The organism is Tumebacillus flagellatus (assembly GCF_000714935.1).
In the GTDB taxonomy this organism is placed as follows: Bacteria; Bacillota; Bacilli; order Tumebacillales; family Tumebacillaceae; genus Tumebacillus; species Tumebacillus flagellatus.
On record NZ_JMIR01000001.1, the window covers coordinates 1 to 57671 of the forward strand.

Below are 57671 nucleotides of genomic sequence, written 5' to 3' on the forward strand. Positions count from 1 at the left end.
TGGGAATCGAACCCACGCGACCAGCTTGGAAGGCTGGAGTTCTACCATTGAACTACACCCGCAAGAAATGCCGCTTGTCGCGGCGACGAGACTTAGTATACAACATGCGTTGGAGAGAAGTCAACGCCCTCTCCAACTTTTTTTGAGATCGAATCCAGGGACGGGATTGCCGTCGAGCGTGTAGAACTGCACCTGCGCTTCAACTTCGCTCTCCTGCCCTTGCGCATCGCGGCGGGTCAATTCGATCACACAGTACGTACAGACCGTAAAGCCCCTCGGGTACGACAGCGAGCCCGGATTGAGGAAGATCCGGCCCTCTTCTTCCACCAAAGTCGGCGTGTGCGTATGCCCGTAGATCGCGATGTCCGCCTGCGCTTCCGCCGCCCGGTAGAGCAAGGGCAACGGTGAAGTTTTCACATTCAGAGTATGACCGTGCGCGACCAGAGCTTTCAAGCCCAGCAGATCGACTTCCTGCTCGACGGCAGCAAGGCTCGGATCGTCGCAATTGCCGCAGACGGCGACGGCATGCGGAAAGCTCTCCAGCACATCGTCGGCATGATCGCCCGCATGCACCAACAGATCAAAGCGGCCCGCCTGCCGCACCGCCTGTTGAATCCGGTCGGTGCGGCCGTGCGTGTCGCTCAGAACCAAGACGCGCATCGACGTCATGCTTTCGCGTCCTCTTCCGCTTTGAGCATATCGACCATCGCGCGCAACGCGTGGGCACGGTGCGAGATGGCGTTTTTTTCCTCAAGCGAGATTTCGCCGAGCGTTTGGCCGTGGCTCGGCAAGAAAAACAGCGGGTCGTAGCCGAACCCCTCCGTGCCGCGCTCCTCCGTCAAGATGCGCCCCTCGACGGTGCCAAACGAAACCAGCGTCTCAAGGCCGGGGCGGGCCAGCGCAATCGCCGAGACGAAGCGGGCGCCGCGCTCGTTTTCCGCCACGCCGTCCAGTTCGCGAAGCAGTTTTTCGTTGTTGCTTTGGTCGGTGGCGTTCTCACCGGAATAGCGCGCCGAATAGACGCCCGGACGCCCGTCCAGCGCGTCGACTTCGAGCCCCGAGTCGTCCGCCAGCGCCGGGCAGTGGTAGAGCGCGGAGATCTCCTCCGCTTTTTTGGTCGCGTTTCCGGCAAACGTGTCGCGGTCTTCCACGACCTCCGGCGCGTCTGCGGGCACCGGCTCCACATGCCAGCCCAGTTCAGCAAAAAAAGAGGCGATCTCCCGAACCTTGCCTTGGTTTCGGGTCGCCAGCAGAAGTTTGTTTTGGATTCGCTCCGACATCTCGTGACAACTGCCTTCCTTATGTGCTTAGGATGTAAATATGAAGTTCTTATGTATGCTGCACGGTGTTGGCGTTCGCTGCGATCAAGTTGACGATCTCCTCGCCGAGCACCGCTTTTTGTTTCGCGATCAATTGGTCGACGCCCTGTTTGCCAAGCCCGATCATCGCTTGCAGTTCGTCCATCGAGAACGACGATTCCTCGCCCGTGCCTTGCAGTTCCACGAACTTGCCGCTGCCTGTCATCACGATGTTCATGTCGACCGCCGCCGCGGAGTCTTCGTTGTAGTTCAAATCGAGCACCGGCGTGCCGTTTACGATCCCCACAGACGTCGCCGCCAAGAAATCGGTGATCGGCAACGTGCTGAGCGAGCCCTTTTTCACCTGTTTGTACAGCGCGTCCGCCAGCGCCACAAACGCGCCGGTGATCGAAGCCGTCCGCGTGCCGCCGTCCGCTTGAATGACGTCGCAGTCCAGCCACAGGGTTTTCTCCCCGAGCTTCCCAAGGTCCACAACCGCACGCAGCGCCCGCCCGATCAAGCGCTGAATTTCCATCGTGCGCCCGCCGACTTTGCCTCGCGTCGATTCGCGCTGGTTGCGGGTGCCGGTGGAGCGCGGCAGCATGCCGTACTCGGCGGTGATCCAGCCCGTGCCCGAATTGCGCAGGAACGGCGGCACTTTGTCCTCAACCGTCACGGTGCAGATGACTTTGGTGTCACCGACCGTGATCAGCACCGAACCTTCCGCATGCTTGATATACTCGCGCTCGATCGTGATCACGCGCGTTTCGTTTTCTTTTCTTCCATCTCCTCGCATGTGCTTGCCTCCTCGTCGTCCCATTGGAATACTCTTGTAGCATAACCTTTTCTTCCGCTTTCCACTACCCCTAACTTCCCGACAGGAAAAAAACCAACAAGCCTCCTCGCTCGTTGGTTTTTCCGCTGCCTGGGAGTATGAATCAGAGCTTTTGCTCGTTGACGACTTTCGGTGCGGTGACCGGTTTGGTGAAATCCATCCACTGTTTGGAGACGTTCATCGCGTCCGGTTTCGCAGACGCTTGCGCCGTCGTCGGCGCTTTGCCGTTGACGGTGAATTGCACTTGCTGGACGCCGGTGTTCGCCGCGACGGAGAGCAAGATCGAGTTGACCATGTTCTTCTCGGCGTTGGTGCCGCTGGAAACTTGGAAGTCGTTGCCGAAGTCGAGCACGGCGACTTTGTCTTTTTGGTCGACTTTTTGCAGTTTCAACGTCGGCTGCACAACCGGTTCCAAACCGTCGACGCTCGGCCCCTTCGCCAGTTCCGCCATCGTCAGCTCCGCCATTTTGGACGGGTCGGCTTTCGGCACGATGCGGGTGACCGGAACGAGGTACGAGTAATCGCCCTGTTGGTTGGCGCCGGAGAAGTAGAGCGTCAACTTGGTCGCGTTCGACGGGTTGACGTTGCTTGCCACTTGCAAGTTGATGCCGTTGTCGCGGGAGATCGCGTCGGCGACCGGCGTGCCGTTTTTCAGCGTCGGCTGGATGTGGCCGTCTATGACGAACTGCACTTTGGAAATGCCCTCAATCCCGGTCAGCGACCAGACGACCGAATCCACGATCGCATGCTCTTCCGCTTCGGTCTTGTAGTTCAGCACGTCCTTGGAAAAATCAACGCGCGCCACGTGGTTGTTGATCGACACGCCCTTGATCGTCGTGCCCTTGGGCAGCACGTTGTGCAAACCGGTGCCGGAGAGCGCCGAGTCGCCGGGGCCTCCGATGACCATGTGTTCCAAGGTCGATTTGGCGATGGAGTTGGTTTGCTCCATCTTGATGTTCAGGGGCACAACGAACCCGTTTTGGTTGCTGACATAGATCGTGGTCGGCATGACGTTCGTCGCTGTGTTGACCGCAGTGCCCTGCGATGAATCGGGGGTCGAGGTTTTTTCCGGAGTCAGCGTACAACCGGTGGCCGCCACGATCGACATCGCGAGGACCGCGACCAGCGCATAGTGGTATTTCTTACGCATCGCGTTTTCCTCCTCCAAGCTGGAATCTCGTTACTTGATACCATGTATACGAGATCATGGACGAGATATGCGTGGAATTTGTCCACCGGAGACAAGTTTTTGCGCGGTCCCGCGCTTGGGCGTGCTTACAAGTCGATGCGCGACACGTCGAGGTCCATGTGCAGCCATCGCGAGCCGATTTTGCGGAAATAGTCCGCGTCGCCCGTCGTGAAAAACTGATGGTGCGGCACGGGGTTGTCTTCATTGAGTTGATGCTTCACGGAGAGCACCGTGCTCGCTTCCCGCGCCGTTTCTTCCGCCGAGTTGATCAACTCGACCGAATCGCCCATCACGTCTGCGATCACCGCTTTCAACAGCGGATAGTGCGTGCACCCGAGAATCAGCGTGTCGATGTCCAACTCCCGCACAGAAGCCAAGTAGCGCTCGACCGTCTCCCGCGCTTGCGGCGTGTCGATCTGGTCTTCTTCGACGATCGGAACGAACGGTTTGCACGCTTGGTTGGTGACGAACAAGCGCGGGTTGATGCGGTGCAGTTCGCGGCGGTAGGCGTCGGAGTTGATCGTGTTCTCCGTGCCGATGACGCCGATGCGCCCCGTCTTGGTGGACGAAATCGCCGCCCGGCTGCCCGGCACGATCACGCCGACGACGGGAATTGAGTAGCGGTGCCGCGCTTCTTCAAGCCCCGCGGCCGTCGCGGTGTTGCAGGCGATGATGATCATCTTGACTTCTTGGGCGACCAAAAAATCCATGATTTCAAACAAAAACTTCCGGACCTCTTCCGGCGGACGGCTCCCGTACGGACAACGGGCGTTGTCCCCCACATAGAGGATGTTCTCCTGCGGGAGTTGTCGAAGCACTTCGCCGACGACGGTCAATCCGCCGAAGCCGGAGTCGAGGATGCCGATCGGTTTTGTGGAACTCACGGGTATTCTCCCCTTCTCTGCTGTCTGACTGACATGTGATGTAGTATATGGTCAAAAAGAAAAAGCGCTCCCGTCCCGTCCCAGCAGGCGGCGGAAGTCGCTTTCACAAGCATACGATGCGCGTGACTCTCTCAGTCACTGATATGATTATAGATTTCCGAAAGCGCCGTGACAAGCGGCTGCAGGTCTTTGGACTCCACATGCTTCAGGGCTTTCTCCAGCGATTGGCGGCGGACGATCAAGACTTTCTCGATCAAGTCGCGGCCGCGTTCCTTCATATGTAACCGCACGACACGGCGATCATTCTTATCGCGAACCCGTTCGACCAGGTCGTTGCGCTCCATGCGGTCGACGAGGTCGGTGGTGGTGCTGTAGGCGAGGTAGAGCTTGGAACTCAACTCCCCGATCGTCAAATCGCCGAATTCGCTCAAATAGATCAGCGCATCAAACTGTGGCGGCGTGATCGAGAAGTCGCTCAAAATATCTCGGCCACGACGGCGGACTTCCTTGGCAATTTGGCGAAGCAAATGTTCGATCTCAACGACGAGACCGCTATGGATCGACGATTCAGTCATAGTTTCCCTCCTGTGCTGTACCTCCTCTAATTGTAGCATTCTGTCGACAGCTTGGTCAATTGAATTTGAATAACATTAAAAAAGCACCCGCCTCGCGAGAGACGGGTGCTTTGCATGAACGATTCACGCGCGTTGCGATTATTCGTAGCGCAGCGCGTCGATCGGGTTGAGGCGGGCGGCTTTGCGCGCCGGGTAGACCCCGAACACGATGCCGACCAGCATCGAGAAAAAGAACGCATACAGAATCGGAGACAGCGTGACCGCCGTCGTCAGCGTCGTGACTTTGGAGACCAGAAGCGCGATGCCGACGCCGATCAGAATCCCGATGATCCCGCCGAGCAGCGAGAGCATCACCGATTCGATCAAGAACTGGCGCATGATCGCGCCGCGCGTCGCCCCGATCGCTTTGCGAATCCCGATCTCGCGGGTCCGCTCCGTGACGGAGACGAGCATGATGTTCATGATCCCGATGCCGCCGACGACCAGCGAAATCCCCGCAATCCCGGCGAGCAAGGTCGTCATGATGCCGGTGACCCCTTGCGCCGTCGAGAGGATTTGCGCTTGCGACGAGATCTGGAAGTCGTTGTCGTCCTTGGGCTTCAGATGGTGCTGCGCCCGCAGGGCGGTGGTGACGTCGATGTTCGCTTGGTCCATCAAATCGGCCGATTTCGCGGAGACGTAGAACGTGCGCACGTTGGTCGTGCCGAACATCCGGTTCATCGCCGTGGTGATCGGAATCATCACGCGGTCGTCGTTGTTCGTGAAACCGGTCGTGCCTTGCGATTCCAGAACGCCGATGACTTCAAACGGCATCTGGTTGATGTTGATCGTCTGCCCGATGATGTCGTTACCCGCGCTGCCAAACAGCGTGTTCGCCACTTCCGTCCCCAACACGGCAACGTTCGATTGACCTTTCACTTCATACTTATTGAAAAAACGACCCGCCGACACTTTGGTGCTGCGGACATCCGGATAGTCGGCGGAGGTGCCTTCAATGGACGTGGACGTGTTTTGGTTTTTGAAGACGACTTGCTCGTTTTTGGTGATATCGGGCGCGACGCCCGCCACCGAGTCCTGCTTGGCGATCGCGTCGACATCCGCCATCGTCAACGAGTTCGCCGATCCGGCACCGAGCCGCACCCCGCCTTGGGAAGCTTGCCCCGGTGTAACGATCAGCAAGTTGGAGCCGAGACCTTGAATTTGCGACGTGACGCTCGATTGCGCGCCTTGGCCGATCGAGACCATCGCGATGACGGCGGACACGCCGATGATGATCCCAAGCATCGTCAGAAACGAACGCATCTTGTTCGATTTGACGCTGCGAAGCGAAACGCGGATCGATTCCATAAAGTTCATAGGACCGCCTCCTCTTGTGCCGATGCGATTTCTGAAACGAGGCGGCGGTGTTCCACGATCTCATCTTCGACGATCCGACCGTCCCGGAAGCGGACGACGCGCTTGGCGAACTCGGCGATGTCCGGTTCGTGCGTGACGAGGATGATCGTCTTGCCTTGGTCGTTCAAGCGTTGGAAGATCCCCATGATCTCAAGCGACGTCTTGGTGTCGAGCGCCCCGGTCGGTTCGTCCGCCATGAGGATGACCGGGTTGTTGACGAGGGCGCGGGCGATGGAGACGCGCTGTTGTTGACCGCCGGAAAGCTCGTTTGGCTTGTTGTACAAACGGGTGCCGAGGCCGACCGATTCCAGCGCTTCGATAGCGCGGCGGCGGCGTTCTTTCGCCGGGACGCCCGCGTAGAGCATCGGCAACTCGACGTTTTCCACCGCCGTGGTGCGCGAGAGCAAGTTGAAACTTTGGAAGACGAAGCCGATCTTGCGGTTGCGGATGATCGCCAAATCGTCGTCATGCAGCTTCGAGATGGCGTGACCGTCGAGGACGTATTCGCCAAGCGTCGGTTTGTCAAGGCAGCCGAGCACGTTCATCATCGTCGATTTCCCGGAGCCGGACGGACCCATGATCGCCACGAACTCGCCTTCGCGAATGCTCAACGACACGCCGCTCAGAGCATGGATCTCCTGATCGCCGACGCGGTAGATTTTGCGCAGGTCGTCGATGCGAATCAAGGGTTGCATATTAGTTGCCCCCTCTGTTCCCGCCGCCGGAGTTGCCGCCTCCGCCCGAACGGCTTGCTCCGCCGCCTGCACCGCCGAAACCGCCCATCGCGCCGCCGAATCCGCCCGCTCCTCCGAATCCGCCTGCTCCTCCGATGCCGCGCGTGGAAGTCGAACCGCTCGCCATGGTGAACTGGATGACGATTTGATCGCCCTCTTTCAAGCCTTCGGTGATTTCCACTTTGTCAGACGACATCAGACCGATCTGCACCGGACGGAACGTCGTGTTCGCCGGTGTCCCGTTCGACGAAGCCGCCGAGGAGCTGCCGCCCGAGCCGGAGTTGCGGGAGCCGCGGTTGCCGCCGTTTCCGGAAGCGTTGCCGGAGTTCGAGCCGTTTTCGGTATTCGAGTTGCTGCCGGTGGAGCCGCCGTTTCCTCCATTCCAGCCTTTGCCGGTGCCGGTTGCGGATTCGCCGGTGCCGCCTTGGAGGAAGACGCCGTCGCGTCCGCCGACTTCTTTGAGCGCGGTGGTCGGAACGTAGAGCACGTTCTTGTGCGTGTCAACGGTGATCGTGACGTTGGTGGTCATGCCGGTTTTCAATTTCTGATCGGAATTCACGGAGAGCAAGACCGCGTACGTGGTGACGCCGTTGGCGGTCGTCGCTTCCGGTGCGACCGACAGGACTTTGCCCTTGAACGTTTGATCCGGGAATGCCGTCGTGGTGAATTCCGCGTCCTGGCCCGGCTTCACTTTGCCGACGTCCGTTTGCGAAACTTGCGCTTGAATTTGCACGTCGCTTGCCGTCGACGTGTCGTCCATCACCACGACCGGCGTGCCGTTGGCGGTCATCTCGCCGACCGCTCCGCTGACGGTGGTGACGACGCCGTCGACCGGCGCTTTCAGCGTCATGTTGTCGAGGGCGATTTTTTGCTGGTCGTATTGAGACTGCGCTTGCGCAACCGACGCTTCCGCCGAGATCACAGTCGCGGCGTCCGGACCGGCGAGCGTTTGGTTCAACTGAGCCTGCGCGGAATCCACGGATGCTTCCGCCGCAGAAATCGTCGCTTCATCCGGCGCCGCGACCGCTTGGTTGTACGACGCGAGCGCCGCATTGTAGGAAGCTTGAGCTTGGTCGAGTTGGTTTTTCGCCGAGTCAAGCGTTGCTTGCGCGGACGTGCGGTCGTCGTAGTTTTTCTGCGCGATGTCGAGGTTTTGCTGGGCGTTGTTGTAGGCTTGGGTCGCTTGGTCGACTTGCAATTGCGCTTGGTTTACGGCAGCCTGCGCTTGGGCGATGGCGTTCTTGTCCGGCTGTGCTTGCAAGTCAGCGAGCGCCTTCGTCGCATTGGCATACTGGACTTTTGCAGATGCGATCTGACCTTGCGCTTGACGTTTTGCTTCATCTGTCGTCGCTTGCAGATACGCCACGTTCGCGAGTTGCAGTTGCGTATCCGCGTTGTCCACGGCGGTTTGAGCGGCCAAAAGCGCTTCTTCGGAAGGAGGCGTTTGCACCACGTTGTATTTCGATTGCGCCACCGTCAAACTCTCTTTGGCAGACTTCAAGGAAATTTCTGCTTGCGCCACGCTGTTTTGCGCCGCGACGACCGTTTGATACGCCGCCGTGCGGTTGTTGAACTGGTTGACTTGGTTGTCGTACGAAATTTTCGCGCCGTCGAGCGCGACTTTGGCTTTGTCGAGGTTGGCTTTTTGCACCGCCATCGCTTCCGGCGTTTGGCCGTTTTTCGTCTGGTTCAGCTTGGCTTGCGACGATTTGAGGTTGGCTTGGGCCGCTGCGATTTGATCGGACGTCGAACCTTTTTGCGCGGAGAGCAGTTTGGCTTTGGCGGCGTCGAGGTTCGCCTGCGCGTTCGCCAATTGAGCTTTAGCCGTCGAATCGTCCACAGTCGCGAGCACTTGACCGGCTTTGACGGTGTCGCCGACTTTGACGTTCAGCGCGGTCAGCTTCGCGGAGCCGCCCGTGAAGTTCAGCTTGATTTGTTGCGGAGGTTGCACCGTGCCGGACGCGGAGATCGTCTCCGTGACATCGCCGCGCTTGACGGTGTAGGCGCGGGTCGTCTGGGCGCTGGCTTTGGGCGTGGCAACCTTCTCATATGCGTAGACACCGCCCCCGACGAGCAAGAGCCCGATGATCGCGATGGTGATGATTTTTCTCGTGTTGCGTCGCTTCGGCAGGATCGTTGCTCCTTGCTGTTGCGTTTTCAACGTAACTTCAGACATGACTTCAATCCCCCTTGGAATTCTCTTCTCGTGTGAGTATGGGGCTAGTCTAGCAAGGAAATATGAACAACATATGAATGCAAAAGCCTCTGTCCGGAGAACAGAGGCTTTTTTCAAAACTTTGTCACAGTTCTTCCTGGTTTTTGGTGAGCTTCGGCAGCGTGACCCAGGCGGTCGTGCCTTCGCCCCGCGTGCTCTCCAAGCCGATTTCCCCGCCGAGCAGTTCGACGATCCGCTTGGCGATCGAAAGCCCGAGGCCCGTTCCGCCCTGGTCGGTGGTGCGCGCTTTGTCGACTTTGTAAAAACGCTCCCAGACGCGGTCGATCTCATCCTCGGGAATGCCGATGCCTTCGTCGATCACTTCCACCCGCGCCATGCCGCCTTCCTCGCGCACGCGAATCGTGATCGAACCGCCCGGATGCGAAAAGCGAATCGCGTTGGAGAGCAGATTGATCACCACTTGCGTCACGCGCTCCGCCTGCGCTTGCACGCCGACGTCGTCAATCTCCGTGTACAAGCGCAATTCCTTCGCCTGCATCTGCGGCGAGAGCGTGGCGACAGCTTCGCGCACGACGTGGCCGAGCGGCGCTTCGCCTTCGACGACCGCTTCATCGCCGGCGTGATTTTCCAGCCGCGAGAGGTCGAGCAGTTCGTCGACCAACTTGCCGAGCCGCTCCGATTCTTTGTGAATGCGCTCAAGAAACGGTCTTGCGTTCTCCACGGGAATCGTGCCGTCGAGAATCGCCCCGACGAAGCCGCGAATCGACGTCAGCGGCGAGCGCAACTCATGCGACGCGTGCGCCACAAACTCGCTGCGCATCGCCTCCAGCGCTTCCAACTCCTCCGCCATGTGGTTGAACGCGTCCGCAAGTTCCCCGACTTCGTCCTTGGAGCGGACTTTGACTTTGCGGGAGAAGTCCCCCTTCGCCATCCGCCGCACCGCGATGCTCATCTCCTGCAAGGGACTGGCAATCGAGCGCGAGAAGAAAAACGCCAACACCGACGTCACGACCAGCGCAATCACCCCGGAAGTGATCAGCAGACGGTTCACCCCGCCAAAGTGCCGGTCGAGCGCCTGTCCTTGGACGATGACCGCGCCGATCACACGCGTCCCGCGCCGAATCGGGATGCCGATTTCCATCGTGTCCGCTCCCTTGCTGCCCACCGTCGGAATCTGCTCTTCGCCGCTCAGCGTGGCTTTGACAAGCGCAACGCTCGGCGGCGATTGCTGCTTGCGCTCTTCCGGCGGCTCGATGAGAAGCGATCCGTCGCTGTCGTAGATGTAGACGGCGTTAAACGTCGCCGACATCGCCAGCGAGTTTTGCGAGTCGCTCCCCAAGCGCTCCATCCGCTTTCCCGCCACCATCGCAATCGCCCGGCCTTGCTCGACCATCGCGTCTTGGCGCTCTTGCAGGAAGTAGCCCCGGTAGAGAAACGTCCCCGTCAAATTCAGCACCAAGACGGTGACGAGCATGATCCCGAGAATGATCAGAATCAACTTGTGAAAAATCCGCAGGCGCTTCATGGCTTGGGCACCTCAAACTTGTACCCGACCCCCCAGACCGTGCGGATGCCCCACGGGAGCTCCGGACGCTCCAACTTCTCGCGCAGGCGCTTCACATGCACGTCGACCGTTCGGTTGTCGCCTTCGTACTCCGCCCCCCAGACTTTATCCAAGATGTGCTCGCGGTCGAACACCAGATTTGGGTGCGACGCGAGGAAATGCAGCAAGTCCATCTCCTTGGGCGGCAGCACGAGCGGTTCGCCGTCGACTTCCACCGTGTAGTGGTCGAGGTCGATCAGCAAGCCCTCGTAGCGCAACTGCTTGGACGCGGTCGGCTGGCTGCGGCGCAACACCGCTTTGACCCGGGCGACCAACTCCGGCGGGTCGAACGGCTTGCCGAGGTAATCGTCCGCGCCAAGGTCGAATCCGGTCAGCTTGTCTTGGCTCTGCGTCTTGGCGGTGACGATGATGATCGGCGTCGTACCGTCGCGCCGGATCTGCTTGCAGACGGCGAGGCCGTCGATTTTCGGGATCATCAAGTCGAGCACGACGAGGTTCGGATGCAGACGGCGGTACATCTGAATCGCCTCTTCTCCGTCCTTGGCGTGCACGAACTCAAAGCCTTCCTTCTCCAAGTACAAGCGCATTAACAGCGCGATCGACTCATCATCTTCGACAACCAAGATGACCGTGCTTTGCTTCACAAAACCTTGCCTCCCTCCACGTGCCAGATCTCCAACAGTTCGATCTCTTTCCCGCCCGCGACCTCCGACGGCACGTGCAGCACGCCGTCGGTGAGCGACGCTTTTTCCAAACCGGGAGTCAAGCGAACGGACAGCTTTGCGTCCGGCATCCTCGAAACCGCAGCGTCCTCATGGAGGGTGACGGAGATTCCCTCGTAGGTGCGTGCCTGGTCATTTTTTTCAAATATCGTGTCGTGAATGTGCTCCATAAAAAACCGATACGCCGCGCGATCCCGCCACAGCGCGAGAATGCAGGCTTCTTCGGAGTTACACTCGTTCCAGCCGCCCCATTGACCGCAGAATCCGTCCACGCCGCGAAGCGGACTCCACCCCGTTTGCGCTTTTGAAAAAGCCGCGTGCATCTCTTACGGCACGCGGCAAACCATCCACTTGATCAACATGGTTGTTCGCCTCCAACGCTCTACTTCGCACCGGACGGCGAAACTCCTCCTGCTCCCGCCCGCAAGCGTTGCGAGGCGAGCCACACGGTCAACGCGAACAGCACCGCCGCCACGCCGTACAAGAGCGGGATGTTGCCGCTGCCGTACAGCAGCGTCCCGACCATCGGCCCCGCCGCCATGCCCATGTAGCGGAAGAAGTTGTACACCCCGATCGCCGTCGCCCGCTCGCGCAGGAACGCGCCGGTCAACAGCGTCGTCTGCACAGGAAGCGAGAGCCCCAAGCAAAGCCCGAACAGGAAGATCGAGATCACGAGCAGGACGAGCGATACTTTCGAGAGCAAGAGGAACAGCACGACCGCCGCCACGTTCAGCGACGACGTGAGAATCAAGCTCTTGCGCGGTTCGACGCGCTCTTGCAAGCGTCCGCCGATCGGCGAACCGATGGCAATGGCGAGAGAGAGCGGGAGGAAGACGAGGCTTTTCGCTTCGATCCCCAAGCGGTACACCCGCGAGAGGATGTCGGGCAGGAAGACGAGGAAGTTGTAGAACGTGTAGTACTGAATGAACCCGAGCAAGATCACCGACATCCCCGTCGGATCGCGCAGCACCACGGCGAATCGCTTGACGCTGAAACGGTCGCCCGCGCTCTCGACCGACTTGGTTTCCGGCAGCAGCAAGCCGATCGAGAGCAGCAACGCCGACCCGACGCCCGCCAACACCCAAAACACGCCGTGGAATCCGGCATGCGCGCCGATGTATCCGCCGATCAGCGGCCCGGCGACGGCGCCGAGCGAGACCATCATCTGGAATGTGCCCATCGCGCGTCCGCGCTCTATGCCTGCGAACAGGTCGCCGATGACGGTCGTCGCGACCACCGAACCGGTCGCGATCCCCGCCGCTTGCAAGCCGCGAAACACCAACAGCCACGAAATCGAAGGGGAGAACGCGCAGCCGAGCGTCGCCAGCACGTACAGCGCCATCCCCGGCAAGAGCACGACCCGCCGTCCTTTCATGTCGGTGAGCGGTCCGTAAACGATTTGCATCAACGCCAGCATCACCGTGAAGACCGAGATCGTCAAGTTGATCAAAAACTGCGTCGTGTGCAAGTCGGCTTGCACTTCCGGCAGAAGCGGCGTGTAGATCGTCTGGGTGAACGGACCCATGAACGCGCTGAGCGCGACCAGATACAACAGAATGCGTTTGTTCAAAACCGTCACCCCTTTGGGAAAAGTTCACCGCTATCCTACCATATTCTTCGCAACCCCAAAAGTCCGCTCTCCATAATAAAATCCCCCGGGTCCAGCGTCGGCCCAGGGGATTTTTTTGCAAAAAAAGATCAGTGCTGTGCTGACTTGAGATCCAAGAGGGCTTGCTGCACCCACGTGACTCCCTGCGAAAGCGCGGCTCCGCCGCTCAACGCGGCGCACACGCCGACAGTTTCCATGAGTTCCGCGTGGCTGGCTCCGTTCTCCAACGCGCCTTTGGCGTGATAGAACGTGCAGATTCGGTCTTGCAGGCACAGCGAGATGCCGAGCGCCGTCAAGTGTTTGTGCTTCACCGAAACAGCGCCCTCCGCAAAGCAGGCGGCTGTAAATTCCATGTACGTGTCGCCGATGTTCGGCAGGGTTTGGGCAAATTGACCGAGGCCTTCCTTGTACGCCAAGAGCGTGCGCTCTGTGTTGTTTTGTGCTTCGATGTTCGCCATCGGCGCTTCTCCACCTTTCCACCCGCGCTTTCCACACGCGGGTCGTCGCCCCTAGTGTGTCCCGAGGAGGAAGCGTCGATGCTCCGCCCACTTGGGGTTCGGGAAGCGTCCGGCGGCGATCTCCTCTTGCAGGCGGCGGGTTTCGCGCCACGCGAGGTCGTAGTCCGCTTGCGAGATGTGTCCGCCCTTCAGCGCGTCTTCCAACTCGTCTTCGTCGAGCAAGTAGACTTCGCCGGTCGGCAGGACGACGAGGTCGAGGTAGAGGTCGTCGTACCACGGCACGCCGTCTTCTGTCACGCCGTGCTGTTTCATGATGTCGATGTACCACTGGACAATCTCGCCCTGTTCGTCGAACACGGTGTTCAGCACATAATGCCCCTGAAACGGCACGTGGTCCATCCATTGCACTCCGGTCGCCATCAACGTGAGCGGCTTGCCGTTGTCGTACTTCCACACGAACGGCTCGTCCACCCGATCCATCTGCAGAATCGACACGCGCCCGTGAAAGCCGTCCGCCTCGACCTCGCGCACCCGGAATGTTTTTTCCAAGACTCTTCTGCTCTTGCGGAAGTCTGCGTACTTGCGCTTCATTCCCATCGCGCTACCAAGAACAGACCGACAAGCGGTTGCCGCTCGGGTCGAAGAAGTCGATCGTCTTCACGTCGCCGTGGTCGCGGATCGGCTCCGTCTCCACGCCGCGCTCTTGGAGAATGGATTCCAGCGCGCGGATGTCCTTCACATAGAAGTTAAACGCCAGATACGGATGCGGCGTGTGCGGTTGGCCAGGTTCAGGCTCCCACAGGGTCAGCGGGGTTTCCGCCACGTTCAGCGCCGCGTGGCTTCCGTGCCGCCAGCGCAGTTCAAACCCGAGCACCTCTTGGTACCACGGAAGCGCTTCGTCGAGAGATTTCACTTGAAGAAACACGGTGTCGATGCGTTCGAAAAGTTGCGACATGCTGACTGAACTCCTCACTGTGGAAAAATTTAGTTTCAGAATAGCACACCATTTTCAGAAAAAAAAGACCAAGCACGCGCGGCGCTCAGTCTTTTTCGGCAACTCTAGATCACGTCCAACGGGGTCAGCCCGTGTCGCACGGCGTAGATCGCCGCTTGGGTTCGGTCGCGCAGCCGCAGTTTGGAAATGATGCTGGAGACATGGTTTTTGGTCGTGCCTTCGGTGATCGCGAGACGGTCGGCGATCTCCTTGTTGTTCAGCCCGCAGCCCAAGAGGCGGAGCACTTCGCGCTCCCGCTCCGTCAGTTCTTCGTGCAGCGGAGGCGTCGGCATCGGCGACGCTTGCTCTTGCGTCAGCGCGTATTGCTCGCGGACGCGCTTGAGTTCGGACACCACTTGCGCGGTGATGTCCGGCGGAAGCATCATGCCGCCGCCGTGCACGGTGTGAATCGCCGCCACGATCTCCTCCGTCGGCATTTCCTTCAGCAGATAGCCGCTCGCGCCTTCGTCGAGCGCTTCAAAAATCAACTCGCTGTCGTTGAACGTGGTGAGTATCAACACTTTGGTCTCCGGTAACGCTTCGCGGATCAACCGCGTGCCGGTCACGCCGTCCACACTGGGCATGCGAATGTCCATCAACACCACGTCCGGGCGCAGTTGTTTGGCCAACTCGAACGCTTGTCTGCCGTCGCTTGCCGCTCCGACGACTTCCAGCTCTTCCTCCAAGCTTAAAATCGTCTTCAACCCATCGCGCATCAAGCGCTGGTCATCGACTACCAGAACACGAATCATGCGGTTGTTCCTCCAAATCTCCACACTTGTTGTTGCAACGGGAACAAGACTTGAATCCGAAACCCGCTTCCCGCTTTTGAAGCGAACTGCACCGTGCCGCCCAACTCCATCACCCGCTCCCGAATGTTCAAGAGGCCAAACCCCAATTGCACGTCGGACGTCCCGATCCCGTCGTCTTGGATGGTCAACGAGACTTCTTGCGCCGTGCCGGCGAGCGTGACGGTCGCCGCATGCGCTTCGCCGTGCCGCTTGGCGTTCGTCAACGCCTCTTGTACAATCCGATAGATCGCCGGATGCCAGGAGTGGGAAATGCCCGTCACATCGCCTTGCACGACGAGAGCGGCTTCCATCGCCGACATCTTGGAGAACTCCGCCAATAAACGGCGCAACGCTTCCACGATGCTCGGCGTCTGCTCTTCGACATGCAGAGTGCGCACGGAAAGCCGCACTTCCTGCAATGCCGCCCGCGCCAGTTCTTCGCAGCGCAAGAGCGTTTCCTGGCACTGTTCGGGGTCGCGGTCGAGCAGTTTGCGTCCCGCTTGCAGCTGCACGAGCAACGCGGTCATCTTATGCCCGACGGTGTCGTGTATTTCCCGCGCAATATGGTTGCGCTCCCGCACGACGGTCATCTCTTCGACCTGCCGCGCGTACGTTTTCAACTCTTCGTACAGGTGAGCCACCTGCTGGCGCGAGTCTTGGTAGTAACGAATCAGCCAGCCCACCAGACTGGCAAACACGAAAAATCCATAGTTAAACAGGTTCCCGAACAACTTGAAGTCCGGATTTTGCGTATATTCGATTCCCACCATCGCCGCCCAAATCACCGTCACCGATCCAAACCACCACCAGAGGATGAAGTTGCGGCGCGAGGTGTAGAGCATCAAAGTCATGCTCTGAATGCCGTAAAACAACAGATACGTATGGTCGGCCGGATCGATCACGACGCCAAACGCAAACGCGAGCAGCAAATCGGCGGTGAACATCCAAGCAAACCGCTTGGGATAGACCAGGTACAACACATGGTTCACCGCGAACAGCATCATTCCGATCTCGATGAACTCACGCTGATTGTCCGTGAGACCCTCGTTGGTGAACAGATAGCTGGCGGCGATGCCGACAAGCATGGCGATGCGCGTCCAACCGAGCAACGACATCGACGACAAGCTGCGGGTCAAAACGGACTCCCCCTTCCCCGAAAACAGACGATCGCTTCTACTCAGAAAAAAACTCCTCTTGCACCTATTTTATCAAAATGGGTGGGAGAGGAGAATAGTGATATTAAAGCTTTGTAGTTTACTTTTCGTAACGTCCGATTACAAGCGCTTGATAGTTCCCGCCGAAGGAGAAGGAAGAGACCAGCGCGTGTTCGACCGCCCTCTCGCGGTTGCCGCCGATGACGAGGTCCAGACCTTCCGCTTCCGAGAACGGTTGCTCCATGCCCGGAATCTGCGGGATGTTGTTGTGCCCGATCGCGTACAGCGCGCTGAGGGCGCCGATCATCCCCGACGTCGCGAGCGCTTCGCCGAAGTACGCTTTCGGAGCGGAGATCGGCGCTTTGCCCCCGATCACACGGTGCAGCGCGCGCGCTTCCGCCGTGTCGAACACGCGGTTGCCGCTGGCTGCTGCCGCCACGTAGTCGACTTGATCGACCGTGAGACCGGCTTCTTGCAGCGCCAGTTCAAACGATTTCGACCATTCTTCGCCTTGGCGGTTGACGCGGGCCGGGCCGGAGTGATCGGAAGTGAGGCCGAAGCCTTTGAGTTCGCCGTAGACTTTCGCGCCGCGGGCGAGCGCCGATTCTTCGCTCTCCACGAGGAACGCCACGCACGCTTCGCCGAGCACCGTGCCGTCCAAGCCTTCGCCGAACGCTTTGGCTTGCGATCCCGGTGTCAAGTAGCCCGGCACGCGGGAGTGACCCGCGACCATCGTCTCGTTGAACTCGTCGCCCGTGACGACGATCACCGCGTCGGCATCGCCGTTTTGAATCAGTTGGGTGGCGTAGAACAGCGAGTTGATGCCCGCCGTGCCGCCGGATGTGATCGTGGTGGTCGGGCCCTTGATCTTGAAGTTCAAGCAGATATGGCCTGCCGCCGCGTTCATGACGGTGTTCGGGAACAGCAGCGCTTCCGCCGCTTCCGCCCCTTTGAGGATGACGGTGCGGTTGAACGCTTCGACCGTTTTCAGCGGGCCGGTGCCGGTGGCAAACAGCACGCCGATGCGCTCGGAGTTTTTGCTGTCAACTTTCAATTTGGCATCGTCAAGCGCCATCTTCGCCGTGGCGGTCGCTTGTTTGCCGAGGTCGTCCATGCGGCGCAACAGCGCCGGGTTGACCAGTTTGCGGTACGGCACTTCCGGGATTTGCGCCCCGTGCGTGGACACGTACTGCGCCGTGTCAAAGCCCTCGATCGCCGAGAACGTGCTCTCGCCGGCTTGGAACTTCGCAAACACTTCTTCCACGTTCGCGGAGTTGCCCGCCAGCGCCCCAACGCCGGTGATCAGCACGCGCTTCTTCGCCGCAAGCGCCGGCACTTCGCGGTCTTGCTTGTACTTGCCAAACAGAATCGACGCGTTGTTGCCGCCAAACGCGAAGGAGTTGGACATGACGGTGCCAAGCTCCTGGGTGCGTCCGGTGTCGCGCACGAAATCGAGTTCCTTGAACTTGTCCGCTTCGTAGTCGAAGTTGATCGTGGCGGGGATGAACGAGTTGTTGATCGCCAAGACCGAGATCACGCCTTCCGACGCGCCCGCTGCCCCGAGCATATGCCCGATCATCGACTTGGTCGAAGAAACCGGAACCGAGTTGCCAAACAGCGTGCGTACGCCGATCGGCTCCGAAGAGTCGTTGGCGTTCGTGCCGGTGCCGTGTCCGTTGATGTAATCGACCGCGGTTTCCGGCAAGCCCGCTTTTTCCAACGTGCGGCGCATCGAGCGCATGCCGCCCGCGCCCGCCGGGTCCGGAGCGGTGATGTGGTACGCGTCGGCGGAGAGCGCGTAGGAAAGCACTTCGCCCAAAATCGTCGCCCCGCGCTCCAGCGCGAGGTCCATGCGTTCGAGGAACAGCACGCCCGCGCCTTCGCCGATGTTCAGTCCGCTCGACTTCGAGAACGGCGCGCACGGTTCCGGCGCGAGCGCTCCCAGCGTGTTGAAACCGCTCATCGAGAGGCGGCAGAGCGGGTCGACGCCGCCTGCAAACATCGCGTCCGCTTTGCCGCTGCGAATCATATCGGCCGCATAGCCGATCGAGTTCGTCCCCGCCGCGCACGCGTTGGAGATGACGCTCTTCGGCCCTTTGATCTTCAGATCGTGAGAGACGCTGTCCACCGGGATGTGGATGACGTAGTTGTAGAGCAAGCTCGGGTCGGCGTGCTCGATGCCTTCCTTCACCCATTGCTCATGAAACTTCTCCCCGCTGCGCATGCCGCCAAGCGACGTGCCGAGGATGACCCCGACGCGGTACGGATCGTGCGCGGCGAGGTCAAACTGGGCAACTTGTACAGCTTCGCGGGCGGCGATGATCGAGAGTTGTCCCGCGATGTCGTACTTCTCGACTTCTTCCGGCGTGAAGTGCTCTTCCGGTTTGTAGCCGTCGATCTCGCCGGCGTATTCGGTGTTGATGCCCGCCATCGAGATCGAAGACACCACGCGGATGCCGCTTTGGTTGTTTGAAACGTTGCGCCAGAATTCTTCGACGTTTTTGCCGTTGGCGCAAATGATCCCGATGCCGGTGACGACGACGCGGTCTTTGTAGTTGGACATGAGCTCCCTCACCCTCCGTTCTTATGCGATTTTGATGCCCCAGGACTTCGGCAGGATGTACGGAGAGGAGATGGTGTTCAACGTCACGCGCTCGCCCGCTTGGTTTTGTGCTTGCAGGGAGATGCCGGAGACGGAAAACAGTTCGTCCACCAGCGCGAGGCCGAGTTTCTTGCCCAGCGCGCCGGAGTTGCGGACTTGCAGCACGGTGCCGATCGTTTCGTCTTCGAGAACGACCGCGTCGGAAGCGGCGAGGTCGCCCTCTTCGATCGAGAAGCCGACGAGACGGCGGTTGACGCCTTCCCCGCGCTTCGCTTCGAGCGCTTCACGGCCAACGAAGCTTTCTTTATAGAAGGAAACCACCCATTCCAGCGAGGCTTCGAACACGTTCAGGCCGTCCGCTTCCACCAGCACGTTCGGTTGGCGCACTTCCAGCATCGCGATTTCCAGCGTGCTGTGTCCGACCGGTTTGACCGGGTAGTTCGACGCGTCGTGCGCGAGCAGTTTTTCCCACAGCGCGATCGCCGCGTCGTTGGCGACGAGGACTTTGTAGCCGTATTCGCCGGTGACGCCGTTGCGGAACAACAGCGCTTCGGAGCCTTCGACTTCCGTTGCCACGAACGCTTGGAACGGCAGCAACGAGATGTCGTAGTCGATCAGGGAAGCCGCCGCTTTCCACGCGTACGGTCCTTCAAACGCGACCAGCGCGTAGTCGTCGGAGAGGTCGGTGATTTCGACGTCGTCGATTTTGCGCTCGTGAAGCCATGCGCCGACCGCTTCACGGCCTGCCGCGGAAGTTTCGATGAGGATGGACTCTTCCTTTTTGTGCAGGGTGACCGCGTCGATCACGTCGCCCTCTTCGTTCAGGAGCAGAGTGAAGATCGACTTCTCCACGTCGAGGAATTCGATGTCTTTGGTGACCAGCTCGTTCAAGAAGTTGACATGCTCGTCGCCGCCGACTTCGAACTTGCCGACTGCGGAGAGGTCGTAGATGCCGATGCCGTTACGGAGCGCGTCGTACTCTTCGCCCTCGTTGGAGTAGGTGGAGACGACCGCTTGGCCGCCGATTTCGATCAAATTGCCGTTTGCTTTGGTTGCTTGGGTCAGGATGGAGGTTTTCATGGGTGATAATTCTCCTCTCTTACTCTTTCAAAAGTTGTAAAAAAAGAATCGCGTCGTCCTTGGACTCACAGAACGCCACGTAGACGGTATGCGTCGTTGCTTCTGTCGCTTCCGGTTGCACCATCGCCAGTTGCAGACCTTTGTCCGGCTGCTCGATGACGGTGAGAAACGCGTCTGCTTGCGGCGACCAAGCGGCGGCGTAAAAGCCCTTGCCCAACTCCAGCACCGTCCGCGCTTCGCCGTAGACGCGGCGGGAGTTGCGCGATTCGGTGAGTTGGTGCGAGCCGAGATGGTTCCAGTAGTGCACCGTCTTGGCGGATTTTTTCTCGCCGTGGCCGTTCCAGAACATCTGCCAGCCGAAGTTCACCGCGTCGTGCAACTGCGACGGATCGGCGGCGCTCATCTCCATGCGAAGAAGCGGCACGCCCGGAAGCGTCAGGTATTCCACCGTATAGCGGTCGGACGTCAAGCGCACGCCTTGCCACGTTTGACCGTTTTCTTCGCGCTTTGCGGGAGTGCCGGTGAACGACTGTTTGTGGATGTCGTAGAACAGCACGCCGTGGCGGATCGGGTCTACCGCTTGGTCCATCCATTGCGGGTGGAAGCCGCACGGGGCGTTGTAGTTCGTCCCGTGGTTTTTCACTTTCGGGTAGTTGGAGCTGACCATCTCATGACGGTTGTATTTGAGGCTCGTGACCGCGCCTTGGAAGTGCGGCGCGACGATGACCGACAGAGGGCCGTTGTCGATTTCGTAGACTTCGGCACCGCCTGATTTTTTCGTTTGGACGTTCACGGCGGCGTCCGTCGGGAGGACGGAGAGCGCGAACGACGTCTCCACCGCGAGGCCGCGTGTATCGTTTTCAAACGACAGCTTGGCGTCGAGCAGAGTCTGTCCCGCAAGCAGCTCGCCCGGCAGTTCGAAGCTCACTTCCTGCGGCGCGTCCGCGCAGATCCCGTCGAGCTTCACGCTTTCGGCATGACCCAGCGCGTGGAGTGCGAGCGTGAGCGTGCCGTCGACTTTTTTCAAGAGGCGGGAGGAGACTTTGGCGCGCACGAGGTGTTGTGCGGCGTCGCTTGGAAGGAGCGACGGCGTGAGCAGTTCCAGTTCCACGCGGTCGTGCAGCGGTTGCGGAGCGTTGGCGGCACCGGAATGGGCTTGCCAGATCCGCTCCACTTCGCGGGAGCCGCCGAAGCCGAACACGTAGGAGTGCACCGCGACGGGCGGCTGCGTTTTCCAGAACGACTTGCCTCCCTTGCCGCTCGGGCGGCCGTGGAACGTCAAGGCCGGCATGAAGCGCAAGCCGTAATGCACGCTGCGCACATCGCCGTGCCAGATCATCCCGACCGTGCCCTCGCGCCCCTCAAACGCCGTCCAGTTCGCCGCATACGCATCCGGGTCGGACGGGAATTCAAGGTCGTTGACCCACTCGTAATCGAGCATCCCGTACGGGAACACGGAATCGAGCACCGTGCTGTGCACGATCCCTCCGTGCAGCGGAATCGAGACGGACGTGTCGCGCAAGAGACAGAACGGATAGATTTTCAGCGGATGTTGATCCTGCGTGTAGTCTTCGATCCGCACTTGGCGGTCCTCCGTGAAGAGGATGCGGCGGACGAGCGAGCGGCCGTCGGCGCGGGTCTCTTTGACCAGCAGCGCGCCCCCGTGCGCGTCGTCCAGCCATTCCAAGCGGCGGGTTCCCGACTCGCGGATGCCGTTTTGGAACGGGAAGCCGAGGTCGGGCCACGCTTCTTGCGCCAGTTTGCGCCCCGTTTGGCGGTCGTAGAGGTGCAGGCTGCCCGTGCGGGTGTCCACTTGCACCGAAAGCCACGCGCTGTCGAGGACGACGCGGTTTCCGGTCGTGTAGCGCACCGGTTTTTGCGGAGCGGTGACCGGGATCAGCAGTTCTTGCGAGCCGCACTCCCCGCCCTCCTTGGCAAAAAACCGCGCCTGCACGCGCCCGACTCCCGTGCGCAACCCGGTCAGCTGCAGCGGCACTTGTACCGACCCGCCGGCGGGAATTCCCACCGTCGACGTCGAGGTCCCGCCGAGCAGCACATGGTTCGGTTCGAGGTTGTCCAGCAACAGCAACCCTTCCAGATCGCGGCCGGTGCAGTTGGTCAGCCGAAGTACGCTCTCCGACAGTTCGCCGCTGAGGATCGAACCCGGATCATGCGCGATTGAGACTTGCGGGCGAACTTCCACCAGCGTCTCAAAGTCGAACTCGATGGCGTCAAACTGCAGCTCGGTGCGCAGGCGGACATCCCCCGGCGTGCCGAAGCAAAGCGGTTCATCCCACGTGATCGTCTCGCCCGGCTGAATCTCGCGCTCCGCCGTGCCGTTTCGATACGGGAATACCTCTCCGTCGAGCGTCGTGCGAAACTTCGCGACCACCGGCTCGTCCGTCAAGTTCTGGCATTCAAACCGCACCGCGCCTTCCTGCCCCGTCACCAGTTGCGGCGAATCCACCACATGGTGGAAGAAGCGAAGGTACGGCGAGTCGATCATCACGACCTTCTCCGTGCGCAGGTCCAGCCAGAACGTGTACTTGCGGTCGCCGAACTGGAACTTGTTCTCCATCAAGCGCATGCCGTGGACGAACAGCGCGTCTTCTTCGCCGCTGCGGACGTTGTCGGAGCCGACCATGCCCTTCCAGCCGACTTGCGCGAACCGCTCATTGATGTCTTGGCGGACGTTCTTGAGCCCTTCGCGCACGTACTTGATCAAGTACGGCAAGTAGCTGCGCAACTTGATCTGGCCGTCGTTGACCATGTATTCCAAACCGCTTCGGTACATCCCGATGCGCTTGTACAGCGAGAGCGCCGACTGGTTGGTCATGTACACCGTCGCGTCGATGTAGTCATAGCCCATCTGCAACAAGCGCACCGCCGCTTCCGAGAAAAACCGCCCTGTCAACGGACCTTGGCGGAACTCCGGATGAATCAGCAACTCCACCGCAAAAATCGCGTTGTCTTCGCACATCATCTGAATGTTGCGGTTGGCGAAGTAGAGCAGGCCGATGATGTCTTGGTCATACTCCATCACCATGAACAACGCGATGTTCTGTTCATCAAAAAACCGCTCGACATCGCTTGCTTTCAGCAGTTCACCGGGCGGAGTCGAACCCGATCCGACCCGGTTGTGAAACGCAAACTGGTTCATGAACGCGGCGAGGCGCGCCGCTTCTTCCCGTCCGCACGAGCGAATGCCGATGCGGTCTTGCGCGGTGGTCTCCGTGGGCGACGCCGTAGACATAGAACCACTCACCCCTTACGCTTCGCTTCCCGCATCCGGGCGCTTCGAAACGGAGAGTGTGCCTTCGACGACTTTGTCCTTGCCGACATACGCGGCGACTTTTACCATCGTCAGCAAGCCGACGGAACGGCCGAACGAGACTTTGAGTTCCAACTGATCGCCCGGCACGACCGGACGCATAAATTTCACATCGCGGATCGCGACGAGGTACCCGACTTGGCTGGCGGGATCGAGTTCTTCGAGCGTGCCCGCCGCTTTCGCTTCTTCGATGCCGCCGGTGCCTGCGACGACCGCGATCAGCTGTGCGAGCGATTCCAAGATCAGCACGCCCGGCATGATCGATTCGCTCGGGAAGTGCCCTTGGAAGTACGGCTCCGAGACGGTTACGTTTTTGAGGCCCGTGCCGCTTTTGCCCGGTTCGAGTTCCACCACGCGGTCCAAGAGCAGAAACGGCCAACGGTGCGGGATCAGGTTGCGGATCTCATCCGCCGTCATGATTCGTTTCACAGCGAGATCACTCCATGTTCTCCGTGATATAGTCGGCCAGCTTGTTGATCGAGCCGAGGACTTCCATGTTGTCGTCGTACAGCGTGACGCCGAACTCGTCCTCGATGCAGACGGTCAATTCCAGCGCGTCGATGGAATCGAGGCCCAAGCCGCGGCCGAACAGCGGTTGGTCGTCGGTGATCAGTTCCGGCTCGATGTCGAGGCTCAGACGATCGACGATGATCGCTTTGATACGGGTGGTCAGTTCGCGGCGTTTCTCCGCCTGTTCTTTTACGGATGCATAGGTCAACAACATCTCTTTTTCGCCCTCTTTCAATAAATATGGTGGTTGTATGGATCAGCCATTGACCAGGCCGCCGTCTACCGTGTACACCTTGCCGGTGATGTAGGAGGCGCGGTCAGAGCATAAAAACGTGGTCAGGTACGCGATGTCTTCCGGCTTGCCGATGCGGCGCAGCGGGATGAGTTCGAGCATTTTGTTCAACACGCCTTGGTCCATGCCTTTGGTCATGTCGGTTTCGATAAAGCCCGGCGCGACAACGTTGGCGCGGATGTTGTGTTCCGCCACTTCCTGCGCCAGCGCTTTGGTGAACGCGATGATGCCGCCCTTGGACGCCGCATAGTTCGTTTGCGCTTTGTTGCCGGAGATGCCGCTGGTCGACGCGAGGTTGACGATCGCGCCCGACTTTTGCTTCATCATGAGCTTCACGGCTTCCCGTGTGGTCAAGAACGTGCCGCCGAGGTTGACTTTGACCACGTCTTCAAACTTCGCTTCGCTCATCATCGCGACGAAGCCGTCGTTGGTCACCCCTGCGTTGTTGACGAGGATATCCAGCTTCCCGTAGCGGGTGCGGACTTCCTTGAACAGCTCCTTGACTTCCTTCTCCTTGGAAACGTCGCATTTGACCGCGAGGGCTTTGCCGCCTTCCGCTTCGATCTCCTGCACCGTCTCTTCGGCTTTCGCTTGGTTGCCGTTGTACGTAAACACAACGGTTGCGCCTTGCTGCGCCAAGTCTTTGACGATCGCGCGGCCGATGCCGCGCGAGCCGCCGGTGACGACGGCGATCCGATCTTGAACCACTCTCAGCTCCCCCTTACCCTTTGAGAACTCCAGCTTGCGTTTTCAGCGTTTTGACCGTCCGCATGTAATTGGAGGTCGAATCGGTGGTGCACAGCGTCCATTTGTGCTGCGGCCACGCTTTCATCAGGCCGACCAGCGTGCGGCTCGCCCCGACTTCCACCAGCGTGTCCACGCCGAGTTCCGCCAGCTTGTCCACCGTTTTGCGCCATTGCACCGTCTTGGTGCATTGGCCGCGGATGTCGTCGAGGATCGCTTGCAGCGTGTACTCCACCGACGCTTCGCAGTTCAAGATGATCGGCGTATCCGGGCGCTGCAGCGGAAACTGCGCCACATAGTCCATCAGCTCGTCTTCCATCTCCGCCATCAACTCGGAGTGGAACGCTTGCGAGACGCGCAGCATGCGCGGTTTCACGCCGGTGATCGTGCCCAGTTCCTCAAACAGCGCGCGCATCGTCTCCGCTTCTCCGGAGAGCACCACCTGCGTCGGCGAGTTGTCGACGCCGATGTTGCCGCCGCGCGCGGCGACGATTTCCTTGACGTGATCCATCGTCTCTTCATTGAGAGTGATCACGGCGACCATCTCGCCCAAGCGCTTCACTTCCGACATCAGCTTGCCGCGCCGTTTGACGATGTTCAGACCGTCTTGAAACGTCATCGCGCCGGAAGCGGCGATGGCGGCGAACTGGCCGAGGCTGAGACCGGCGACGATGTCCGGCTTGAACCCTTCCTGCATCAGCAAGCGGTGAACGCCGACGCTGACGGTATAAATCGCCGATTGCGCAACTGACGTGTCTGTCAGCTCCTCAATCGGCCCTTGGAAACAGAGCTTTTTCAAATCAAACCCGAGGATGTCGTTCGCTTCTTCAAACAGCGGACCGAAAACAGCCGGATGGCGTGCCGTGAAGTCGCGGCCCATACCGACCGCTTGCGTACCTTGACCCGGGAAGATAAACGCCGTCTTCATACAATCCCTCCGAGAAAGTCATCGATTTTTTGTTGAACCTCTTCCGGGATGCGGACGATCAACTGTCCGGCGGAAGTGGTCATCGCGTGCCGCGTTTCACCTGTCGCCAACAGCTGACGACCCTGTTTGCGCAACACTCGGTATTTGAACTCCAAGAGTGCTTTGGTCGGCCGCTCCAGCGCCGTTTCGACCACGACGGTCTGCCCGTAGCGGGCCGAGTCTTTGAGTTGGCATCGGAAGTCGATGACCGGCAAGTACATCTCTTCAGATAACTTGGAGAAGTCGATGCCGGCTTCCCGAGCCAAGGCGATCCTCCCGATCTCAAACCAGACGAGATAATGAGAGTGATGCACGACGTTCATGGGGTCACACTCGACATAGCGCACGTCCAGCTCGGTTTTCACCCATTTCATGAAGTTCACCCCAACAGATGTTTAGAATATTTTACATTACCATATCCGTAGTTGTATCATACAAACAATTAAATTTCAACATAACCAAAGAAAGTTAGAATTATGATTTACAATAAGTGAAGTTACCAAGTAATCAGCTGTACGTACGAGTAATTTCAATCTGTCGTCCATAAAACAAAGTTACGCTATTTTTAAGCCTGATACATTTACACAGACGATGTTTTTATGTTATATTTGACCGCGAAGTCAAGGTTATTACATGTTGTAAGTTTTGCTAATTAGTAAAATATCCAACCTGATAGTACTTCAAAAAAACCCCCACATCTCTAGGAGGTCATGGAATGTCTAAGGATCAATTGCTGGAACAAATTGAATTCCTGAAGCAAGCCGCAGAATTGACCGGCGATGCTCGCTTGAAAGCTGCCCTGTCGATGATTCAAATGATGCCGGCAGGTTCTCCTCAGCAAGCAGGTCTGGTCGCGGAAGTCTACCGCCAAGTGAAAGAAGCGATGAATGGCTACAGCCAAGCGTCCGCTCCGGAACTGGAATGGGAGCCGACCATTCTGCCCCAAGCCCCGGAAGGCGACGACCAATATGACGTGATTATCATCGGCTCCGGCATGGGTGGCCTCACCGCCGGTGTTGAGCTCGCATCTGCGGGCGCAAAAGTGTTGGTACTCGAAGCGCACTACTCTTTCGGGGGTGCCGCTCATAACTACATGCGCAAAGGCAAGTACATCTTTGACGCGGGCGTGGAAACGGTCTCCGGCCTCGGCCATCTCGGCAGCGTCAACCATTTCTTGAAGCGTCACGACCTCTGGAAAGAGATCGAATTGCTGAAGACGAGCTTCCACTTCCGTCTGGGCACGCGCTACGTCAAGATCCCGAACACGTTGGAAGCTTGGATCGACGACCTCTGCACGCGCTACCCGAGCGACGCGGAAGGCGTCCGCGAGTTCTTCAAGATCGCGATCAACGCGTATGAAGAGAAGTACTCCTTCTTCGCTCCGGACCGCATCACGCCCCGTCCGCCGACCGATGAAGAGAAGATGTCGTACCAGCAAATCCACCCGAACAACTACCGCTTGATGACCACCACCTGGGGTGAGTTCATGGGCGAATACTTGAAAGACCCGGGCCTGCGCAAGGAAGTCTCCCTGCTCTCGCACTTCATCGGCGACCGCAACGAAGACACCCCGACGTCCGACATGCTCCCGCTGCTCGGCTACTTCATCGTCGGCGGCTACCGGATCAAAGGCGGTTCGGCGAAACTGGCGAACGCGTTGGTCGGCAAGCTCCGCGAGTACGGCAGCACGGCCCGCCACTCGGTCACCGTCAACAAAATCATCATCGAAGACGGCGTCGCGAAGGGCGTGCAAACGGAAAAAGGCACGTTCTACGCGCCTGTGGTCATCTCCAACGTCGACCCGCGCCTGACCTACGAAAACCTCGTCGGTCTGGAGCACCTCTCCGAAGAATACCAAGCGAAAGTCGCCACTCTCGAACCGTCGATGTCGGCGTTTATCTTCCAAGGGATCTTCTCCAAGCCGTTCCCGACCGATGCGATCGTCACGTACTACCTCGATGAACCGGTCGAAGCCCCGGAAATCGGGCTCACCATCGGCCGTTGCGCGTACGTCTCCGCCGGCGCTCATGACCCGGACACGCTTCCGGCGGGAGAAGGCCAACTGACGATCAACTTGAACTACCCGGCGAACGCGGACAAGTACGCCAACATGAGCAAGGAAGAGTACGCCGAGCTCAAAGAAAAGCTCAGCGGCACCTTCATGAAACTGTTGGACAAAATCGATCCGGAGTTGAAAGACAGCTTGATCTGGCACGAAATTTCCTCTCCGAAAACGGCACGCCAGTACCTGCGCACCTACCAAGGATCGATCTACAACATCCGCTTTGACAAAGACCGCAAATTCCCGAACACCAACGCGCCGATCCAAGGCCTGTACCTCTGCGGTGCCGGCGTACACGGCCCGGGCGTGGAGGCGGTCGTCATCTCCGGCGGCTATGCGTCTGAAAAAATCAAGCCGCACTTTGAAGCTCGCCGCGCTGCGGCAGTTCAATAATTTTTTCTCATAGGAGGTTCAACGAATGGCTAACGAGCAAGTTACGGAACAACTGGAGTTTATCCGCCAAGTCGCCACGTTCTCCGGCGACACCCGCTTGGAAAAAGCGCTGGAATTGATCGCGACGTTCCCGGAAGGTTCTCCGGAACAGATCAAGTTGATCGAAGAAGTCTACACCGAAACCTATTCCGCGATGCAGAAGTTCCTGGAGACCGGCCAACCGCCGGAAACCGATTGGGAACCGACGATCCACCCGGCAGCGCCGGAGGGCGATGACCAATATGACGTGATCATCGTCGGTTCCGGTGTCGGCGGCATGACCGCCGGCGTGGAACTGGCTCAAGCCGGCGCGAAAGTGCTGATGCTCGAAGGTCACTCCGTCTACGGCGGCGCCACCCACACCTACACCCGCAAAGGCAAGTACATCATCGAAGCGGGCGTGGAATCGATCTCCGGCCTCGGGCCGATGGGCGCCGTCAACCATTTCTTGACCCGCCACGACCTCTGGAAAGAGCTCGAATTCCTGAAGACCGAGTTCCACTTCTCCTACAACGGCCACTACTGGGAGTTGCCGAACACGATGGAAGGCTGGACCGAATCGCTCGTCTCGCGTTACCCGGACGAGGAAGCGGGCATCCGCAACTTCTTCGACTACGCGATCAAGGCGTATGCAGAGAAGTACTCCTTCTTCGAAGAAGACCGCCTCACCCCGCGCATGCCGACGGAGGAAGAAGTGATGTCGTACGCGCAACTGCATCCTCACAACTACCACCTCATGAACACCTCTTGGGGCGAGTTTATGGACGAGTACTTGAAAGACCCGATGTTGAAAAAAGAAGTCTCCATGCTCTCCCACTTCATCGGCGACGCCAACGAAAACACCCCGACGTCCGACATGTTGCCGCTGCTCGGCTACTTCCTCATCGGCGGTTTCCGCGTCAAGGGCGGTTCGTCCAAACTGGCGCACGCGTTCATCGGGAAATACCAAGAGTACGGCGGCAAGATCATGGTCAACACGCAAGTTCACAAATTTATCGTCGAGGACGGCAAAGTCACCGGCGTGGAAACCAACCGCGGCAACTTCTACGCGCCGATCATCGTCTCCAACGCCGACACCCGCATGACGTTTGAAAAACTGCTGGGTCTGGAACACCTGACCGAAGAATACCAAGAGCTGGTCAAAGGCTTGAAGCCGTCCGCTTCGGCGTTCATCTTCCAAGGCGCGATGTCCAAGCCGTTCAAACACAAAGCGATGGTCACCTACTACTTCAAAGAGCCGAAAGTGCTGGAAGAGTACGGCCTGACCTTCGTTCGCACCGCCTACTTCTCGTCTCCGGCGCACGACCCGTCGCTGTTCCCGGAAGGCGAAGGCGGTTTGACGATCAACCTCGTCGCCAAAGCGGACGCCGACTTCTACAACCGCATGTCTCCGGAAGAGTACGCAGCGTTCAAGAAGCGCCTGCAGGAGTTCTTCATGGAAGAGATCGTCAAAGAGATCGACCAAGAAGCGTACGAGAACATGATCTGGTCCGAAGTGTCGACGCCGCGCTCCGCGTCCCGCTTCATCCGCACCTACCAAGGCTCGGTCTACGGCACGAAGCCGGACCGCGTCAACGAGTTCCCGAAAACCAAAACCCCGATGCCGGGCCTCTACATCTGCGGCGCAGGCCACCTGGGTGCAGGCGTCGAAGCGGTGCTGATCTCCGGCGGCTTCGTCGCCGAGGCTGTCAAACCGTACTTCGAGTCCCGCCAAGCAGCGTCTGTCAAGTAAATACAAAAAGACCGTCGAGATCGTATTCGGATCCCGACGGTCTTTTTTTGGGAGAGCGGCAGTCAGATCTGCAATTCCCCGAGTCGCACCAACTCGACCACGGCTTGCGAGCGTCCTTTTACGTTGAGCTTCTTCATCACATTGCTAATGTGGTTGCGAACCGTCTTCTCGCTGATGAACAGTTGGTCAGCGATTTCCTTGGTCGTTTTGTCTTGAACGAGAAGTTCAAAGACTTCCCGTTCGCGAATGGTGAGTAGGGATTTTCCTCGCGTGTCCTTGCCCGCTGTCACTCTCGATCCCTCCTTGCTCGGGTCATGAAGTCAAGGTTTCAGGGATTCAGTCAGGTTATCTTATGTGCAGGGGGCCCCTATCGGTGCGGAGTTCAACCCGAACAAAACAAAAAAAGGTCTCCCCATGGAAAGACCTTCCCGTTGTGTCGCCGTTACTCGACGAGCAATTTGATTTCCATGATCCCCATCTCTTGCAATTCGAGCGGTACCGCATACGCGATCTCTTGAGCCGGTTGGGTGATCGTGTCGCCCACTTGCACCCGCGGCGGCGTGATGTCGAAGTTAAAGCCGCTGTTGGAAAGTTGCATACAAGCATTGCCTGAAATCATGTTGGCCAGCTCAGCGATCGCACTCTGGCTCATCTCATCGAAGGCGCTCAACTCAAAGCCGCCCATCATCGCGGAGGCAATTTTCAACGCCATCTCCGGAGAGAGGCCGAACGCGACCTGACCATCCATGTGACCCTTCAAATCAATTCGAATCCAGACATGATGCATTTGAAGGTCGGGGGTCGCCGACGTTACCGTTCCCGGAGTCATCGCTGCGGGGGTCATCATCTGGAGGACTTGTTGGGCTGACTCAAGAAACGGAACTATGATCTGTGCGTGCATGGAGTACCACATCCCCTTTGCTCATGCTCACGGAGTATACCTATTAATGAAGGACACTTATTTTATCATTATAAGCTAAACCCGAGATTNGCTCACGGAGTATACCTATTAATGAAGGACACTTATTTTATCATTATAAGCTAAACCCGAGATTTCGACAAGACTTGACTATAAAAAAGACCACCTGTCGACAATGAACAGGTGGTCTTGGTGTTTCGCGAAACTAGCGCTTCAGCCAAGACGACAGCGCGTGGCGGTTGACCGCACGGTTCATCGCTGCAATCGAGGTGGTCAGCGGAATGCCCTTCGGGCACACTTGCACGCAGTTTTGCGAGTTGCCGCACTCATGAATGCCGCCTTCGCCCATCAGAGCTTCGAAGCGGTCTTCTTTGTGCATTTCGCCGGTCGGGTGCGTGTTGAAGAGACGAACTTGGGAAATCGCGAACGGACCGATAAACTTGGTGCGCTCGTTGACGTTCGGGCACGCTTCGACGCATGCGCCGCAGGTGAAGCACTTGGAGAGCTCGTACGCCCACTGACGGTCGCGCTCTGCCATGCGCGGGCCTGCTCCGAGGTCGTAGGTACCGTCGATCGGCACCCATGCCTTGACGCGTTGCAGGGCCTTGAACATACGGGAACGGTCGATGACGAGGTCGCGGACGACCGGGAAGGTGCGAGCCGGTTTCAAGCGGATCGGCTGCTCCAGTTGGTCAACCAGCGCAGAGCAGGCTTGACGCGGCTTGCCGTTGATCACCATCATGCAAGCGCCGCAAATTTCTTCCAAGCAGTTGGATTCCCATGCGACCGGAGCAACGTCCTTGCCGGACGAGTTGCGCGGGTTGCGCTGGATTTCCATCAGACACGCGATGACGTTCATGTTCGGACGGTACGGAATGCGGAATTCCTCCGTGTACGGTTGAGCGTCTTGACGGTCTTGGCGTTCAATGATTACATGAATTTCTTTTTGGCTCATGTCTGTCTCCTCCTTCCTCTATTTCTTACGCGTGCTTGTCGACTGCGTAGTTGCGCAGACGCGGTTTGATCAGGGAGACGTCGACATCTTCGTAGGAGATGACCGGGCCGTCCGGAGTCCAGGTCGCGATCGAGGACTTCAGGAACTTCTCGTCGTCGCGTTCCGGGAAGTCCGGCTTGTAGTGCGCACCGCGGGACTCGTCGCGCAGCAACGCGGAAACGGTCATCGCGCGCGCCAGTTCGAGCATGTTCCACAGCTGGCGGGTGAACGGAGCCATCATGTTCTCCCAACGGGACTTGTCAGCCATGTTGATGTTCTTGTAGCGTTCCATCAGTTCGACGATCTTCTCTTCGGTCTTCTTGAGGCGGTCGTTGTAACGAACGACGGTCATGTTGTCGGTCATGACTTGGCCGAGTTCACGATGCAGCGCGTACGGGTTCTCCGTGCCTTCCATCTTGAGGATCGCTTCGTACTTCTGCTCTTGCTTCTTGCGCTCGGTTTCAAACACGGACTTGTCGAGGTCTGCCGTGGACTTCTTGAGCCCTTTGGCATACTTGACAGCCGACGGACCGGTCACCATGCCGCCGAAGATCGCGGAGAGCAGGGAGTTTGCGCCCAGACGGTTTGCGCCGTGGTATTGGTATTCGCATTCGCCCGCTGCAAACAGACCCGGGATGTTGGTCATCTGGTTGAAACGGCCGTTTTTGTGATCGTCGACGAAGTCAACCCACATGCCGCCCATCGAGTAGTGGACCGCCGGGAAGATTTTCATCGGGACTTTGCGCGGGTCGTCGCCGGCAAACTTCTCGTAGATCTCCATGATCCCGCCGAGTTTGACGTCGAGGACTTCTTTCGGAATGTGCGATACGTCGAGGTACACCATGTTCTCGCCGTTGATGCCGAGGCCAAGGTCTACGCAGACGTGGAAGATCTCGCGGGTTGCGATGTCGCGCGGAACGAGGTTGCCGTACGCCGGGTATTTTTCTTCGAGGAAGTACCACGGCTTGCCGTCTTTGTACGTCCAGACGCGGCCGCCTTCACCGCGTGCGGATTCGGACATGAGACGCAGTTTGTCGTCGCCCGGAATCGCGGTCGGGTGGATCTGGATGAACTCGCCGTTTGCGTATTTGACACCTTGTTGGTACAGAGCGGACGCTGCGGTACCGGTGTTGATGATCGAGTTGGTGGAACGGCCGAACACGAGGCCCGGGCCGCCGGTCGCCATGATGACAGCGTCCGCAGCAAAGGAGTGGATCTCCATCGAACGCAGGTCTTGCGCGGTGATGCCGCGGCAAACGCCCTCTTCGTCCACGATTGCGGAGAGGAATTCCCAGCCTTCGTACTTCTGAACGAGACCTTGCGATTCAAAGCGGCGCACTTGTTCGTCGAGCGCGTAGAGCAGCTGTTGGCCGGTCGTTGCGCCCGCAAACGCGGTGCGGTGGTATTGGGTGCCGCCGAAACGACGGAAGTCGAGCAGACCTTCCGGGGTGCGGTTGAACATAACGCCCATGCGGTCCATCAAGTGGATGATGCCCGGCGCTGCATCGCACATCGCTTTGACCGGCGGTTGGTTTGCGAGGAAGTCCCCGCCGTAGACGGTGTCGTCAAAGTGTTCCCACGGGGAGTCACCCTCGCCCTTGGTGTTGACGGCACCGTTGATGCCACCCTGTGCGCACACAGAGTGAGAACGCTTAACAGGTACTAACGAGAACAAGTCGACCGGGATGCCTTCTTCACAGCTCTTGATGGTTGCCATCAAGCCTGCAAGGCCGCCCCCGACGACGACGATGCGTTGTTTACTCATTGCATTTCCTCCCTAACTGTGCGATTGCCTGAGACGATTAACCGTGGAATGCCACCAGTGCGGACACGCCGACGCCCGACAGCACGACGAACAGAAGCATCAGCACATAAGCGGAAACGCGTTGCGCACGCGGGCCGACCGTAACGCCCCAGTGGATCAAGAAGCCCCAAAGGCCGTTGGCAAGGTGGAAGACCGCGCAGACGGTACCGATGATCATGAATGCGTATTGCAGCGGGTTGCTAAGAATTTGTTGCACCATGTCAAAGGACGGACCGTCCGGCAAGACCTTAGCAGTCCAGAGGTGATACAGGATGAAGATGAAGGTGACAACACCCGATACGCGCTGCAGGGTGAACATCACGTTGCGACCCCAAGAATACTTGGAACCATTGTACCCGGAGGTGTACGCGACATACATGCCGTAAATGCCATGATACAGAAGCGGCAAGAAGATGAACACCCACTCGATAACCGGCAGGAACGGCATGCTCTCCAGAGTTTGCGCTTTCGCGTTGAACGCGTCAGCCCCCTTGGTTGCAAATGCGTTCATGGTCAAGTGGATGAACAAGAACAAAGTGATCGGTACTACCCCGAGCAAACTGTGCAAACGGCGGAACAGAAAGTCTCGGTTAACTTGTTGGTTTGCCACAAAGATCCTCCTTCCGAAAATAGCCGTGCTTTCACGGCCGTGCTTCCCCGGTACGTGCAATTTATCACATACCCGATTTTACGCTCCCATGAAACCGATATGATGCGCCCCCTTTGGCTGGACCTCCCGGAGGGGCTCCGGCGGCCTGTTAACGCTTTATAAATTGTACTGTTTTGGCAGAAGTGATGTCAAGAAACTGTCACACATACCTCGGCACCATTTGACGTATACTGTCGAATTGCTCTGCCAAATACAATGTTTTACCCATTTTCACTCCCACAGCATGCCTAGTATGGGAAAGAAACAAAAAGGTCATGCCTTTGCAGCATGACCAGAGCCGGATGTGCTACAACGCATGGCGAACGGAAAGCATTTCTTCGTTGACCGAAGGAACTTGTTGCTTCCATTCTACACCCGGTTCAATTTCACCATCAACAGGCAGGAGCACCGCTGTACGCTCCTCTGCCCCTGTTTTGTAGAGTGTTTGTAAAGTTTGCAGGAGATTCGACTCCTCTGCGCCCCCGATGAGCCAACTTTGACGGATTACACCGCTTTTTAATGCACTTTCACCGCGCGACGCGAGAAAGGACCCGTGCGCCAGCAGGCTTTCCACCACTTCCACTTCAAGCTTCTGCACATCGGCCGGTGTACAACAATAAGACAGATACCAAGCCTGTTGCGCGTTTTTCCCGGCGGCGCTCCCTTGGACGGGACGCTTCCACGAGGGGCGGCGGATCGAACTCTCGCCGCACAGCAGAGCGGTCAGGTCTTCAATGACGGCGCTGGCGGTGGGGAACTCCCCGGCCCCGCGCCCGGAGAACGTCAGCTCGCCGACGACGTCCGCTTGAATCGTCACGGCGTTGAACACGTCGTTGATGTTGGCGAGCGGATGGGATTTGGGCAACAGGCGCGGGCGAACCGACAGCTGCACTCCTCCCTGCTCCGCTTCTCTCGCGCTGCCGATCAACTTAATGGAATAACCCAAAGAATCTGCCAGTTCCAGATCGGCCGCTTGCAGACGGGTGATGCCCTCGCGCTCGATCTGCGCGAGGTCGACGCACGCTTCGTAAGCGAGGTTGGTCAAGATCGCCAGTTTGTACGCCGCATCGAACCCCTCGACGTCGCTGGTCGGATCCGCTTCCGCATAGCCGAGCGCTTTGGCGTCTTCGAGGATGTCGGCGTACTCGCGTCCCGTGCGCGCCATCTCCGTCAAAATGTAGTTGCAGGTGCCGTTCAAGATGCCGGAGATGCTCTTGACGCGGTTCGCCGTCAGATAGCCCTGCAACATGCGAATGACCGGAATGCCCCCGGCCACGCTCGCTTCAAACAGCAGATGAGCCCCGCTTTGCTCGGCGATGTCGAGCAACTCGGCTCCATGCTTTGCCATCAGTTCTTTGTTCGCCGTGATCACATGGCGGCCGCCCTGCAAGGCTTCGGTGATCACCGTGCGCGCCGGTTCCAGTCCGCCCATCACCTCGATCAAGATGTCGCACTCGGCGTTCAACACCTCTTGCGGGTCCAGCGTCAGCAAGTTCTGGTCGATGTCGAACTGGCGCTCTTTCTCCAAGTCGCGCACGAGAATCGACGTCACTTCCACTTCGAAGCCCGTGCGTTTGCGAATCGTTTCCCGGTTGCTGTGAAGGGTCTTGAAAACACCGCCGCCGACGGTGCCGAGACCCAAAATCCCTACGCGAACCGTGCCTTTTTTCTCTGTTGTCATACCGTTCCCTCCACTCGTTGTAAAAAACTTTTCACGATCTCCGCCGTTTGCTCCCGTTCGATCAAAAACGCATCGTGTCCGTGCACCGATTGAATCTCCGCGTACGAGCACTTCACGCCTGCGCCCTTCAACGCTTCGTAGCAGGCGCGCTGCTCCGCCGCCGTGTACAGCCGGTCGCTGTCGATGCCCACCCACAGGACGCGAGCGGTGATTTGCCGCAGCGCCGCTTGCAGACCGCCGCGCCCCCGCCCGACGTCGTGGCCGTCCATCGCGTTCAGCAGGCAGAGGTAGCTCCCGGCGTCAAATCGGTTGACGAGCTTCTGTCCGTGATGCGCGAGATAGCTTTGAATCTGGAAAGTGCCGTTCGGTGCCGTCTCCCGCCCGAAACGGTCTTGGAACAGTTCGAAGGAGCGGTACGTGATCATGCCGATCTTGCGGGCGAGCGCGAAGCCTTGCACCGGACCCGCTCCGCCGTAATAGTCCCCGCCGTTCCACGCCGGGTCGTTGGTGACCGCCGAGCGCATCGCGTCGTTGTAGGCGATGGCGAGGGCGGACAGCTGTTGCGCCGAAGCGATCGGGATGCAATGCCGCACGAACGACGGGTAGGTGACTGCCCACTCGATCGCTTGCAAGCCGCCCATCGAACCGCCGATGACGAGGTGCAGTTCCGAAACGCCGAGTTCTTGCAACAAGCGGTGTTGCAGATGCACCATGTCGCGGATCGTGACAACCGGAAACGAACTGCCGTAGGGACGCCCCGTCTCCGGGTTCACCGACTGCGGCCCCGTCGAGCCGACGCAACCGCCGAGCACGTTCGAGCAGATCACAAAGTATCGCTCCGTGTCCAGCGCTTGCTTCGGTCCGATCACACCGTTCCACCACGCCGCCGCCTGCGCGTCGCCCGTCAGCGCATGGCAGACGAGCACCGCGTTCGTCCCCGTCTCGTTCAATTCTCCGTAGGTTTCATACGCCGCTTCGACCTCGCGAAGCACAGCCCCGCTCTCCAACACAACTTCCGGCAACACGCGCTTGCCCGTGCGACACTTCTCCAACACCTTCATCGTGGTTCCCATCCTTTCTCCGTGGGATCATAGAAAAAGACCCCCTGCTTGTGAATCACAAGAGGAGGTCCTGTATGTCCAGTTCCGCCTCTTATCTGCCAGACCGGCATCTGCACGCCATGTCTGCTGGATTTAGCACCTCTTCGTCTGTTTGTGTAGACAGACGAGGTTGCCGGGCTTCGTCGGGCCAGTCCCTCCGCCGCTCTCGATAAGAGTTTTCACACTATAGGTTTATTGAAACATTTAAGACGATCAAAGTCTTCCCAAGTTGTAACACGACTCCCTCACATGCGTCAAGAATTTTCGTATGATTCAACCGGTATGCGGTCAATCGTTGAACCATTCTCGCCGCTTTGGTCGAGGCCGAGTGCGGTGTGCAAGACGCGGACGACGGCGTGAGCGTTGTTTTTTTCCACGAGGCAGGTACAGGAGGCAGGAGACGAGACGATGTCTGCTGTCTCGATGCCGGCTTGCTCCAGCGCGTCTTGCACCTGCCCGTGAAGCCGCTCTCCCGTCGTCAGCGGCGTGGCGACGACGGATACCTTGGCGAGCTGCGACTGCGGTTCGGAATCGACGGCGATGCCGTAGACGGACAGCGGAGGCACCGTATGGACCGTCGGCGAAAGCAGCGTGCCCGGGTCTTCGTAGTCAAACGAAGAGCGCACGCGCACCGGAACACCGTGACGGCGCGCCGCTTCGACCGCACGCGGGTGCAGGACATTGGCTCCGAGCGACGCCAATTCCCACATCTCGTCGTACGGAATTTCGTCGATGCGCCGCGCGTGCGGCACGATGCGCGGGTCTGTGGTGTACACGCCGTCGACGTCGGTGTAGATTTCGCATAGACCCGCTCCCAACGCCCCCGCCAACGCGACGGCGGTCGTGTCGGAACCTCCTCGTCCGAGCGTCGCGATCTCGCCCGTCTCCGTCAAGCCTTGAAACCCGGCGACGATCACGATCTTGCCCTCGCCAAGCTCCGCCAAGATGCGCGCCGGGTCGATCGACGTGATGCGCGCGCGGCCGTGCTCCGACTCGGTGCGGATGCCCGCATGACCGCCCGTCAACGAGACGGCCGGGACTCCTGCTTGTTGCACCGCCATCGCCATGAGCGCCGACGTGATTTGCTCGCCGGTGGAGAGCAGCATGTCAATTTCGCGCGGAGACGGATTCTCCGTCAACTGCCCCGCCAACTCCAGCAATTCATCTGTCGTGTGCCCCATCGCGGACACAACGCCGACGACGCGGTGTCCGCGACGCGCCGTTTCCACAAGGCGCTTTGCCGCTTTCTGAATCCGTTCCGGGTTGGCGACCGAGGTGCCGCCGAATTTTTGTACGATGAGTGACATGTGGAATCCCCCTAAGATCATATAAAAAACCCCCACTTTTCGAAAAAAGAGGGGGTCCTGAAGTCAGGGTTCCACCTCTTATCTGCCAGATGCGCATGCGCACACCTGCTGGATTTAGCACCTCTTCGTTCGTGTGGGTACGAACGAGGTTGCCGGGCTTCGTCGGGCCAGTCCCTCCGCCGCTCTCGATAAGAGTCAAAACATTCGTGTTATGAAGTTATATCCAGTTGTACCACGGGTTACGCGTTGCTGTCAAGACCTGCCACGACCGCTTCTTGCACGGAATCGAGGCCAAACGATGTATGCAGCGTGCGAACCGCTTCGTGCGCGCGCTCTTGGTCGATCACGGTCGACACTTTGATTTCCGACGTGGAAACCATCTTGATCGAGATGCCCGCTTGCGCCAAAGCCGCAAACATCTGTGCCGCCACGCCCGGGTTCGAGATCATGCCCGCGCCGACGATGGAGACTTTCGCGAGGTTTTGCTCCACGGCGATTTGCACGTCCGGGAACTGGGTCTTCAGCGTGTCCAAGGCGGTGTTCAAATCGTCCTCGCCGATCGTAAACGAGATGTCCGATTGCGCGTCGTGCACCACGGACGTGACGATGATGTCGACGTTGATCGATTGTTCGGCGAGCGCTTGGAAGATGCGCTGCAAGTTGCCGATGCGGCTCTGCATGCCGACCAAACCGATTTTCACCACGTTCATGTCATGTGCGATGCCTCGTACGATTTGTCCTTGTTCCATTGCTGCGACCTCCTCGACCAGCGTACCTGGATTGTGATTGAAGCTGGAGCGCACCATCAGTGCGACGTTGTATTGTTTGGCGAACTCGACGGCGCGCGGGTGCAGCACGCCTGCGCCCAAGTGCGCGAGTTCCAGCATCTCGTCATACGAGATCGCCGGAAGCTTGCTCGCCGCTTTGACGACGCGCGGGTCGGTGGTGTAGACCCCGTCCACGTCGGTGTAAATTTCGCAAAGATCCGCTTTCAGCGCGGCCGCCAGCGCCACGGCCGTCGTGTCCGAACCGCCGCGTCCCAGCGTCGTGATCGAACCGTCCTCCGTGATGCCTTGGAAACCGGCAACGATGACGACATTGCCGTCGTTCAGCGCCCCGTGCAAACGGGACGGCTCAATGTCGGTGATCCGGGCGCGCCCGTGCACCGCTTCGGTGGTGATGCCCGCCAAACCTCCGGTGAACGAGAGGCTGTTCTGCCCGAGCTCTTGAATCGCCATCGCGAGCAACGCGATGGAGATCTGCTCCCCGGTCGTGAGCAGCATGTCCATCTCGCGCGGAGACGGATTGCTCGTCAGTTGACGAGCGAGGTCGATCAAATCGTCGGTGGTGTCTCCCATCGCGGAGACGACGACGACCACTTGGTGGCCTGCTTGCGCCGTTTCCACAACTCGGCGCGCCACGCGCTGGATTCGTTCAGGGTTTGCGACGGAAGAGCCGCCAAACTTTTTCACGATCAATGCCATGTGGTACCTCCACTCCCATCCTGTCTGTGCTTGACTGTTCACACGGCGGGCGAGCGGACTCCGTTCCTTATCAAAAAACAGCCGTAAGAAAGGGGCATCCCTTCCTACGGCTGTTAGCAGACGTACGGTGTCCCTCGTCTCCCTTGGTTGTGAGATAGTCCTCCACGTGACGACGGGTGAATTTCGTCACGTGACAGTCCTGCACCTGTTCGATGCAGACCCAGCCTGAGGTCACCCGGTATGTCCTCGACTTCGGCGAATGTCCCTTTCCCCACGATTCAATGAGATCCCGGTCTCTCCTCGTACGTACTCTTGATCGATTCGCGCCTCTACTCACCTCGTTGAGAGATGAGGTTCTATGAAACTTGTGTTAGTATATCATGCCTGAGCCAAAAAATTCAAGATCTCGCGCGCCAACTTGTCGCCGATTCCCGCTTGGCGGTATTCCTCGACGGAGGCGGCCTTCATCGCCTGCACGGAGCCGAAGTGTTTGAGCAACGCTTTGCGGCGCTTCTCTCCCACGCCCGGAATGTCGTCGAGCACCGAGCGAAACGCGTTCTTGCCTTTGGTTTCGCGGTGGAACGTGATCGCAAAGCGGTGCACTTCGTCTTGGATGCGCGTCAGCAGATAGAAGCCCTGCGACGTGCGCTCGATCGGCACCGGCGCCGGGTCTTCGCCCAAGAACAACTGCGACGTGCGGTGACGGTCGTCCTTGGCGAGCCCGCAGACAGGGATGTCGAGACCGAGTTCGTTCTCCAACACGTCCAGCGCCGCGTTGATGTGTCCGCGACCGCCGTCGACGAGCACCAAGTCCGGCAGCGGCTGGTTCTCTTTGAGCAGACGGGTGTAGCGGCGGCGGATGACTTCGCGCATGGACGCGTAGTCGTCCGGGCCTTGGACGGTTTTGATCTTGAATTTGCGGTAGTCCTTGCGAAACGGCTGTCCGTCGACAAACACGACCATCGCCGCCACGGCATCGGTGCCTTGGATGTTCGAGTTGTCGAACGCTTCGATCCGGCGCGGAGCAGGAATCATCATCGCTTCTCCGAGCTGTTCGACGGCGCGGATCGTGCGGTTTTGGTCGCGTTCCATCAATTTAAACCGCTCGTCGAGCGCGATCTTGGCGTTCTCCGCCGCCATGTCGACCAGTTGTTTTTTGTCGCCGCGCTGCGGGGTTTTGACTTTGACGCCCTTGAGCCACTCCTCCAGCACTTGCGCTTCTTCGCCCTCGTAGGGCAGGAGAATCTCTTGCGGGAGGTCGGCGTTGTCGATGTAAAATTGTGTGACGTAGGACAGGAAGTCCTCGCGCTCTTCGCCGTGGTACGGGAAGATCTGGACATCGCGTTCAATCAATTTGCCTTGGCGCATGTAGAACACTTGCACGCACATATGATCTTTGTCGGCGTAATAGCCAAATACATCGCGGTCGACCGTGTCGGCCATCGTGACTTTTTGCTTCTCCATGACGCGCTCGATGGCATCGATCTGATCGCGCAGCTCCTTGGCGCGCTCGAAATTCAAATTCTCCGCTTCCTGCATCATCTGATCGCGCAGGTTGTCGGCGATCTCGCGGTGCCCGCCGTTCAGGAAACGGGTGATCTCCTTGACCATGCCTTGGTACGTTTCCGGCTCCACGTTGTATTCGCACGGCGCGACGCATTGGTTGATGTGGTAGTAGAGACACACTTTGTCCTTGAGCGTCTTGCACTTGCGAAGCGGATAGAGGCGGTCGAGCAGCTTCTTGGTTTCATACGCCGCTTGCGAGTTCGGATAGGGGCCGAAATACTTGCCTTTGTCCTTGGACACGCGGCGGACGATCTCCAGTTTCGGGTGCTCTTCGTTGGTGATCTTGATATACGGGTACGTTTTGTCGTCGCGCAGCATGATGTTGAACGGCGGTTTGTACTGCTTGATCATGTTGCATTCGAGCACCAGCGCTTCGACGACCGTGTTGGTGACGATATATTCGAAGTCGGCGATGTTCGAGACCATCAGTTGGGTCTTGCCGTCGTGGCTGCCTGTAAAGTACGAGCGCACGCGGTTCTTCAAGACTTTCGCCTTGCCCACGTAGATGATCTCGCCGTCTGCATTTTTCATCTGATAGACGCCCGGTTTGTCGGGCAGGAGTTTCAACTTCTCACGGATTCGCTCACGAATGTCCATGTCGGTCACCCGCTTTCTAAGTTCGCATCTCTCTCTATTCTAGCAAAAACGGCTTGATCATCTCCAGTAGGACTTTCTTGGATTGCAACCCGATGATCCGCTCGACTTCATGGCCGTTTTGAAACAACAGCAAAGTCGGCACGCTCATGATCCCGAACTTCTGCAGCAACCGGCCCTCTTCGTCGATGTCGAGAGTGAGCACTTGCAGCGAACTTCCCGCCTCTTCTTGCATTTCGACCAGCACCTCTTCCATCGTTTGGCACGGCGAACACCAAGAAGCGTGGAAGAAGACCAGGGATACCCCGTCTCTGAGCTGCCTTTCAAGATTGGATTCCGATGTTGGTTTCATACCTTCACGCTCCCCTTCTCATACTATATGTGATTTTTCGTTCGTCAAGGAGGCTTCCTCATGAATTGGTCCCAACTCTTGCACCGCCTGACGCCCTACGGCGACCTCTGCCCGCGCGTGGAAGTGCGGCAGGCTCCCCAAGACGTGATCGTCCATTGCGAATTGCCCGGTTTGACACACCCGGAACAAGTACGCTTGCACGTTCAAGAGACGATGCTGACCCTGCACGGCAACGTCGAGCGGGAAGAGCCGCAGGGGGAAGGCTTTGATCTGTTGCATACGGAGCGGCACTACGGGCCGTTTTCCCGCAGCGTGCCGCTTCCGATCGCCGTCGACCCGGAGCAGGTGCAAGCCGCCTATCGCAATGGACTGCTCACCGTCACCATGCGAAAACTCACCAGCGTTCCCGGCAAAAACATCCGCGTGGAATTTCAAGACTGAGTGAAAGCAAGAACGTCAAAAAAGTCCTGCCGCACCAGACCCGCGGCAGGCTTTTTACTTCCGTACTTATTGAGGGGTGTCGTCTTGCGGGTGCAGGATCTTCGGGCGTTTCGTTTTCCAACCGGCCGGGGGACGGAACAGCACATGAAGCAGCGCCGCGCGGTTAAACGGAAGCAACGGCCAAAAGTACGGCGTGTCCAGCGCTTTGGTGCGAATCAACAAGACCAGCCAGAGGATCACGCTGAGAGCGACCCCCCAGATGTGAAACATCCCGGTCAACACCAGCATGCCCAAACGCACGATCTGGTTGGCGACCGCCAGTTCGTAACTGGGCGTGGCAAACGTGCCGATGGCGGCGATCGACGTGATCAGCACCGCTTCGTTTGTGAAAAAACCGACATCGATCGCGACCGAGCCGATCATCATCGCCGCCACCAGCCCGAGAGCTGAGCCGAGCGGATTGGGCGTGTGCACAGACGCCATGCGCAGCAGGCCGAGGCCGAACTCTGCAGCCATGATCTGCCAAAACGGCGACAACGTCAGCGTTTTGTCCGGCAGCAGGAAAATCAGCGCGTGCGGCAGCAGCCACGGCGACAGAATCAAGCCGAGCCACAGCGGCGAGAGAAAAATGGAAAGCATGATCGCGACGAACCGCAACCAGCGGACAAACACGCCGATGATCGGTTTTTGCCGAAACTCTTCGGCGTGTTGCAGATGGTGAAAAAACGTCGTCGGCGTGATCATCACGCTCGGCGAGGTATCGACGTAGATCAGGACATGCCCTTCCAAGAGATGCACGGCGGCGACGTCCGGCCGTTCGGTGTAGCGGACGAGCGGGTAAGGGTTCCAATTGCGTCCGAACACGAGCTCTTCCACGGTCTTTTCCGCCATCGGGAGGCCGTCGATTTCGATCTCGCCGATTTTGTTTTTGACCAACTCCACCAGATCGGGGTTGGCGATGCCGTCGATGTAGGCGACGACGATGTCCGTTTTGGAGCGGACGCCGGCACGCACGTACTCCATGCGCAACCCTTCGTCGCGGATGCGGCGGCGGGTCAGGGCGGTGTTGAAGCAGACTGTTTCCGTGAATCCGTCGCGGGAGCCGCGGACGACGCGCTCCAAGTCCGGTTCTTCCGGGCCGCGCGCCGGATACGTGCGGGCGTCCACGGAGACGGCGCGGTCTTCGCCGTCGATCAAGAAGACGAGCGGGCCGGAGAGCACGGCGGTTTTGAGGTCTTCGAGGTTGTCGATCGATTCGACTTCGAGGTAGCCGATTTGGGTTTCGAGCAGGATTTGAATTTCTTGGGTGGTGAAGTTTTGCTGTTGGAGAGCGGAGAGGTGTTCCATGACGCGGTTCATGATATCGTCTTTGGCAAAGCCGTCGATGAAGTACAGCGCGAAGTCGCGCCCGGCGTAGTTCAGTTCGCGACAGATCATGTCAAAGCTTTTTTTGACGCCGAGTTCGCGGTTGAGAATGTCGATGTTGTCGCGCAACGTTTTGGAGAGTTTGCGCGGGGCGGCGGATGGTGATTGCATGATGGTGTGTTGTCATCCTTTCCCTGTGGCAGGCATTCTTTCACAGTATGAGTTGGGAGGCGGGGGTTCATACTCATGGAGAAGGGGAGGTGGTTGGAATGGCGGATACGCCGAAACGCAAGGAGTTTGTCAACCGCGAGTTGGAGTATGTGCAGTCGATGCAGAATACGATTTTGCCGGAAGAATTTCCGGAGGGTCCGTATGGCGCCACTGTGTTTTTGGAGCAGAAGATCGGCAAATCTTCGCCGTGGGAACCGGGGCAGCAGACGACGCACCGTTTCTTCGACGAAAACCCGGCCTTCTCCGACACCCTCGCGCATCCTCCGAGCGCCGAACTGCCCGACCTGTAAGAAAAAACGCCCTGTGCACAAGAGGCTGTGCGCAGGGCGTTTTTTTCATGGACACTCCGGGGGAACTCCGTCGTGGACGACCACGAGGACCAAGCGATCGACGCTGTTTTCAACGGTGTCGAGGCGTTGATCGACTTGGTCAAGACGTTGTTCGACCCTGTCAAGACGTTGTTCGACCCTGTCAAGGCGTTGTTCGACCCTGTCAAGACGTTGTTCGACCCTGTCGAGGCGTTGTTCGACCCTGTCGAGGCGTTGTTCGACTCTCTCGAACCGCTCATTCATTTCAGAGCGCAATTCTGTCATTTCAGAGCGCAGTTCCGTGAACTGTGTGACCATGAACCGATGCATGTTCTCCATCATCGACTGCATTTGAAAAAACTGAAACTGGGTCATCGGACTGTCGGGGTTGTACGAATGTTGAGGTTGCATGAGGGCGGGCACCTGCCTTGTGGAAAATGGGGGGCCCGAATGCCGGGCCGCGGTGCGCCAATTGAATAGCTCGCAAACGGAGCAAACGTGTTTCCATACTCAAAGTCTAGCACGCGATTTCCAATGTAAACAATCCTTTCAACGAAACTTTTTTCCCGCAAGCAAAAAGGCTCGCCCCATTTAAGGAACGAGCCTTTCCACCACCCGGTTGATATCGGGCTTGGGTGTTACTTTCCCATCTTCGCTTTCAGCGCCGCCAGTTCGTCGTCGATGTCGGAAGAGCCTTTCTTGAGCTCTTTGAACTCATCGTCGAGCGAACGGGAGGAACCGTACAGTTGCTTGGACGCCTCGGCTTCCGCTTCCGCTTGCAGGACTTTCTCCTCCATGCGCGAGAAGCCTTTCGCCGCGTTGTCGGTTCCGAAACCGGACATGACTTCGTTGATTTGCTTTTGCGCCTTCGCCGCTTCGTGACGAGCTTTGAGGGTGTCTTTCTTGTTCTTCATCTCTTCGAATTGGTCTTTCATTTCGGAGAGACGGTGGCGCAGGTCGTCGGCGGTGACTTTTGCGTTTTGGTATTGTTGCTTGTAATCGTTCGCTTTCTCCGCGACCGATTTCTTGTCAACCAGCGCGCGGCGGGCGAGGTCTTCGTTGCCTTGCTCCAGCGCCATCATCGCTTGCTGTTCACGCTTCGTTGCGAGTTCGGAAGCTTCTTCGTATTGTTGCTTCAGCTTCATCTCCACCGCGATTTGCTTCGCAACCGCGACTTCTGCGTCCTTGATGTCTTCTTCCATATCGCGCAGGTATTGCTCCAGCATCTTCACCGGATCTTCTGCTTTATCCAGCAGAGCGTTGATGTTCGCCATGGTCAGATCGCGCAAACGTTTAAACAGGGCCATTGTATGACAACCTCCTAAGATTTAAGTAACATTTTGTTTATGCTATGGTATACGAGCGGTATTCGAATAGGTTTCAGGTTTTCCAAAAAAACTTTTTGCCAACCCCGCTCCCCTTCTCAGTATACCAGCAGTTTCCATAGGAAGATATGGATTTTCTGTGGCTGTGTGCCCCCTCCTCCAGTAAAGAAAGCATCCCAACCGCGAGTGTGCGGACGAGATGCTTTTTCCATAGAGAACGCTCTGGAACCCTTAGTCTTCCATCGTGGACAAATCGCCCGTCGGCAGGCCCAGTTCCCACGCTTTCAGGACGCGGCGCATGATCTTGCCGGAGCGGGTCTTCGGGAGTTTGTCGCGGAACTCGATCTCGCGCGGCGCGGCGTGCGCGGCGAGGCCGGTTTTGACAAACTCGCGGATTTCCGCGATCAACTCGTCGGTCGGCTCGTAGCCCTCGCGCAGTGCGATGAACGCCTTGATCACTTCTCCGCGCAATGCGTCCGGCTTGCCGATGACGCCTGCTTCCGCGACCGCCGGGTGCTCCACCAACTTCGACTCGACTTCAAACGGACCGACGCGCTCGCCGGACGTGTTGATCACGTCGTCGATGCGGCCTTGGAACCAGAAGTAGCCGTCCTCGTCCTTGTATGCGGAGTCGCCGGAGATGTACCACGGCTTCAAGCCGAAGTATTCCTCGTACTTCGCCGGGTTGTTCCAGATCTTGCGCATCATCGACGGCCACGGCGCACGAATCGCGAGGTTGCCCATCGTGTTCGGCGGCAGTTCGTTGCCTTCATGGTCGACGATCGCCGCGTAGATGCCCGGGAACGGCTTGCCCATCGAGCCCGGTTTCATCGTCAGGCACGGGTAGTTCGAGATCATCTGCCCGCCCGTTTCGGTCATCCACCAGTTGTCATGGATGCGCTGCCCGTACACCTTCATGCCCCAACGCACAACTTCTGCGTTCAGCGGCTCCCCGACGGAAAGGATGTGGCGAACGGACGAGATGTCGTACTTTTGGACCAAGTCGTCGCCTGCGCCCATCAGCATGCGGAACGCGGTCGGAGCGGAGTACCAAACGGTGACTTTGAAGCGTTGCAACGTCTCGTACCAGTCTTCCGGCGTGAAGCGGCCGCCGCGAATCACAGACGTGACGCCGTGCAGCCACGGACCCCAGATGCCGTACGCCGTGCCGGTGACCCACCCCGGGTCGGCGGTGCACCAGAACACATCGTCCGGGCGCAAGTCGAGCACCCACTTGCCGGTTTGGTAGTGCTGGATCATCGCGTTGTGAACGTGGAGCACGCCCTTCGGCTTGCCGGTCGAACCGGACGTGTAGTGCAGGACGAGGCCGTCCTCGCGATCCACCCACTCGATGTCCAACGCATCGGACGCGTCGTTCATTTCCGCTTCAAACGAAATTTCCTTCGGCGCCAACTCGCCCTCGCTGCCTACGAGGAACACATGCTGGAGTTCCGGCAGGTCAGCGACCGGCACGCGCTCTTTGAGCTTCGGCGTGGTGACGATGGCAATCGCGCCGGAGTCTTGGAGACGGTCGCGAACCGCCCCTTCCATAAACGCTTCAAACAGCGGTCCGACGATCGCACCGATCTTGACCGCGCCGAGCAGCGCCGCATACAATTCCGGCGAGCGCGGCATGAAGATGAACACGCGGTCGCCCTTCTGAATGCCGTACTTTCGAAGCACGTTGCCAAACTTATTGGACAGAGCTTTCAACTCTGCAAACGTATAGTTCTCGTCGCGGGAGGCATCGCTGTAATAGAGCGCGATATGATCGCCGCGGCCCGCGTCCACATGACGGTCGATGGCTTCATAAGCGACGTTGATCTTGCCCGTGCTCGACCAAGACAGCTCCTTCTCAACCTCTGCCCAATCGAACGCGGCGTACGCTTCGTCGTAATCCTTCATGTTATACTGCTCGGCCAGTACTCCGATCAGCTCGTGCGTCTTTTCCGACATGAACAAGACAACCCCCTTATTTTGCTAACTTGCAGAATATTGTAACATAGTGAAAGCGCAAACAACAGGTTTTTCGCCCCAGATCCTGTATAATAAAACCATCGAACGTTGGAGGTGAGCCTCACTTGTATCATCCCAAAACGTACGCAACCCAGACGATCCCGACGCCCGCAGGCGACTTGGTGATCGAAGGTCCCGTTCCCTCGGACCGTTTGGCTGCCTTGACGTTTCATGAAGGACTGAAAGCGTTCCGCCCCGCCCCGCGCCAGCAAGAAGCGCTGGTCGAGATCGCCGCGCTCCCCGAAGGCCGGATCGTGATCGCCCGAAGCGGAGACCTCGTCGTCGGCTATGTCACCTATCTCTACCCCGATCCGATGGAGCGCTGGTCCGAAGCGAAACTGCCGAACTTGCTGGAGCTCGGCGCGATTGAAGTCGCCGCTCCCTACCGAGGCGGCGGCGTCGCGAAACACTTGCTGCACGTCTCCTTCCTCGACGACTACATGAACGACTACATCGTGCTGTCCACGGAATATTATTGGCATTGGGATCTGGAAAACACCCAAATCTCCGTCTGGGACTACAAGGAAGTCATGAAAAAAATCATGGGTTCCGTCGGGATGGAAGTCTACGCCACCGACGACCCGGAAATCTGCTCGCACCCCGCCAACATGCTGATGGCGCGCATCGGTTCCCGCGTCGACATCGACTCGGTTGAACGCTTTCACAAGATCCGCTTCACCACCCGCCACATGCTGTAAGAGAAGAGCTGTAAGCGAAGAAGGGAGGCAAACCCCCATGTTAGTTGAATCGATCATGACCTCCGACGTGCTCTCCGTCTCCCCGGAAGCGAGCGTGCAAGAAGCGTTGGAGATCACCAAAAAACACCGCATCCGCCACCTGCCCGTCCTCGTCGACGGCAAGCTGGTCGGCTTGATCTCCGACCGCGACTTGCGCGACGCGGTGCACCAAGAGCATTCCACCGTCGAACAACGGATGGTGCGCGACGTGATCACGTGCCACCCGCTCGATTTCGTCGAGGACGCCGCCTCCACCATTTACAAAAACCGCATCGGCTGCCTGCCTGTCGTCTCCAAAGGCCGCGTCGTCGGCATCGTCTCCGAGCGCGACATCTTGAACACGCTCGTCGAGATGATGGGCGTCAACTGCCCGACGTCGCGCATCGAAGTGGAAGTGCCGGACAAACCGGGAATGCTCGCCGACATCGCCGACCTGCTTCGCGCCCGCCGTTTGAACACGTCCACCGTCCTGGTGTTTCCAAGTACAACCGAGGGCTTTAAGACGCTGGTCTTCCGCGTCGCCACCATGGACCCGCGCCGCTTCATTCAAGACATCCAGAACGCCGGGTACCGCGTCGTGCAACACCCGTCCGCCCTCGACGACGGCGAGGTGTGACGCAGATGTCCCAAGGCACAGGAAACCCGTCCGGGAAAAGCGCGTTCGTCTTCTCCGAAGACTACACGCGGTACAAGTTTGCCGAAGACCATCCCTTCAACCCGCAACGCCTCGTGATGACCGTCGATCTGATCCGGGAACTCGGGCTCTTGGACGCAGACCATCTGATCCAGCCGGAACCGGCGACCGACGAAGAGTTGTTGCGCGTGCACGACGCGCGCTACCTCGAAGCCGTGAAGCGAGCGTCTCTGCCTGACGCCGATCCCGATCATTTCGCCGCGTGGGGCTTGGGCACCGAAGACACGCCGATTTTTCCCGGCATGCACGAAGCGTCCCGCTTGATCTGCGGCGGTACGAAGCTGGCGGCGGAACTCGTCATGTCCGGACAGGTTCAACACGCTCTGAACATGGCGGGCGGTCTGCATCACGCGCATCGGGCGCAAGCGTCCGGCTTCTGCGTGTACAACGACATCGCCGTGGCCATCGCGCATGTGCGGGAGAAATACAACGCCCGCGTCGTCTACATCGACACCGACGCGCATCACGGAGACGGCGTGCAGTGGCTTTTTTATGAAGATCCGAACGTCTTGACGATTTCGTTTCATGAGACCGGCAAGTACCTCTACCCCGGCACCGGGGAAATCACGGAGCGCGGCGAAGGGCGAGGATACGGATACTCGCTGAACGTTCCGCTCGAAGCGTTCACCGAAGACGACTCGTGGATGCACGCGGTGCGCGATGTGCTCGTGCCCGTGCTGAACTCGTTTCAACCCGATTTGATCCTGCACCAAAACGGCTGCGACGCGCACCGTTTCGACCCGCTGACACACTTGGCGGCCACGACCCGCATCTACCGCGAGATGCCGAAACTCACGCACCAATTGGCGCATGAACACTGCCAAGGCCGTTGGGTGGGCGTAGGCGGCGGCGGATACGACATCTGGCGCGTCGTGCCGCGCGCGTGGACGATGCTCTGGGCGGAGATGATCGACCGCGACCTGCCGGAGGAAGTCCCCTCCGACTGGTTGGCGCGCTGGCAAACCCGTTCGCCGTTTCCGCTTCCGCCAACGTTCCTCGACCCGGCCGATCTGTTCGCGCCGATCCCCCGCCGCGCCGAAATTACTGAGAAAAACGAAATCACCGTCCGCCGCGCATTAAATGGCACCCCCTTTCTTTTTTGAGTCGGAGTGTAGTGAAGTGAAGGAATTGTAACGCTTCCGGCGAAATACATTCTTCAGAACTGAATCGGACTCCTGAGGGGGAGCACAACACCGTGTACTTGTCCTTGATTACATTCGCAATTCTCGCCTATTTCGCCCATCAACAGTATTTCGTGATCCCCGTCGGCAACCAGAGCCGATTTCGTGAGGACGGGCACGTGTTGCTGTTCGCGGCTTCCATGTGGGTCGGCGACATCTCGTTGCTCGCTTGGACGACCGCTTGCTACATCGCCGTCTATTCCTACCAACGGTTTCGCATCAGGTGGCCGTACCGCCCGATGAACTTGGTGCTGATCGTCTCGCAAGCGGCGGCCGTCGCGCTGGTGTTTCACGCCTTGGAAGACAGGCTTGCAACCGAGAAATCGATGGGCATGTTCCTCTTGATGTTCAGCGCGGTTTTATTGACGCAGTTGGTCACCGTGTTGGTCTCAAGCCTCCTGTTCCAGATTTCGCTGCGCACGGGAGGATGGAAGCGCACGCTGCTGAAATTCACGCTGATGGACTCCATCTACCTGACGCTCTATGCCATCGCCTCTTCCTACATTAAGATGGTGCAAGACGACCGCTGGATGCAGCTCGTCTCCGAAACGGTGATCGTCGCGTCGATCGTAGGCCTCTACTACTGGCGCACCGTCGGCATCCGGCAAGACCGCAGAGTTTCCGAGCAAGTGGAGAAGCTGCAGGAACTCAACGCCCGGATGACCGTCGCCAACCAGCAGGTGTTGCTCGCGTTCGCTTCATCGCTGGAGAAGCGCGACCCCTACACCGCCGGACACAGCGAACGGGTCGCGCAGTACGCCGTGGAAATCGCCGGAGAACTCGGACTCTCCGACGACGACCTCAAAGTCATCCACCTCGGCGGGCTGCTCCACGACATCGGCAAGATCGGCATCCCCGACTATGTCTTGAACAAGCCGGATCGTCTGACGTCAGAAGAATATGACATCATGAAGCAACACCCGGTGATCGGCGAAGAACTGCTGCGCCGCGTCTACACCACGTCGGAACTGCTCGACGAGTCCCGTCGCGAACGGATGTTGGAGATCGTGCTGTTCCACCACGAACGTCCGGACGGCAAAGGCTACCCGCACGGCTTGACCGAGGAACAAATTCCGCTCTACGCCAAGATCACCGCCGTGGCGGACGCGTATGACGCGATGACGTCCAACCGCGCCTACCGCAACGCGATGTCGTCCGAACAGGCGTCGCGCATCTTGCTCTCCGGGCGGGGCACGCAGTTTTGGCCGCCGGCGGTCGACGCGTTCCTCGCCGCGCTGGAACGCCGCGCCCGCACCGCAGAATCGGACGACCTGCGCGAAGTTTCCGCCGCGCTGGATCAGTAAGAGAACGAATCAGAGAATCTATAAGGAAGCACCTGCACGCCCCACGGCGCAGCAGGTGCTTTTTTTGCGTTACGGGTTGCGACCGCCCATCGCTTCGTCGACGCCCGACATCAGCGCTTCCAGCGTGTTCGGGCCGACGATGCCGTCGACGACCAAGTCATGATCCGCTTGAAACGCGCGCACCGCCGCCGCTGTGACCGGCCCGTATAAACCGTCGAGGTCGCCTTTGTAAGAGCCGAGCGTCTGCAAGATGCGCTGCATGTCGATCACGTCGTTTCCATACGAAACGCCGAGGCGCAAGATGCGCGTCATGGAAACTTTGCCCGTGATCTTCACCATCGTGCCCAGCGGAATCAACTCGTACAGTTCTTCGGCGTCTTTGTTCTGCAGGCGGATGCATCCGTGCGAGACCGCTTTGCCGATCGAGTAGGGATTGTCGGTGCCGTGGATGCCGTAGCCGCCGAACGGGATGTTCAGCCGCAGCCAGCGCGTGCCGAACGGACCGCCGGGATTGATCGTTTTTTGCGTGATCTTCCAGTCGCCAAGCGGCGTCGGCGTGAGCGAGGTGCCGACGCCGACGGAGAACGTCTTGACCAGATGTGCCGATTTGTATACGTAGAGGACGCAGCGATCTGTGTCCACATGCAAACGATACTCGCCGGTGGCGGGGACCTGCACGCTCAACGCTTCCGCCGCGCCAAGCGCCGTCCATGTCTCCGGGCCGACCACCCCGTCTTGTTGCAACCCCAGCGCTTCTTGAAACGTGCGCACGGCCGTCGCCATCCCCGGTCCGAACACGCCGTCCGGCGGGTCTGTCGTGTAGCCGAGTTCCAGCATCCGCTCTTGCAACGACGCCACGTCCGGGCCGCGCAGATAGGGGCTGACCAGCCGCAAAAAACGCGACGCGTAGATCATCGTCCTTCCTCCTCACGAGACGATTTGTGCACCATCCCTACAACACTATGTCCTGAATACCTTCTACATGCGCAGGGAACATCTAAAAACAGCACCAGTTCTCGGCAGACTTGCATGTGAAAGGAGATTCCGCCATGGCACAAAGCACCGTCCAAGGCGTACCGGCCCGGATTCCCAAAGGGTCGGCGACGGTCAAGATTTTTTTCTACACCTCCATCTTCTACCTGTTGGCCTCCATGGTACTCGGACTGGTCGTCGCACTGAAATCGGTCAACCCTGAGTTCCTCACCTCCAATCGGTTTTTGCAAGAGTATTTCACGTACGGACGCTTGCGCCCCACCCACACCAACACGGCGTTGATCGGATGGTTGACGTCCGTCTACTTCGGCGTGATGTACTACGGTGTCCCAGCCTTGTGCAAGAGACAGCTGTGGAGCGAGAAGATTGGCATGTTCACCGCTGTGCTTTGGAACATCAACTACATCGCGGGCGCCATCTCGATCCTCGCCGGATATCAAACAGGGGTAGAATACGCAGAGTTGCCGCTGCTTTTCGACATCGTGGTTGTCATCTGCGTGGGGCTGACATTTTGGAACTTGATTCAAACGACTCGCCACCGCCAAGAAAAAATCCTCTATGTCTCCATGTGGTATTGGCTCGGTTCCATCTTGAACTTGGCAATCGTCTACATCATCGGCAATCTCCCTGTTGCCTGGATCGGCTCAGGCTCGATTCAAATGGGGTATTACTATTTCTACCTGCACAATATTATCGGCCTGTGGTTCACCGTCGTCGGAGTCGGCACGATCTATTACTTGTTGCCCAAGCTCGTGCAACGCCCGATCTACTCGCATAAACTTTCGCTGATCGGCTTCTGGATGATCGTCGCGTTCTACTCTTGGAACGGCCCGCACCACTTGGTCAACGGCCCGATTCCGGTCTGGTTGATGAAGGCGGGCATCATCCCGTCGATTCTGCTCTTGATTCCCGTCTGGTCGGTGCTCGCCAACATCATCGGCACGATGAAAGGCGTGTGGTACAAAGTGTCGCAAAACCTCGCGCTGAAATTCCTGATCACGGGCGCCCTGTTTTACGGCCTTGCCTGCATCCAAGGCCCGTTTCAATCGCTGATGGGGCCGCACGCGATCTTGCACTTCACGTACTGGACGGTCGGACACGCGCACATGCCGCTGTTCGGCGGGTTTTCGTTCGTGGCGTTCTCGGCAGTCTACTACATGCTGCCGCGCCTCACCTACCGCCACATCTATTCGCGGGCGCTGATGAATTGGCACTACTGGCTGTCGGTGATCGGCTTTTTGATTTTTGCGTTTGCGATGTGGACGGCGGGCATCATCCAAGGTTTTGAATGGATGGACGGCAAACAGCTCGGTTCGGCGTTCCTGCAAATGCTGGAGTCTCTGCACATCTTCTTGATCTCGCGCGCCGTCGGCGGATCCCTGATGTTCCTCGGCCAAATCGCGTTTGCGTGGAACGTCTGGCGTTCGGTGAAAGCGGGACAACTCGTGACGGCCGATGACCCGATTCTCGTCTCCCGTTAATTCAGAACTGAGAGAAAAAGGGGTGAAGCAACATGGCGAACGAAGCAGAGAAAAACCCGGGAATCCTGTTGTTGGGCGCCGGACTTTTGGTGTTGCTCGGGGTGATGGGCACCGTGTGGCTCCCTTACTTTGACGACTCGGTGGTGACGCCGACCGACACCGCGAAGATCCGCAACTACCCGACCGACTCGGCGGAAGCGCGCGGCAAGCACGTCTACATCCGGGAAGGCTGCATCTGGTGCCACTCCCAACAGGTGCGTCCGGTCAAAGCCGACTCCAAACTCGGCCCCGTCACGGTGCCGGGCGACTACTACTACGACAAGCCGCTGACCACGATGACGCAGCGGACAGGCCCGGACTTGATGTGGGTCGGCACGCGCTACAGCGCAGATTGGCAGCACCAACACTTGCTCAACCCGCAAAAAATCGCAGGACCGGCGTCGATTATGCCCAAGTACGACTACCTCTCGGAGCAAGACCGCAACGACCTCGTCGCGTACCTGCTCTCGCTGAAACCGGCGCCCCAGAAGAAATAGGAGGTTCTCTTCATGAACACAGCCTCATGGATGCTCATCATCGTTTGCTTGTGCATGACCGGCGCCTGCGCGCTGATCGTCTGGTGGTCGTGGAAAAACGGGCAGTTTGACGACCCCGAAGGCATCAAATACCGCATGCTCGATGACGAATAAGAAGCAGCGGTAGAAAGGAGGAGCCACGCATGGCGAACCCACGCGATCCCAAAACTCCCGCCCCGACCGACACGGCGCAGACGTTTCAAACGAGCGAGGAAGTCGAACCGCACCAAGACGACGGGCATTACACGGTCGTTTCCGACATCAAGGTCGCCCACGGCAAAGTCCCGAAATTTCTCAAGTTCGTCTATGCAGCGTTGGCCGTTTGGGGCTTGTACTACGCGCTGGCCGCCAAGCCGATCAACGACCGGACGGAAGCGTCGCCCAGCGCCGTCCCGACCGCGGAGGCGGGAGCGGAAGTGTTCTCCACCTCGTGTGCAGGTTGCCACAATCCGACCGCCGAACGCAAAATCGGTCCGGGTTTGCTCGGCGTCCAGCAACGTCTGGGGGACAAGGAACTCGACAACGTCCTGCACAACGGCCGTCCCGACAAAGGCATGCCTGCTCCGCCCAGCCTCAACTTGACGGAAAACCAAATCCAATCCCTGAAACTCTACCTGACTTCCTTGAAAAAATAGCAGGCCGAAAAAACAGCAAGAGGTGATCTCCCATGTCTGCTCAATCCCGGCATGTGTTCGGCGTGTTTGAAACCACGGAAGCCGCCCGCGCACTGATCGGCACGCTGAGTCCCTATGTACAGCAAGACCGCATCTCCGTGGTCACGAAACCGGATCAACTGCCCGAGTACGCCGCGAAGCAATACGAAACGGACAACATCGTCGACGGAACGCTGATCGGAGCGGCGATCGGCGGCGTGCTCGGCATCGGCGCGGCGATGACGACCGCACTCTACCCGACTGCCGGCAACTTGCTGATCACCTTGGGTCCGCTGGCAGGCGCGGCGTACGGCACGTGGAGCGGCGGTGCGATCGGAGCCCTGATCGACCTCGGCATCTCCCCGCCGAACGCCAAGTATTTCCACGATGCCGTCGAATCGGGCAAACTGCTGCTCTGCGCCGAAGTGTGCGGCGACAACCAACGCGTGGTGGAGCAACTGTTTCGCGATTACGGCGCGGACGCGGTGCTCACACGGTAACCGGACGGCGCTTTCTTATGAAAAAAACCCCTTGGCGCAAGGGGTTTTTTATCTGATTACGGGAGGAATTCACATCCTGAGCGCGGAACTAGTTTGATATACGAATTAAATTGAATGACGTATAGAGGAGTCATTGCTTATGAAATTTGAAAGCGTCTTTACAATGTGGCGCCTCATGGTTTTGTTGAGCGGACTGGTGACAGGACTTTATCAGATCCTCTTTCACGACTTCCCCTTCTTCTGGTATGCCGAAAGCATGTTTGTCGTCACGTTCGCGCTGATGCTGATCTTGCCAGAACGCTTTCCGCGGGCGGCCGTCTCGGTGCTGTTTTGGAGCCAAGTGTTGCTGACGTTGGGCGTTTTCGATCTCGTGCATGCAGATGCGATTTGCGCGGCGATGTTGTTTTTTGTACCGATTTATACGATGTTGTACGCAAACCGCACATCTATCATCTTGGGAGAATTGTTGATCTTGGCGGGCTACTTGGCGGTCACAAGGGACGAACCGCTGCGGCAACATTTGATTTTTTTGATCATCTTCACGTTGTTCTCCATTCTCTTGCATTTCGTCTCGCAGATTCTGGTGCGCAAAGCTTCGGAAGCGGCGAAGTTTCAAGAGCGCGTCGAAGTGTTTTCCCGCGCCATCGAAGCGCGCGACGCGTACACCCAAGGCCATTCCCGCCGCGTGGCGCGCTATGCGGTGGCGATCGGCAAACACATGCCGGGCATCGACATCGACTTGCTGCGCGTGGCGGGCGAACTGCACGACATCGGCAAAATTTCCACGCCCGACGCCGTCTTGCACAAGCCCGGCCGCTTGACGGACGAAGAGTACGATGTGATCAAGCGCCACCCGGTCGACGGCGCGAATCTGTTGCGCCGGTTTGAGGTGGACGGGCCGATTCTCGACGGCGTGCTCTACCACCATGAGCGCATGAACGGAACCGGATATCCGGAAGGGCGCTTTGGCGAGAACATCCCGATGGTGGCGCGCATCCTCGCCGTCGCTGACACGTTCGACGCGATGACGACCACCCGCTCCTACCGCAAAGCGTTCCCGCCGCAGACCGCCTATGACGAAATTCTCACGCTTTCGGGCGTCTACTATGACCCGCAGGTCGTGGAATGCTTTGTCAGAGGATATGAAGACATCTTGGCGATCTTGCAGCAGGAAGAAGACGAGCGTCCGGTGCTGGAATCCGTGATGTGACGGTTGTATACTGGTAGAAAACGTACTGATCGCATACGTGCTGGTACGAAAACCGGAGAGGACGACCCCACCTTATG

57 protein-coding genes and 3 riboswitches (1 of these 60 running past the window's edge) are annotated in these 57671 nt (G+C 58.7%); of the genes, 16 read left to right on the top strand and 41 right to left on the bottom strand.

Features of this window, described 5'->3' with window-relative positions:
* Positions 1 to 120 precede the first annotated feature (120 nt).
* The 26 genes from EL26_RS00005 to EL26_RS00130 all read right to left on the bottom strand — a co-directional run bounded on the left by EL26_RS00005 (position 121) and on the right by EL26_RS00130 (position 26278).
* The gene (locus EL26_RS00005) at positions 121 to 669 is read right to left on the bottom strand and encodes a metallophosphoesterase family protein (RefSeq protein ID WP_052035789.1); all 549 of its coding nucleotides are present in this window, start codon (positions 667 to 669) and stop codon (positions 121 to 123) included.
* Positions 666 to 1280, bottom strand: coding sequence for an XTP/dITP diphosphatase (locus EL26_RS00010; protein WP_038083118.1), 615 nt, complete (start codon positions 1278 to 1280; stop codon positions 666 to 668). The genes EL26_RS00005 and EL26_RS00010 overlap by 4 nt, the downstream gene beginning before the upstream one ends.
* Positions 1281 to 1329: 49 nt before the next feature.
* Positions 1330 to 2094, bottom strand: coding sequence for a ribonuclease PH (gene rph, locus EL26_RS00015; RefSeq protein ID WP_038083121.1), 765 nt, complete (start codon positions 2092 to 2094; stop codon positions 1330 to 1332).
* A gap of 142 nt (positions 2095 to 2236) precedes the next feature.
* Entirely contained in the window at positions 2237 to 3283 is a 1047-nt protein-coding gene (locus EL26_RS00020) for a GerMN domain-containing protein (RefSeq protein ID WP_038083123.1), read from the bottom strand.
* A 125-nt stretch (positions 3284 to 3408) separates the two neighbouring features.
* On the bottom strand, positions 3409 to 4206 hold the full coding sequence (gene racE / locus EL26_RS00025) for a glutamate racemase (protein WP_038083124.1): 798 nt from the start codon (positions 4204 to 4206) through the stop codon (positions 3409 to 3411).
* Between the two features lie 131 nt (positions 4207 to 4337).
* Complete coding sequence (locus tag EL26_RS00030; protein ID WP_038083126.1) at positions 4338 to 4781, bottom strand: MarR family winged helix-turn-helix transcriptional regulator; 444 nt, start codon at positions 4779 to 4781, stop codon at positions 4338 to 4340.
* Positions 4782 to 4919: 138 nt separating this feature from the next.
* Positions 4920 to 6137, bottom strand: coding sequence for an ABC transporter permease (locus EL26_RS00035; protein WP_038083128.1), 1218 nt, complete (start codon positions 6135 to 6137; stop codon positions 4920 to 4922).
* A complete protein-coding gene (locus EL26_RS00040) occupies positions 6134 to 6871 on the bottom strand; it encodes an ABC transporter ATP-binding protein (RefSeq protein WP_038083130.1) in 738 nt (245 codons plus the stop codon). Before EL26_RS00040 ends, EL26_RS00035 begins: the two co-directional genes overlap by 4 nt.
* Position 6872: 1 nt before the next feature.
* Positions 6873 to 9086 carry a beta-barrel domain-containing protein gene (locus EL26_RS00045; RefSeq protein WP_038083132.1) on the bottom strand — a complete coding sequence of 738 codons (2214 nt, stop codon included), beginning with the start codon at positions 9084 to 9086 and terminating at the stop codon, positions 6873 to 6875.
* Positions 9087 to 9210: 124 nt separating this feature from the next.
* On the bottom strand, positions 9211 to 10611 hold the full coding sequence (locus tag EL26_RS00050; RefSeq protein WP_052035790.1) for a sensor histidine kinase: 1401 nt from the start codon (positions 10609 to 10611) through the stop codon (positions 9211 to 9213).
* Positions 10608 to 11294 (bottom strand): response regulator transcription factor, encoded by a 687-nt coding sequence (locus EL26_RS00055; protein ID WP_038083134.1) that lies wholly within the window; start codon positions 11292 to 11294, stop codon positions 10608 to 10610. The genes EL26_RS00050 and EL26_RS00055 overlap by 4 nt, the downstream gene beginning before the upstream one ends.
* Positions 11291 to 11695 carry a YdbC family protein gene (locus EL26_RS23185; protein WP_052035791.1) on the bottom strand — a complete coding sequence of 135 codons (405 nt, stop codon included), beginning with the start codon at positions 11693 to 11695 and terminating at the stop codon, positions 11291 to 11293. Before EL26_RS23185 ends, EL26_RS00055 begins: the two co-directional genes overlap by 4 nt.
* A 59-nt stretch (positions 11696 to 11754) precedes the next feature.
* Positions 11755 to 12942, bottom strand: a complete 1188-nt coding sequence (locus EL26_RS00065) for an MFS transporter (protein WP_038083137.1) — start codon at positions 12940 to 12942, stop codon at positions 11755 to 11757.
* Positions 12943 to 13070: 128 nt separating this feature from the next.
* Positions 13071 to 13439: a carboxymuconolactone decarboxylase family protein gene (locus tag EL26_RS00070; RefSeq protein ID WP_038083140.1), complete on the bottom strand. Its 369-nt coding sequence runs from the start codon at positions 13437 to 13439 to the stop codon at positions 13071 to 13073.
* Positions 13440 to 13490: 51 nt separating this feature from the next.
* Entirely contained in the window at positions 13491 to 13988 is a 498-nt protein-coding gene (locus EL26_RS00075) for a ribonuclease FAU-1 family protein (RefSeq protein WP_161780626.1), read from the bottom strand.
* A gap of 52 nt (positions 13989 to 14040) precedes the next feature.
* Entirely contained in the window at positions 14041 to 14394 is a 354-nt protein-coding gene (locus tag EL26_RS00080) for a VOC family protein (RefSeq protein WP_038083144.1), read from the bottom strand.
* A 104-nt stretch (positions 14395 to 14498) separates the two neighbouring features.
* Positions 14499 to 15185, bottom strand: coding sequence for a response regulator (locus EL26_RS00085; protein ID WP_038083146.1), 687 nt, complete (start codon positions 15183 to 15185; stop codon positions 14499 to 14501).
* Positions 15182 to 16360: a sensor histidine kinase gene (locus EL26_RS00090; protein ID WP_052035792.1), complete on the bottom strand. Its 1179-nt coding sequence runs from the start codon at positions 16358 to 16360 to the stop codon at positions 15182 to 15184. The genes EL26_RS00085 and EL26_RS00090 overlap by 4 nt, the downstream gene beginning before the upstream one ends.
* 118 nt (positions 16361 to 16478) lie before the next feature.
* Complete coding sequence (locus EL26_RS00095) at positions 16479 to 18941, bottom strand: beta-ketoacyl-[acyl-carrier-protein] synthase family protein (protein WP_038083148.1); 2463 nt, start codon at positions 18939 to 18941, stop codon at positions 16479 to 16481.
* A 21-nt stretch (positions 18942 to 18962) separates the two neighbouring features.
* Positions 18963 to 20060, bottom strand: a complete 1098-nt coding sequence (locus EL26_RS00100) for an aminomethyl transferase family protein (protein ID WP_052035793.1) — start codon at positions 20058 to 20060, stop codon at positions 18963 to 18965.
* A 19-nt stretch (positions 20061 to 20079) separates the two neighbouring features.
* The gene (locus EL26_RS00105) at positions 20080 to 23313 is read right to left on the bottom strand and encodes a GNAT family N-acetyltransferase (RefSeq protein ID WP_038083150.1); all 3234 of its coding nucleotides are present in this window, start codon (positions 23311 to 23313) and stop codon (positions 20080 to 20082) included.
* Between the two features lie 15 nt (positions 23314 to 23328).
* Entirely contained in the window at positions 23329 to 23820 is a 492-nt protein-coding gene (fabZ, locus tag EL26_RS00110; protein ID WP_038083151.1) for a 3-hydroxyacyl-ACP dehydratase FabZ, read from the bottom strand.
* Between the two features lie 7 nt (positions 23821 to 23827).
* On the bottom strand, positions 23828 to 24115 hold the full coding sequence (locus EL26_RS00115; RefSeq protein WP_152559125.1) for a phosphopantetheine-binding protein: 288 nt from the start codon (positions 24113 to 24115) through the stop codon (positions 23828 to 23830).
* A gap of 42 nt (positions 24116 to 24157) precedes the next feature.
* Positions 24158 to 24901: a 3-oxoacyl-[acyl-carrier-protein] reductase gene (gene fabG / locus EL26_RS00120; protein ID WP_038083154.1), complete on the bottom strand. Its 744-nt coding sequence runs from the start codon at positions 24899 to 24901 to the stop codon at positions 24158 to 24160.
* Positions 24902 to 24914: 13 nt separating this feature from the next.
* Positions 24915 to 25865, bottom strand: a complete 951-nt coding sequence (locus EL26_RS00125) for an ACP S-malonyltransferase (protein ID WP_038083158.1) — start codon at positions 25863 to 25865, stop codon at positions 24915 to 24917.
* Positions 25862 to 26278 carry an acyl-CoA thioesterase gene (locus EL26_RS00130; RefSeq protein WP_038083160.1) on the bottom strand — a complete coding sequence of 139 codons (417 nt, stop codon included), beginning with the start codon at positions 26276 to 26278 and terminating at the stop codon, positions 25862 to 25864. The genes EL26_RS00125 and EL26_RS00130 overlap by 4 nt, the downstream gene beginning before the upstream one ends.
* A gap of 341 nt (positions 26279 to 26619) precedes the next feature.
* On the opposite strand from EL26_RS00130, the gene EL26_RS00135 reads away from it, so the two are divergent.
* Positions 26620 to 28359, top strand: coding sequence for a phytoene desaturase family protein (locus EL26_RS00135; protein WP_038083162.1), 1740 nt, complete (start codon positions 26620 to 26622; stop codon positions 28357 to 28359).
* Positions 28360 to 28384: 25 nt separating this feature from the next.
* Entirely contained in the window at positions 28385 to 30130 is a 1746-nt protein-coding gene (locus tag EL26_RS00140) for a phytoene desaturase family protein (RefSeq protein ID WP_038083163.1), read from the top strand.
* 62 nt (positions 30131 to 30192) lie between these two features.
* On the opposite strand, the gene EL26_RS00145 is transcribed toward EL26_RS00140, so the two are convergent.
* From EL26_RS00145 to EL26_RS24270, 11 genes are all read right to left on the bottom strand, one after another.
* On the bottom strand, positions 30193 to 30420 hold the full coding sequence (locus EL26_RS00145) for a helix-turn-helix domain-containing protein (RefSeq protein ID WP_038083164.1): 228 nt from the start codon (positions 30418 to 30420) through the stop codon (positions 30193 to 30195).
* A 152-nt stretch (positions 30421 to 30572) separates the two neighbouring features.
* On the bottom strand, positions 30573 to 31031 hold the full coding sequence (locus EL26_RS00150; protein ID WP_038083166.1) for a chemotaxis protein CheX: 459 nt from the start codon (positions 31029 to 31031) through the stop codon (positions 30573 to 30575).
* Positions 31032 to 31254: 223 nt separating this feature from the next.
* A complete protein-coding gene (gene sdhB, locus EL26_RS00155; protein WP_038083168.1) occupies positions 31255 to 32004 on the bottom strand; it encodes a succinate dehydrogenase iron-sulfur subunit in 750 nt (249 codons plus the stop codon).
* 25 nt (positions 32005 to 32029) lie between these two features.
* On the bottom strand, positions 32030 to 33808 hold the full coding sequence (gene sdhA, locus EL26_RS00160; protein WP_038083170.1) for a succinate dehydrogenase flavoprotein subunit: 1779 nt from the start codon (positions 33806 to 33808) through the stop codon (positions 32030 to 32032).
* Between the two features lie 37 nt (positions 33809 to 33845).
* A complete protein-coding gene (locus EL26_RS00165; protein ID WP_152559126.1) occupies positions 33846 to 34457 on the bottom strand; it encodes a succinate dehydrogenase cytochrome b558 subunit in 612 nt (203 codons plus the stop codon).
* A 346-nt stretch (positions 34458 to 34803) separates the two neighbouring features.
* The gene (locus EL26_RS00170; RefSeq protein WP_052035794.1) at positions 34804 to 36177 is read right to left on the bottom strand and encodes a homoserine dehydrogenase; all 1374 of its coding nucleotides are present in this window, start codon (positions 36175 to 36177) and stop codon (positions 34804 to 34806) included.
* A complete protein-coding gene (gene metX / locus EL26_RS00175) occupies positions 36174 to 37238 on the bottom strand; it encodes a homoserine O-acetyltransferase MetX (RefSeq protein ID WP_038083172.1) in 1065 nt (354 codons plus the stop codon). Before metX ends, EL26_RS00170 begins: the two co-directional genes overlap by 4 nt.
* 88 nt (positions 37239 to 37326) lie before the next feature.
* A riboswitch (SAM riboswitch) is annotated at positions 37327 to 37453 on the bottom strand.
* A gap of 78 nt (positions 37454 to 37531) precedes the next feature.
* Positions 37532 to 38584: an aspartate kinase gene (locus tag EL26_RS00180; RefSeq protein ID WP_052035795.1), complete on the bottom strand. Its 1053-nt coding sequence runs from the start codon at positions 38582 to 38584 to the stop codon at positions 37532 to 37534.
* A 75-nt stretch (positions 38585 to 38659) separates the two neighbouring features.
* Positions 38660 to 38779: riboswitch (SAM riboswitch) on the bottom strand.
* A 44-nt stretch (positions 38780 to 38823) separates the two neighbouring features.
* Entirely contained in the window at positions 38824 to 40068 is a 1245-nt protein-coding gene (locus tag EL26_RS00185; RefSeq protein WP_038083174.1) for an aspartate kinase, read from the bottom strand.
* A 147-nt stretch (positions 40069 to 40215) separates the two neighbouring features.
* A riboswitch (Lysine riboswitch) is annotated at positions 40216 to 40408 on the bottom strand.
* Positions 40409 to 40446: 38 nt separating this feature from the next.
* Positions 40447 to 42225, bottom strand: coding sequence for an excinuclease ABC subunit UvrC (gene uvrC / locus EL26_RS00190; protein WP_152559136.1), 1779 nt, complete (start codon positions 42223 to 42225; stop codon positions 40447 to 40449).
* A gap of 40 nt (positions 42226 to 42265) precedes the next feature.
* Positions 42266 to 42580 (bottom strand): thioredoxin family protein, encoded by a 315-nt coding sequence (locus tag EL26_RS24270; protein ID WP_038083179.1) that lies wholly within the window; start codon positions 42578 to 42580, stop codon positions 42266 to 42268.
* 60 nt (positions 42581 to 42640) lie between these two features.
* On the opposite strand from EL26_RS24270, the gene EL26_RS00200 reads away from it, so the two are divergent.
* Entirely contained in the window at positions 42641 to 43021 is a 381-nt protein-coding gene (locus tag EL26_RS00200; RefSeq protein WP_052035797.1) for an Hsp20/alpha crystallin family protein, read from the top strand.
* A 66-nt stretch (positions 43022 to 43087) separates the two neighbouring features.
* Here the strand turns inward: EL26_RS00200 and EL26_RS00205 are convergent, their stop codons facing one another.
* On the bottom strand, positions 43088 to 44557 hold the full coding sequence (locus EL26_RS00205) for a spore germination protein (RefSeq protein WP_038083181.1): 1470 nt from the start codon (positions 44555 to 44557) through the stop codon (positions 43088 to 43090).
* Between the two features lie 98 nt (positions 44558 to 44655).
* Between EL26_RS00205 and EL26_RS00210 the strand changes: the two genes are divergently transcribed.
* Positions 44656 to 44907 carry a hypothetical protein gene (locus EL26_RS00210; protein WP_052035798.1) on the top strand — a complete coding sequence of 84 codons (252 nt, stop codon included), beginning with the start codon at positions 44656 to 44658 and terminating at the stop codon, positions 44905 to 44907.
* A gap of 72 nt (positions 44908 to 44979) precedes the next feature.
* Positions 44980 to 45405: a hypothetical protein gene (locus EL26_RS25180; RefSeq protein WP_038083183.1), complete on the top strand. Its 426-nt coding sequence runs from the start codon at positions 44980 to 44982 to the stop codon at positions 45403 to 45405.
* Positions 45406 to 45563: 158 nt separating this feature from the next.
* Here EL26_RS25180 and EL26_RS00220 read toward each other — a convergent pair whose 3' ends face one another.
* Positions 45564 to 46232 carry a PspA/IM30 family protein gene (locus EL26_RS00220; protein ID WP_038083185.1) on the bottom strand — a complete coding sequence of 223 codons (669 nt, stop codon included), beginning with the start codon at positions 46230 to 46232 and terminating at the stop codon, positions 45564 to 45566.
* Between the two features lie 249 nt (positions 46233 to 46481).
* A complete protein-coding gene (gene acsA, locus EL26_RS00225; RefSeq protein ID WP_052035799.1) occupies positions 46482 to 48206 on the bottom strand; it encodes an acetate--CoA ligase in 1725 nt (574 codons plus the stop codon).
* Positions 48207 to 48331: 125 nt separating this feature from the next.
* Between acsA and EL26_RS00230 the strand changes: the two genes are divergently transcribed.
* The 4 genes from EL26_RS00230 to EL26_RS23195 all read left to right on the top strand — a co-directional run bounded on the left by EL26_RS00230 (position 48332) and on the right by EL26_RS23195 (position 52182).
* The gene (locus EL26_RS00230) at positions 48332 to 48964 is read left to right on the top strand and encodes a GNAT family N-acetyltransferase (RefSeq protein WP_038083187.1); all 633 of its coding nucleotides are present in this window, start codon (positions 48332 to 48334) and stop codon (positions 48962 to 48964) included.
* Positions 48965 to 49001: 37 nt separating this feature from the next.
* Positions 49002 to 49619: an acetoin utilization AcuB family protein gene (locus EL26_RS00235; protein ID WP_038083188.1), complete on the top strand. Its 618-nt coding sequence runs from the start codon at positions 49002 to 49004 to the stop codon at positions 49617 to 49619.
* Positions 49620 to 49624: 5 nt separating this feature from the next.
* Positions 49625 to 50800, top strand: coding sequence for an acetoin utilization protein AcuC (locus EL26_RS00240; RefSeq protein WP_038083190.1), 1176 nt, complete (start codon positions 49625 to 49627; stop codon positions 50798 to 50800).
* Between the two features lie 92 nt (positions 50801 to 50892).
* Positions 50893 to 52182, top strand: a complete 1290-nt coding sequence (locus tag EL26_RS23195; RefSeq protein ID WP_052035800.1) for an HD-GYP domain-containing protein — start codon at positions 50893 to 50895, stop codon at positions 52180 to 52182.
* A 69-nt stretch (positions 52183 to 52251) separates the two neighbouring features.
* Here the strand turns inward: EL26_RS23195 and EL26_RS00250 are convergent, their stop codons facing one another.
* The gene (locus EL26_RS00250; protein ID WP_038083193.1) at positions 52252 to 53097 is read right to left on the bottom strand and encodes a L,D-transpeptidase family protein; all 846 of its coding nucleotides are present in this window, start codon (positions 53095 to 53097) and stop codon (positions 52252 to 52254) included.
* 134 nt (positions 53098 to 53231) lie between these two features.
* Here EL26_RS00250 and EL26_RS00255 point away from each other — a divergent pair, with 134 nt between their 5' ends.
* The 7 genes from EL26_RS00255 to EL26_RS00280 all read left to right on the top strand — a co-directional run.
* On the top strand, positions 53232 to 54656 hold the full coding sequence (locus tag EL26_RS00255) for a cbb3-type cytochrome c oxidase subunit I (RefSeq protein ID WP_038083195.1): 1425 nt from the start codon (positions 53232 to 53234) through the stop codon (positions 54654 to 54656).
* A 32-nt stretch (positions 54657 to 54688) separates the two neighbouring features.
* Positions 54689 to 55192, top strand: a complete 504-nt coding sequence (locus EL26_RS00260) for a cbb3-type cytochrome c oxidase subunit II (RefSeq protein WP_052035801.1) — start codon at positions 54689 to 54691, stop codon at positions 55190 to 55192.
* A gap of 12 nt (positions 55193 to 55204) precedes the next feature.
* On the top strand, positions 55205 to 55345 hold the full coding sequence (gene ccoS, locus EL26_RS24280; protein ID WP_081856869.1) for a cbb3-type cytochrome oxidase assembly protein CcoS: 141 nt from the start codon (positions 55205 to 55207) through the stop codon (positions 55343 to 55345).
* Between the two features lie 29 nt (positions 55346 to 55374).
* On the top strand, positions 55375 to 55866 hold the full coding sequence (locus EL26_RS00265) for a c-type cytochrome (protein WP_038083196.1): 492 nt from the start codon (positions 55375 to 55377) through the stop codon (positions 55864 to 55866).
* Positions 55867 to 55898: 32 nt separating this feature from the next.
* Positions 55899 to 56384, top strand: a complete 486-nt coding sequence (locus EL26_RS23200; protein WP_052035802.1) for a DUF1269 domain-containing protein — start codon at positions 55899 to 55901, stop codon at positions 56382 to 56384.
* 139 nt (positions 56385 to 56523) lie between these two features.
* Positions 56524 to 57594, top strand: coding sequence for an HD-GYP domain-containing protein (locus tag EL26_RS23205; protein WP_052035803.1), 1071 nt, complete (start codon positions 56524 to 56526; stop codon positions 57592 to 57594).
* 74 nt (positions 57595 to 57668) lie between these two features.
* Positions 57669 to 57671: the 5' portion of a sensor histidine kinase gene (locus tag EL26_RS00280; protein WP_038083198.1), read on the top strand. The gene runs 819 nt beyond the window's last position; 3 of the gene's 822 nt are visible here — the first part of the coding sequence; the start codon lies at positions 57669 to 57671; its stop codon lies off the right edge, out of view.

Bases quoted from the DNA above. Each gene is read 5' to 3' on its own strand.
- EL26_RS00005 (WP_052035789.1), bottom strand. From the start codon at position 669: ATGACGTCGATGCGCGTCTTGGTTCTGAGCGACACGCACGGCCGCACC.
- EL26_RS00010 (WP_038083118.1), bottom strand. From the start codon at position 1,280: ATGTCGGAGCGAATCCAAAACAAACTTCTGCTGGCGACCCGAAACCAA.
- rph (WP_038083121.1), bottom strand. From the start codon at position 2,094: ATGCGAGGAGATGGAAGAAAAGAAAACGAAACGCGCGTGATCACGATC.
- EL26_RS00020 (WP_038083123.1), bottom strand. From the start codon at position 3,283: ATGCGTAAGAAATACCACTATGCGCTGGTCGCGGTCCTCGCGATGTCG.
- EL26_RS00030 (WP_038083126.1), bottom strand. From the start codon at position 4,781: ATGACTGAATCGTCGATCCATAGCGGTCTCGTCGTTGAGATCGAACAT.
- EL26_RS00035 (WP_038083128.1), bottom strand. From the start codon at position 6,137: ATGAACTTTATGGAATCGATCCGCGTTTCGCTTCGCAGCGTCAAATCG.
- EL26_RS00040 (WP_038083130.1), bottom strand. From the start codon at position 6,871: ATGCAACCCTTGATTCGCATCGACGACCTGCGCAAAATCTACCGCGTC.
- EL26_RS00045 (WP_038083132.1), bottom strand. From the start codon at position 9,086: ATGTCTGAAGTTACGTTGAAAACGCAACAGCAAGGAGCAACGATCCTG.
- EL26_RS00050 (WP_052035790.1), bottom strand. From the start codon at position 10,611: ATGAAGCGCCTGCGGATTTTTCACAAGTTGATTCTGATCATTCTCGGG.
- EL26_RS23185 (WP_052035791.1), bottom strand. From the start codon at position 11,695: ATGCACGCGGCTTTTTCAAAAGCGCAAACGGGGTGGAGTCCGCTTCGC.
- EL26_RS00070 (WP_038083140.1), bottom strand. From the start codon at position 13,439: ATGGCGAACATCGAAGCACAAAACAACACAGAGCGCACGCTCTTGGCG.
- EL26_RS00080 (WP_038083144.1), bottom strand. From the start codon at position 14,394: ATGTCGCAACTTTTCGAACGCATCGACACCGTGTTTCTTCAAGTGAAA.
- EL26_RS00085 (WP_038083146.1), bottom strand. From the start codon at position 15,185: ATGATTCGTGTTCTGGTAGTCGATGACCAGCGCTTGATGCGCGATGGG.
- EL26_RS00095 (WP_038083148.1), bottom strand. From the start codon at position 18,941: ATGTCCAACTACAAAGACCGCGTCGTCGTCACCGGCATCGGGATCATT.
- EL26_RS00100 (WP_052035793.1), bottom strand. From the start codon at position 20,060: ATGAAAACCTCCATCCTGACCCAAGCAACCAAAGCAAACGGCAATTTG.
- EL26_RS00105 (WP_038083150.1), bottom strand. From the start codon at position 23,313: ATGTCTACGGCGTCGCCCACGGAGACCACCGCGCAAGACCGCATCGGC.
- EL26_RS00115 (WP_152559125.1), bottom strand. From the start codon at position 24,115: ATGTTGTTGACCTATGCATCCGTAAAAGAACAGGCGGAGAAACGCCGC.
- EL26_RS00125 (WP_038083158.1), bottom strand. From the start codon at position 25,865: ATGAAGACGGCGTTTATCTTCCCGGGTCAAGGTACGCAAGCGGTCGGT.
- EL26_RS00130 (WP_038083160.1), bottom strand. From the start codon at position 26,278: ATGAAATGGGTGAAAACCGAGCTGGACGTGCGCTATGTCGAGTGTGAC.
- EL26_RS00135 (WP_038083162.1), top strand. From the start codon at position 26,620: ATGTCTAAGGATCAATTGCTGGAACAAATTGAATTCCTGAAGCAAGCC.
- EL26_RS00140 (WP_038083163.1), top strand. From the start codon at position 28,385: ATGGCTAACGAGCAAGTTACGGAACAACTGGAGTTTATCCGCCAAGTC.
- EL26_RS00150 (WP_038083166.1), bottom strand. From the start codon at position 31,031: ATGCACGCACAGATCATAGTTCCGTTTCTTGAGTCAGCCCAACAAGTC.
- sdhB (WP_038083168.1), bottom strand. From the start codon at position 32,004: ATGAGCCAAAAAGAAATTCATGTAATCATTGAACGCCAAGACCGTCAA.
- sdhA (WP_038083170.1), bottom strand. From the start codon at position 33,808: ATGAGTAAACAACGCATCGTCGTCGTCGGGGGCGGCCTTGCAGGCTTG.
- EL26_RS00170 (WP_052035794.1), bottom strand. From the start codon at position 36,177: ATGACAACAGAGAAAAAAGGCACGGTTCGCGTAGGGATTTTGGGTCTC.
- metX (WP_038083172.1), bottom strand. From the start codon at position 37,238: ATGAAGGTGTTGGAGAAGTGTCGCACGGGCAAGCGCGTGTTGCCGGAA.
- EL26_RS00180 (WP_052035795.1), bottom strand. From the start codon at position 38,584: ATGTCACTCATCGTACAAAAATTCGGCGGCACCTCGGTCGCCAACCCG.
- EL26_RS00185 (WP_038083174.1), bottom strand. From the start codon at position 40,068: ATGGCATTGATCGTGAAAAAGTTTGGCGGCTCTTCCGTCGCAAACCCT.
- EL26_RS24270 (WP_038083179.1), bottom strand. From the start codon at position 42,580: ATGAAACCAACATCGGAATCCAATCTTGAAAGGCAGCTCAGAGACGGG.
- EL26_RS00200 (WP_052035797.1), top strand. From the start codon at position 42,641: ATGAATTGGTCCCAACTCTTGCACCGCCTGACGCCCTACGGCGACCTC.
- EL26_RS00205 (WP_038083181.1), bottom strand. From the start codon at position 44,557: ATGCAATCACCATCCGCCGCCCCGCGCAAACTCTCCAAAACGTTGCGC.
- EL26_RS00210 (WP_052035798.1), top strand. From the start codon at position 44,656: ATGGCGGATACGCCGAAACGCAAGGAGTTTGTCAACCGCGAGTTGGAG.
- EL26_RS00220 (WP_038083185.1), bottom strand. From the start codon at position 46,232: ATGGCCCTGTTTAAACGTTTGCGCGATCTGACCATGGCGAACATCAAC.
- acsA (WP_052035799.1), bottom strand. From the start codon at position 48,206: ATGTCGGAAAAGACGCACGAGCTGATCGGAGTACTGGCCGAGCAGTAT.
- EL26_RS00235 (WP_038083188.1), top strand. From the start codon at position 49,002: ATGTTAGTTGAATCGATCATGACCTCCGACGTGCTCTCCGTCTCCCCG.
- EL26_RS00240 (WP_038083190.1), top strand. From the start codon at position 49,625: ATGTCCCAAGGCACAGGAAACCCGTCCGGGAAAAGCGCGTTCGTCTTC.
- EL26_RS00250 (WP_038083193.1), bottom strand. From the start codon at position 53,097: ATGATCTACGCGTCGCGTTTTTTGCGGCTGGTCAGCCCCTATCTGCGC.
- EL26_RS00255 (WP_038083195.1), top strand. From the start codon at position 53,232: ATGGCACAAAGCACCGTCCAAGGCGTACCGGCCCGGATTCCCAAAGGG.
- EL26_RS00260 (WP_052035801.1), top strand. From the start codon at position 54,689: ATGGCGAACGAAGCAGAGAAAAACCCGGGAATCCTGTTGTTGGGCGCC.
- ccoS (WP_081856869.1), top strand. From the start codon at position 55,205: ATGAACACAGCCTCATGGATGCTCATCATCGTTTGCTTGTGCATGACC.
- EL26_RS00265 (WP_038083196.1), top strand. From the start codon at position 55,375: ATGGCGAACCCACGCGATCCCAAAACTCCCGCCCCGACCGACACGGCG.
- EL26_RS23200 (WP_052035802.1), top strand. From the start codon at position 55,899: ATGTCTGCTCAATCCCGGCATGTGTTCGGCGTGTTTGAAACCACGGAA.
- EL26_RS23205 (WP_052035803.1), top strand. From the start codon at position 56,524: ATGAAATTTGAAAGCGTCTTTACAATGTGGCGCCTCATGGTTTTGTTG.